The sequence below is a fragment of the Corynebacterium sp. KPL2680 genome (assembly GCF_040225675.1).
Classification (GTDB): domain Bacteria; phylum Actinomycetota; class Actinomycetes; order Mycobacteriales; family Mycobacteriaceae; genus Corynebacterium; species Corynebacterium rhinophilum.
Window position 1 is genome coordinate 1 of sequence record NZ_JBEHFM010000004.1, and the last position, 57,671, is coordinate 57,671.

A 57,671-nucleotide genomic window follows, 5' to 3' on the forward strand; every position below is an offset into this window, starting at 1 on the left:
TCGGTGGAGACCTCGAGCAAAGGCTCATCCACCTCGACGGTGTCGCCGACGGACTTAAGCCACTGGGTAATGGTGCCTTCGGTTACGGACTCGCCCAGCTCGGGCATCTCAACGGAGTTCGCCATGAGTTTTAAGACTCCTCGAAAAGTTGGAAGTATTCTATCGCTACCGCACAATCTTACAGCGTGATGCCCGTCATCGTGCAGTAGTGGGGTTAGTAATACCCTCCATGCGGGTAAACTAGTGGGTTATGTTCAACCTCTTCCGCCGCAATAAGTCCCGATCGCCACTGCGACCGCCCCGCGGTCCGGGAGAAACTATTCGCCCAGAAGATGAACAAGAGCTCAAATTGTGGGCGGCTGATAAGGCGTTTGTCGAGGCATTTATCGAGCCTGAGACCGTGGTCAATGAAATGTCTGTGGTCGTCGTGGATGAAAAAGGTGAGTTTATCCGTCGGCGCATCGGCGGGCCGAAGGGGATTGACGCGGTAGGAAAACTATTGCAGTGCGACGTTTTTGATGTCGAAGAAACCGGGTACCCCCAACGCATGCGCGAGCGTATGGAACGCCAACGTATCTTGCGCAAGAGGGAAGAACAGCGCCTTCGCCGCGCCCGTTTTGAGCGCGGCGAGAACCCTGATTCGGGGCAAGACTTAAGTTAATAGGCCTAGACGATGGTGGCGCCGGCTTTTCCTAGCATTGCCAAGGCGGCATTACCGCGGTCTGGATCCACAGGAGAGCAGTATTCGCTCAAGACACGGACGGAAAAGCCTTCCTTTAGGGCATCCGCCGCGGTTGCCTGCACGCAATGATCCGTGGCAATGCCGACGATGTCTACCGCATCGATAGCGTGCTCGCGCAGCCAATCCGCCAGCAATACGCCGTCCGCTTCACCCTCAAAGCCGGAGTACGCGGCGGTGTATTCACCCTTGCGGAAATATGCTTGCGCAGGCCCGATCGCCTCGTGCATCTGGGCGCCATAGGAATCGGCGACGCAGTGCACCGGCCAGGAATCGACAAAATCCGGGTCCTCCGCAAAGTGGGAACCCGGATCGATGTGCCAGTCCTGCGTGGCAACGACGGTGTCGTACTCGGTCTGCAAAGAAGAGATCTTCTCTGCAACCTCGTTGCCGCGATCGGTGCCAAGCGCGCCGCCTGGGCAAAAATCGTGTTGGACATCAACGATGATTAAAGCAGTGTTCATAACTCCGCTATTTTATGCCCAGGCGGCTACGTGAGGTATTACTTTGATTCAGCAATCTCGCGGAGGGCAGCGATGACGGTGCGGGTGGGAACGCCCGTACCCATCTTTGGCGTATAGCCATAAGCGCCGGTGGTATTGAAGGAAGGCCCGGCGACATCGATGTGTGCCCATTCGATGCCCTCGCCCACGAACTGCTTTAAGTAGGTGCCGGCGTATTCCATGCCGCCCTCGCGCTTGGCATTGATATTGCGGATATCGGCGCTGGCGGATTTCACGGATTCATCGTGTTCTTCCAATAGCGGCATGGCCCAGGCATTTTCACCGACCTCGCGGCCGATGCCCGCCATGCGGTCGCGGAAGTCTTCCGAACCCATGACGCCAGCGGTGCGCTCGCCTAGGGCGACCATCTGGGCGCCGGTCAGCGTGGCGGTTTCGATGAGGAAGTCGGGCTTATCCTCGCTGGCGCGCGCAATGGCATCGGCAAGCACGAGGCGGCCCTCCGCATCGGTATTGAGAACCTCAGAGGTAATGCCGCCGTAGTGGGTGATGACATCGCCTGGGCGGGTGGCGTTATCGCCCGGCATGTTTTCTGCCAGCGGCAGGGTAGCGGTGATCTTCACTGGCAGGTTGAGCTTGGCCGCAGCGATGATGGAGACGGCCATGGCGGCGGAACCGCCCATATCGGAAATCATGTCCCACATGCCAGACCCCGGCTTTAAGGAAATGCCGCCGGTATCGAAGGTGATGCCCTTGCCCACGAGCGCCACGTGCTTTTTCGCCTTCTTCGGGTTCCAGCTCAGGCGCACCAGGCGCGGCGGGCGAGCGGAACCGCGGCCGACGGCGGTAATGCCGCCAAAGCCCTGCTTCTGCAGTGCCTTCTCGTCCAAGATTTCTACATCGAGGCCAACTTCATCAGCCTGGGCGGAGAGGAAGTCTGCATAAGACTCCGGGTACAGCAGGTTGGACGGGGTATTGACCAGGTCGCGGGCAATCACCACGGACTCCGCGGTGATCTTGGCCGCCTCGAATTCCTCGCGCGCGGACTTTTCTGCCACCACGGTAAAGGCGGCTGGCTGCTCCGAATCCTTGCCGGACTTAGAACGAAGCCCCTTGAACTTGTAACCGCCCAGGGTAAGGCCCTCTACCGTGGGAGCGATGCCAAAATCGCCCAAGGAGGTGGCCACCTCTTCCACCTTGGATATCGAGCGTGCGGCGCTGCCGGCGGCGCGGCGCAAGGTTTCTGCATCGAGGTCCTCGGCATCGCCAAGGCCGACGGCGATGATGGAATCGACCTCCGCCTTCTTGGGCGCCGGGATGCGGGTGACCTCATTGGCCTTGCCGGTTGCCCCCACGGCGATGAGGGACTCGTATGCTTCGCGCAGCGCGGCCGGCTTGAGCAGCGAGGTGCCTGGAAGTTCAATGCCCTCCTCGCCCTTAAATGCGGCGATGAGTAGGGCCTGCGCGTTCTTCGGGACCTTCTTTTCTAGCTTAAGCTCAGGAAATGCCCCACGTGCGGGTCCAGTGTACTGAGACATAAAGTCCTCCTTTTTAATTGGTACTAATGAAACTTCTGCCCATGGTACCGCGCTAGAGTGAACATATTCCTACCCGGCTATAGATAAAAGGAGTAGATTGTGGGCATGCTTGATTACACGATTACCCGTACGAATCAACCAACGGCGGCAGCAGATTTAGATAAAATTCTGGCCAATCCCGGCTTTGGCCAGTACTTTACGGACCACATGGTGACCATTGATTGGTCCACGGAGAAAGGCTGGCACGATGCGCAGGTCCGTCCCTATGGCCCGCTGACGATGGACCCAGCGAGCAACGTTTTTCACTACGGCCAGGCCGTTTTTGAGGGCATTAAGGCCTACCGGCAGCCCGATGATTCCATCGTTACCTTCCGCCCTGATCAAAACGCGCAACGCTTTATTAATTCGGCGCAGCGCTTGGCGATGCCCGAGCTACCCCAAGAAGAATTCATCGAGGCACTGCGCCAGCTGGTGGACATCGATAAGAGCTGGGTACCGGAAGCAGGCGGGGAAGCATCGCTCTACCTGCGCCCCTTTATGATTTCTACCGAGGTATCGCTAGGCGTTCACCCGGCTAATGCGTATCGATTCATCCTCTTGGCCTCGCCCGCCGGTGCGTATTTCAGCGGCGGCATTAAGCCGGTTTCGGTGTGGCTGTCTACTGACTATGTTCGCGCTGCGCCGGGCGGAACCGGTGCCGCGAAATTCGTCGGCAATTACGCTGGTTCCTTGTTGGCGCAGGCGCAGGCCGAAGAAAAGGGCTGCGACCAGGTGGTCTGGCTGGATGCCATCGAACGCCGGTACATCGAAGAGATGGGCGGGATGAACCTTATGTTCGTCTACGGCACCGGTAGCGACGCCGAGATCGTCACGCCAGCACTCTCTGGCTCCCTGCTACCCGGCATTACCCGCCAATCCTTGTTGCAGGTCGCCGAAGACATGGGTTATAGGGTCAGCGAGCGACGCATCACCGCCGAAGAATGGCAGCGCGATGTGGAATCAGGGAAGATGACCGAGGCCTTTGCCTGCGGCACCGCCGCCGTCATCACGCCGGTAGGGCGCGTCCTTGGTGAGGACACCGATTTCAGCGTCAACAATAACGAGGCAGGCGAGGTCTCCATGGCCTTGCGCGAGCGCCTGACCAGTATCCAGCGCGGCGCCGTGGAGGATGCCCACGGCTGGTTGCACACTCTGGTCTAGCGCGCCGCGGTGTAACGCGGCGCGAGGCGGACCTGCGGCGCGCAGTTAGGCCTCTGCCTGCGTCGCGTCCGCGGTGATTTCTACGCCCAGTAATAAAAGGGGTAGGGCAGCCAAGGCGCCGAGCGCCGGTACCGGTTCCATCGGCAGCTCGAGCAGGGGCTCCAGCCGCAGCTTTTTTAAGGCCAACCGGTGAGCCGGCTGCGGCGCGATATTGGTGGCAAGGATCCAGTCGTGGATCCGCGTGTCTGCAGCGGCGCATACGGCGGCGGTGGAGGTCAAGGGGGCATCGACAAGCAAGGGTGTGCGCCGCCGCGCCGCCTGGGAGATAAAGCCGACCAGCGCGGCCAATACGGGGGAGCCGCAGGCCTTGATGAGCTCCCGCCCAGTCAGGTCGCGCATCCGAAACATGGCATCGCGAATGGCCGCAACCTCGGCCTTCCAAGCCTCGACGCTTGGCTGCTTGCCGACGACCACCACCGGCTCCTCCTGCGCCATGACCCCCATGACGGCCGCGGCAGCCTGCGTGCTGTCGATGCCGCCAGGAATCAATAGATCCGCACCGCCATCAATCTCTGCATCCGCTGCCTGCACGCCTAGGTCATAGGCGGTGGAGCAATCCGTCACCGTGACGGATTTAATGCTGGCCCCGACCCGCCGAGCGGCGGTCTCCGTGGCCTGTGGGATCCCGTCACCGTCCTCGGCGAAGATGATGGCCCGCACCCGATGTGGCTCGGAAGCGGGGGAGCGATCCTGGCAGGCGGCTAGCCACTGTGCGGCACCGCTTAGCCGACCGTAGGGGTAAAGCTGCGGGGAATCAGCCATGAGCGTGCTTCCTTAAACGTCGGCACCGCGCTCTACGCGCGGGCGAGGAATGCGCCACTTGCGGGGCTGGCTGGCGCGGGAAAATGCGTAGAATCCCAGGCCAAAGCCGGTGGCGGTGGTACCGGGGAACTTCTTGCGCACAGCATTATTAGCACGGCGGCCCAGCCAGATGCCGTCGATGGCGAAGATGAGGATGACCACCATGGCAATCGCATTGATGAGGTCGGCGATGCTGGGGGCGGCATAGGTCACGAAGACCACGACGATAAGGGCAAGCGCCATCGGCATGACCCATTCCGAAAGCGTGCGGCGGGCGTCGATCCAATCGCGCACGTAGGCGCGCTCTTCGCCCTGATCGCGGGCAGGGAGGAAGCGTGGATCGCCTTCAGCCATGCGCTCTTGGCTTTCGCGGTTGCGTTGGTTGCGTTCCTTGCGCTCCTGCTTTTTATATTCTTTCCACTCGTCCTTGCTCATGGACTTTTTGAGTTCCTTGCGGCGCTTGTAGCGCTGCGCATCGGATACCCCATGTGGATCGCGCTTCACGCCGCGCGCGATTTCTTGTTCCTGGCGCTTTGGCGTGGGACGACCCTTCGGAGGGGTATACCCCTTGCGGTGGGTTTCTTCCTGAACTTCTTCCTGCACGGGAGCAGGTTCAGGGGAGGTCTTGTCATCTTTTTGCCACGGAAGTTTCACGCTGATCAGACTACAAGGTTTCGCTCCCGAGAGGGGAATAGGCCCGCCCACGGCGTTGTTATTACTATGGGCTACCTTTTCCCTCCTCGTAGATGCGGGTAGGGTAGTGGCTACGCAACCAAGACACATTTGAGGAGAAGTGATGACCGCTCCAGTTTCCGAAACCGGCGTCATTCTGACCGAGGCCGCAGCCGCAAAGGCAAAGGGCCTGCTTGATCAGGAAGGCCGCGACGATCTCTCCCTGCGCATCGCAGTGCAGCCCGGCGGCTGCGCTGGCCTGCGCTACCAGCTCTACTTCGACGACCGCAGCCTCGATGGTGACAAGGTCGACGAGGTAGGTGGCATCAAGCTCGTCGTGGACAAGATGTCCGTGCCGTACCTTACCGGTGCCAAGATCGACTTCGCTGACACCATCGAGTCCCAGGGATTTACCATTGATAACCCGAACGCTACCGGCTCCTGCGCGTGTGGCGACTCCTTCAACTAAACCGAAGGATAAAGAAAGAGGGTGAGTGCTTCGCGGCACTCACCCTATTTTTATGTCTTTATGGCTCGGTGTAGAGCTTTACCCAATGCGGCCTAAAGCTTGACTGGGTAGTCGCGCTGCTCGATCTGCGGGTCGATGCGCTTTTCCACAAAGATGCCGTGCCAGATCATAAAGGACAGCACGGTCCACAGGCGGCGGGAGTGATCGGAGACGCCATCGCGGTGCTCCTTGAGCATCTCCAGAACTTCCTTCTTATTGAAGATGTCCTCCGTCTGGGAATCGTTGATGGTGTCCTGTGCCCAGCCGTAGAGCTCGTCGCCGGCCAGCCAGTGGCGCATGGGTACGGGAAAGCCCAGCTTCTTGCGGTTGAGGACGTGCGCGGGAACGATCTGTTCCATGGCCTTGCGCAGCGCGTACTTGGTGGTGCCGTGGGAAATCTTCAGATCGTGCGGAATGGATTCTGCGACCTTGAATACTTCTTTATCCAGGAATGGCACGCGCAGCTCCAAGGAGTTGGCCATATTGATCTTATCGGCCTTGACCAGGATGTCACCGCGCATCCAGGTAAATAGGTCAAGGTGCTGCATGCGGGCTACCGGGTCAAAGTCTTCCGACTGCGCATAGATGGGCGCAGTGACCTCGCGGTGATCCCACTCGCGCTTGGCCCATGGGATAACGCGCTGCATCTGCTCAAAGTTAAAGGACCGCGCATTGCCGTAGTAGCGCTCCTCCATGGTCATGGAACCGCGGTTGAGCAGGGACTTGCCCTTCATACCTTCTGGCAGCACGCGGGAAAGCTTGCCCAGTCCCTGGCGCAGGGGAGAGGGGATCTTCTCAAATGGGGCGAGCGACAGCGGCTCCTTATAGATGGTGTAGCCACCGAAGAGCTCATCGGCGCCCTCACCGGACAAGACCACCTTGACGTGCTTGCGGGCCTCTTGGGCCACGAAGTACAGCGGCACGAGGGAAGGATCGGCCACCGGGTTATCCAGGTACCACATGATCTTAGGAATCGACTCGGCGTATTCTTCCGGCGAGACGATCTTGACGATGTGCTCCACGCCGATGGCGGCCGCCGATTCCGCGGCCACGTCCACCTCGGAATAGCCTTCGCGCTCGAAGCCTGTAGTAAAGGTCAGCAGATCCGGGTTGTGGCGTTTGGCCAAGGCAGCGATGGCGGTGGAGTCGATGCCGCCAGAGAGGAAAGAGCCAACGGTGACATCGGCACGCATGTGCTTGGCGACGGAATCCTCCAACGTTTCTGCAATGCGGTCAAAGAGCTGCTGTTCTTTTCCTTCTGGTACCTGCTGGACCGGGAAACGCGGCTTAAAGTAGCGCTCGGAGACGACCTCCTCGCCCGGCTTCAGGGTCACAGTGCAGCCGGATTCCACCCGGCGGATATTGGCGTGCAGGGATTCCGGTTCCGGGACGTATTGCAGGTCGACATAGTGCTCAATAGCACGACGGTCAAGGTTGAGTTCTAGACCAATGTCCTCGGCCATCTCCAGGATGCACTTCATCTCGGAGGCAAAGACGGTGCCGGCGTCCGTGGTGGCATAGTAAAGCGGCTTGATGCCGAACTGGTCGCGCGCGGCAAACATGGTCTTGGTCTTGGTATCCCAAATAACGATGCCAAACATGCCGCGCAGGTGCTCGACGACGTCCTTGCCCCAGTGGTGATAGCCCACCGCAATGGGTTCGCCATCACCTTCCGTATAGAAGGTATAGCCCAAGGCCTTGAGTTCTTCGCGGAGCTCAACGTAGTTGTAGATCTCGCCGTTAAAGGTAAGGGCATACCGCTCTGGTTCATCTTCGGGACCCCAGCGCAGGGGCTGGTGGGAATGTTCCAAGTCGATAATGGACAGGCGGTTAAAGCCGAAGGCGGCGTCGCCATCATGCCAAGTACCGGCTGCATCCGGTCCGCGGTGGTGCATGCAAGGAAGCGACCGCTCGAGCGCGTCGACATATTTGTCCACGTTTCCGGTGGCCGCGAGCATGCCAAGAAGTCCGCACATGTAAAGATAGCTCCTTTTAATTAAGCGACTAGTGCTCGGTGTCCTACTCTACGGTGCATGGGGTGGAAACCAGAAAGCGCCACGGCTTGGAAGAAGCTGCGGAAAAGCTTAAATTCAGCTTCCCCGTAAGGGTGCGAACTTTCGGATGATGGCCGGAATTGTTCCCTGTGAGTTAAGGCACATGGCAAAGGTGCAGACCGGGGGTACGGTTGGAACATTGTGCAGGTGGGGCGGTAACCTACTGGAACGTGGATATAAATTGAGCGCCCTGGGTCTCCTTTTAAGCTTCAAAAAGGCTGGGAACCAAGCATTTATCCATTATTCTGATTGGGTAAGGGTGCTCTGTGAGTATTCGAGAAGTTTGTGTGGACAGAAAGGCAGAACACACGTGGGACAGCGTAATAAGCGCACCTTCGCCCGTAAGGCGGGCGTAGCTGGCGCACTTGCCCTAGGCGGTCTCGCCCTGGCTGGTTGTGACGTTCAGGCGCCAACTGCTGTAGAGAACCTCCTGGGATTCGGTTGGCCAAAGGGTGTGACCCCTGAGGCTGAGGCAATGTACAACTTCTGGATCTGGGTCTGGGTTGCAGCTTGGATTGTCGGCTTCGTCATGTGGGGCCTCTTCCTTACTGCAATCTTCCGCTGGAGCGCGAAGAAGGCCAAGCGCGATGGCAAGGGTGAATTCCCGCGCCAGACGCAGTACAACGTGCCATTGGAAATGGTATTGACCATCGTTCCAATCCTGATCATCATGGCCTTGTTCTTCTTCACGGTGCAGACCCAGCAAAAGGTCACCGCATTGGATAAGGATCCAAAGGTGGTTGTCGACGTCACTGCATTCCAGTGGAATTGGAAGTTCGGCTACGCCGAGAACCGCGTCAATGGTGAGAACTATAACGGTGCGGACGAAGCGCGCCAGGCCGAAGCGGAAAAGACCGCCCATGACCCTGAAGGCGTGGATAACCCCAACCCAATTCACGGTAAGTCCAAGGGCGACCTTTCCTACCTCAACTACAACAAGATTGAGACCGTAGGTTCCACCGAGGAGGTTCCGGTTCTGGTTCTTCCTTCCGATACCGCAATCGAATTCCGTTTGGCTTCCGCTGACGTTTCTCACGCATTCTGGGTTCCGGAGTTCTTGTTCAAGCGCGACGTCTATGCACACCCTGAATCTAACGCTCAGGAGCGCAGCTTCCAGGTCGAGTCGATTGATAAGCAAGGCGCCTTTGTTGGCCGTTGTGCCGAGATGTGCGGTACCTACCACTCCATGATGAACTTTGAGATTCGCGTTGTCTCCCCAGAGGACTTCAATGCCTACATGGACTTCCGCGAGAAGAACCCGAATGCCACCAACGCTGAGGCGTTGAAGGAAATTGGCCAGGATCCGTACGCAGTTACCACCCACCCGTTCTCCGGCGAGCGTGACACGGCCGATGGTGACAACTACGTCAAGACCGCGGCATAAGAGATAAGGACATTACACAATGCGTGCAACATCGAAAGTCTTTTACTCAATCGCGACTTACCTTTTCGTCTCGCTGATTGTTTATATCTTTGGCGTCACCCTCGTGAAGGATGATGGTTACCTCTACGGTGCCGAGTGGGTTGGCATCGTAGGCATGTTCCTCTCCGTCATGCTCTGCCTTATGCTGGGTGGCTACCTTCACTTCACCGATAACCGCAGCGACGTTCTGCCGGAAGACTGGGAAGAAGCAGAGACCGAAGACTCCGCTGGTATCTTGGGTTTCTTCTCCCCGAGCTCCATCTGGCCACTGGCTATGGCAGGTTCCATCGGATTCTTGGGCCTTGGCGTCATCTTCCTGTACTACTGGCTCATCGCCTTGGGTGCTGTCTGCTTGATTGCAGCCTGTGCCGGCCTGTCCCTGCAGTATGGCCTGCCTAAGGAAAAGCACTAGTACATATCTAGTCGCAACCACTGCCTAAACTTCTCAGCCCTCCTCAGCACACCACGGTGGGGAGGGCTTTGGCGATCCTCGTCGTAAACAAAATAGGAAAGTTCCCGAGAATCCAGAACTTTTTTAGGGGAGGGGGAGAGCGGATGCGCCCAGGTTATAAGTGGGCAGCAAAGGGGCATCCTAGCACGTAAACCCCTATTTCTGCGGGGGTCATCCGAAAGTTGCAAACGGGCAATTTTCCCCGGAAACCGCCGTGTGATTTATCTCTCTAAGAAACTTGTCCAAATCGGTTGCGGATGAAGGATGGATTGTCGTGATTCGAGCAGACAAAAAGGTAGCGATCGTGGCTATAGATGAAGTTTAAGTGTGTCACCTGCGTTGATGTCTCGTCGGAAAAGAATACAAAAAGTTCCCAGGTAATTAATCTTGGTAGGCCACAAGACATTCCTTATCGGTAGCTGGCAATTTGGTGAAAACCGAATGGCGGAAGCGGGGGGAATTGAAGTGACTTTAGAGTCTAGAACAGCCATAATTACCACTGTGACGAGCGTAGTTTCTAACCAAGGTATGACAGCACCACGTGTTGCCTCGCTGAACCGACCCAATATGGTCAGCGTGGGCACCATCGTGTTCCTGTCTCAGGAATTGATGTTCTTTGCCGGACTGTTCGCGATGTGGTTCACCTCGCGAGCGAACGGCCAGGAAGGCGATTGGGCAGAGCACACTGCCCATATCAACCTGCCAATGGGCTTTCTCATTACTGCAGTGTTGATTTCTTCCTCCGTGACCTCGCAGTTCGGCGTGTTTGCCGCAGAAAGGGGTGACGTTTACAAGCTTCGACTCTGGTACACCATCACGCTGGTATTGGGTGTTGTCTTCCTAGGCATCATGGCGTTTGAGTGGGCTGAGTTGATTCACGCAGGCGTGACGGTACAGTCCAGCGTCTTTGGTTCGGTGTTCTACATCATCACCGGCTTCCACGCTGCGCACGTAACCGCCGGTTTGATTTCCTTTGCAATCATTCTGGCGCGTATCGCTAAATCTAAATTCACGCCGGCACAGGCTACTGCCGCCATGGCAGTGTCCTACTACTGGCACTTCGTTGACGTTGTGTGGATCGGTGTGTTCACCGTTATCTACTTGATTCAGTAGTGTCGGCGAACCTCTCCCCAAAACAGTCCTCCCGTGTTCGAGTTATCTAAAGGAAAATGATGGATAACAATTCGCAGTCCGAGGCAGTGGAGCAGACCACTGCCACGGCTAAGAAGACCCGCCGTCGCCGCAAGGCGAAGCGCACCCTCGCAGGTGGTTTCGCTTTGGCCATCGGTTTGACCGGCGCTGGCGTCTTGGCCTCTGCCTTGACGCCTGACGCTCAGGTCGCTACGGCGGAAAAAGATGACCAAGCCCTCGTTCAAGAGGGTAAGGACATCTATGACACCGCTTGTATCACTTGCCACGGTGCCAATCTGCAGGGCATCGAAGACCGTGGCCCCTCTCTCGTAGGTATCGGTGCCGGCTCGGTGTACTTCCAGGTTCACTCCGGCCGTATGCCGATGATGTCCAACGACGCTCAGGCAGAGCGCAAGGCTCCGCGTTACACCGAGCAGCAGACCTTGGCGCTGGCCGCTTATGTTGCAGCTAACGGTGGCGGCGCGGACATCGTCTACAACGACGATGGAAGCATCGCTCAGGAATCCCTTCGTGGCGCTAACTACAACGGCCAGATTCAGGCCGAAGACGTTGCTAAGGGTTCCGAGCTGTTCCGCATGAACTGTGCATCTTGCCACAACTTCACCGGCCAGGGTGGCGCACTTTCCTCCGGTAAATACGCTCCTGAGCTCGCGCCTGCTAACGAGCAGGAGATCTACCAGGCAATGTTGACCGGTCCGCAGAACATGCCAAAGTTCTCTGACCGCCAGCTGACTGCAGACGAAAAGAAGGACATCATCGCCTACTTGAAGTCTGCAGAAGAGACTCCGTCTCCAGCCGGTTGGGACCTTGGCGGTCTCGGCCCAGTGGCTGAAGGCCTGGCAATGTGGATTATTGGTATCAGCGCCCTGTGCGCCGCTGCTATGTGGATTGGATCGCGCTCATGAGCAATGTGAAAAAGAATTACACTGACGCAGAGCTCGATAAGATGAGCAATGATGAACTTGCTGCACTTGGTACCGAGCTCGATGATGTGACCGTAGCGTTCCGTAAGGAGCGCTTCCCGGTTGAAGGTGACCCCGCAGAAAAGCGCGCGGGGCGCAACGTCGCCATTTGGCTGGCAATCTCCGTTATCGGCGGCTTGGGCTTCTTGGGTGTTTACCTCTTCTGGCCTTGGCAGTACAAGCAGCTAGGGGAGGACGGCCTTGTATGGCACACTCTCTACACCCCGCTGCTTGGTATTACCGCCGCACTTTCCATTTTTGGACTCGGCTTTGCCATCGTGCAGTACGTCAAGAAGATTCTGCCGGAAGAGATTTCAGTGCAGCGTCGCCACGATGGTCCTTCGGAAGAAGTTGACCGTCGTACTCTTACCGCTCTCTTGAACGACTCGTGGAAGACCTCCACGCTCGGTCGCCGCAAGACTATCCAGGGTCTTCTCGGTGGAGCCGGTGTGCTCTTCGGCTTGACGGTTATCGCACCGCTCGCTGGCGCAATCCGCAACCCATGGAAGGTACGTCACGAGCTGAACTACGCCGGTGACGGCACGCTGTGGACCTCCGGTTGGACGTTGCACGAGGAGGGCGTCAAGCTTTACCTCGCGCGTGATACCGGTACCATTGCTGAGAAGCACTCCGGTGAGTCCGGCGAGCACTACACCACCGAAGGCGTTACCCGCCTCGTGCGCGTTCGCCCAGAGGACTTGGCCGCCGGCGGCATGGAGACCGTCTTCCCGCTTGCGGAAGAAGACGTTAACGACGGTGATCAATACGACGCTAAGCGCGACGTATACGAAAACCACATGCACTCCATCCACGGCAACCGCAATGCGGTGATGTTGATTCGTCTGCGCCACTCCGATGCGCAGAAGGCAATCGAGCGTGAGGGACAGGAAGACTTCCACCACGGCGATTACTACGCCTACTCCAAGATTTGTACTCACATTGGTTGCCCAACTTCGTTGTACGAGGCACAAACCAACCGAATCCTGTGCCCCTGCCACCAGTCGCAGTTCGACGCATTGCACTACGGTAAGCCGGTCTTCGGCCCGGCTGCTCGTGCTTTGCCACAGCTGCCTATCACGGTGGACGATGAGGGCTACCTTGTTGCAGAGGGCAACTTCATTGAGCCTGTCGGTCCGGCATTCTGGGAGCGTAAGTCATAATGAGCAATAAACTCGCCCAAATGGGCAACAACATGGACGAGCGCTACAGCGCCGCCGGCGTGCTAAGGACGCAGCTGAACAAGGTCTTTCCGACCCACTGGTCCTTCATGCTCGGTGAGATGGCGCTGTATAGCTTCATCATTCTTCTACTAACCGGTACATACCTGGCGCTTTTCTTTGACCCTTCTATTACGAAGGTCATCTATGACGGCACCTACGCACCGCTTAACGGTGTTGAGATGTCGCGCGCCTACGCAACGGCCCTTGATATTTCCTTCGAGGTACGCGGCGGCCTCTTTGTCCGCCAGATGCACCACTGGGCAGCACTACTGTTCATGATGTCGATGGTTGCGCACATGCTGCGCATCTTCTTCACCGGTGCTTTCCGCCGCCCGCGCGAAGCCAACTGGATTATTGGTTGCACCCTTATCCTGCTGGGCATGATCGAGGGCTTCCTCGGTTACTCCCTGCCGGATGACCTGCTTTCCGGTGTTGGTCTGCGCATTATGTCCGCCATCATTCTGGGTCTGCCGATTATCGGTACCTGGCTGCACTGGGCCATCTTCAACGGCGACTTCCCGTCCGACTTGATGCTGGACCGCTTCTACATCCTCCACGTTTTGGTCATCCCAGGCATCATCCTGGGCCTTATCGCAGCCCACTTGATCATGGTTTGGTTCCAGAAGCACACCCAGTTCCCTGGACCGGGTCGTGCAGAGAACAACGTCGTCGGTGTCCGCATTATGCCGGTCTTCGCAACTAAGGCCATTGGTATGGGCATGATGGTTGCTGGTGTGCTGGCTCTTATGTCCGGTGTGCTGACCATCAACGCCATCTGGTTGCTTGGTCCGTACAACCCCTCCCAGGTTTCTGCAGGTTCCCAGCCCGATATCTACATGCTCTGGACAGACGGTGTGGCTCGTGTCATGCCAGCTTGGGAGCTGTACTTGGGCAACTACACGATTCCTTCTGCGTTCTGGGTAGCCCTGTTGTGTGGCCTGATGGTCGTATTGCTTATCACCTACCCGTTCTTGGAGAAGAAGTTCACTGGTGACGATGCACACCACAACCTTCTGCAGCGTCCGCGTGACGTTCCTACCCGCTCCGCAATTGGTGCAGCAGCAATCGTATTCTTCTTGCTGGTCACCTTGTCCGGTGGTAACGACCACGTCGCGCACTTCTTCCAGATTTCGCTGAATGCGATGACTTGGGTGGGCCGTATCGGCCTGATTATCTTGCCGCCGATTGCCTACTTCATGACCTACCGCATTTGCGTTGGTCTCCAGCGTTCTGACCGGGAGGTGCTCGAGCACGGTATCGCTACCGGTGTTATCAAGCAGCTGCCTAATGGTGCCTTCATTGAGGTCCACCAGCCGCTTGGCCCCGTTGACGAGCACGGCCACGCAGTACCGCTTGAGTACGCAGGCGCTCAGGTGCCGAAGCAACTTAACCACCTTGGTTACGCTGATTCCGAAATCCAGGGCACCTTCAGCCCGGATGATCCGGAACTCATGCGTCGCGTTCACGAGATTCACGAGGAGAACCACGAGGAGGAAGCGGAGATGTTCCGCCGCCTCAACGAGGCCAACCGTCGTGATGACGAGGAAAACGGCCGCATCTAGCCTCTCCTTGGGTTAGCTCGATACACGCTCACTAGATAAGCCCGCTGTTCGCCTAATTTGAGGCGAACAGCGGGCTTGTTTGTTTTCGAACTTATTGATAGCTGCGGGCGGTTCTACTGTCTAAATTCTCTACCGCAAACACTTTTTTAAAGGTCTAGTGCATGTGGCTTGGAAAAGGTAACCTCGCGCAATGATGTCTTAGGAAACGACGAGTAGTTCGTAGGCTACTGGATCTCTATCGCGAGAATAGAAGTAGTGTCAGCGTTTGTAAAAGGGCTACCGAGCTCATCCCTAGTAGGCCTTTGCATAAAGGCAGGGTAATTCGGGTCCAACGCGCATAGTCGATGCTCTCGACACCAAACGAAAGAACTGCCTGGCGAAACTAGAGTCGTCAGGCAGTATTCAAAAGTGTCAGCGAGATTGGCGCCTTAGTCCGATACGATTGTAGGGATGTAGTGTCGGCCTATATCCCATACGAAGGGGGCCTTTTTACCTCGTTAGGGGAGCGAAGAAAATAACTCTCAACGATCAACGGACTATTTCAATGTCTTAGTCCAAATATTGCTCGATGAGAAGGCAACGAGCAACAATTGATTTTTCGAAGTTCTGTTTAAAAGAGCTGGAAAGAACTGTCGCAAACTTTCCAGTCTCCATCTTCCTTCTTCAACTCGATTTCGCTGGTATTGAAATAGTTTGCAAAATCTTCGTTATCTGAAGTTACATAAGCTTCATCATCTGACGAGGAATCAGACTCTTCTAGATCTTTGAGCGCATCGTCCTTCTTGTCCTTTAGCTCCTCGAGTTCCTCTTCACTTGGGACATCTGAGGGATTCAAGCTTTGGACTGTCGCAACAACTTCATCTGGGGATACTGGGTTTCGCTGCTCTTTGCAGAGATAATCTGTCTGGAATTCATTAGCTTGATCTACCCACTCGTGTGCCGATTCTTCGGCCTTTTTGCTGTCGCCAGATTGGTGTTGCTGAGCAGCTTCCAACAGGTTTGTGTGAACTTCCATTTGCTCGTCAGCGGCATTCTTAAGAGCCTTTTCTGGCCCTCCAGAGGAGCCGCAGCCAGTGATTGCTAGCGAAGTGGCCAGTAAGACGCTTCCTAAGGTAAGCGTTCTACGCATTTTCTTCTCCAATTCTTTAAAGTAAACGGTGTATCGAGCCATGGCTCTCCGGTCACGGCAGCACGGTGTATTTGAAATTTCAGCTGAAATTCAGTATCAGGACAGCCAATTTTCAGCCTAACAAATTGAGCCTGTAGGCACCTCTGCACTGTGGGATATTTGATGCGCCGTTTATGGTGACGAATGCAGTGGTGCAACCGAAGAATTGAGGCAGCGTGTAGTCATAGCAGTCGTCGCGTAAGTGCCACCAACGCGACTGGAGTGACCGTCGAGTTTGTTGCAAGCGCATACGGGGGTGACGGGGGCTGGTGCTGGTATTGACGCTGGATGGTTCGTTTTGATGGATGAAAAAGCTGCAGAATTTCCGGGCATAGTAGGCAGACCCACGCGGCACAGAGGGCGAATTTTCTACACAAGCCAAGGAAAGCAACTTTGTCGCCGGACCTACGGCATATAGGGGTTGTTCCGATGTTGCGCGTTGAAGGGGCGGGCATAGACGAGCAGCAACTGGTCTTGTATAGCGAGAAGGGGCCTGGAGCTCAGTTTGGGATCCACATATTCCAAGTAATGTTAGCCAGTTGCGGATTGCGGTTGTCAAATGCGAGTTTTTGGTACCGGTGTTCTGGGGACTCGGTACTGCCGTGTTCTGGGTAGTTGGTACCGGGGCGGCCCGAATGAGTCGGCCCGGCTTTTTGCTCTATTTGTCCGGTCCTATTGGGGATGTGGCTTTGCGCATGTCAAAGTCTCCTATGTGGATTCGGTGGCCGTTGTTGAGACGGCTTACGACTGAGGGCCTGACCCCCGGAAAATAGACACGTCGGGGTTAGGCCCCGCCCCAATGTATGTGCGATCTGCGTATAGCTAGCACCGTCAAGGCATATCGTAAGAATCTGTTTGAAGTTAGCCACAACAATGAGCTTCTTTCCAAGTAGAAGTTGATGCGACACCAACGAATCGTGGTGTCGCATCAACTATGAAAGAAAACCCTTGCAGTACCAGGTACGCGTAACCCTGGTACCAACTACGCGGACTCACGGTACCAACTACCCCAAATCGACAGCGGTTAAATATTTTTTGAATGGCTAGGGTCTGTTAAAGAATTAGTCTGTTGACACGGAAGGGGCCGAACCAAAAGACGTGTGAGGAACCTCACATATAACTTTTTTGGCACTCTTTGTTTGGGGTTCGAGGAGTGGATTGCCGGTTGCGGAGTGTGTGACTTTCGGCTATTTCTGCAGTGTATGGCCAGTAAAATTCAGTAATAGCTTTATTGGATGTTCGTTATGGCGTGTTTGTCTCGGCTTGGTCAAAATAAGATAACGAACGTGTAACGAAGCCGGATCCGGGATCGTGAATGGACATTGATTGTGATGATTTCGTAACCTATTTGAGACATTGAGTTACCGCCCGAAAAGGTGCTCAATAGGAAATGAAAATTTAAAGCGTCGCATCTGGCTCCTCCTACTGAGGGGCCGAGTGGAGGAAGGCCTAAAGGAACGGTCCTCCAATGAACACTAGGCCCTAGGGTCAGAGCTTTTCTACAAGGAAAAGTAGACGCGTAGGAAGATTTGGAGTTTTTCTCGTGGCAAAGCACCGTCGTCAGGGCACTGTAAATACCCGTCGTATCGCATCTACTGCAGCCATCGCTGCAACCGCAGCTGTCGCCGCCCCAGGCGTTGCTCAGGCTGCCGAGGTCGTTGTTCCTAATACCGACTACCGTTTCGAGGTTGCCGGTCTGGAAAACGTCCCGAACATTGACCAGGTCCCAAACATTGACAAGTATGTCCCGTCCTTGGGCCAGGTTTCCAACCAGGGTGGCGACAGCTTCATCGCTGCTGCAGAGCAGCAGGCTGCTCCGGCACCGTCCACCGTTGGTCAGAAGGCTCTGGAAGCTGCACGCTCCGTCCTCGGCTCGCCGTACGTTTACGGCGCTGCTGGCCCAAACGCTTTCGACTGCTCCGGCTTGACCAGCTGGGCCTACTCCCAGGCTGGCGTTCAGATTCCGCGTACCTCCCAGGCTCAGGCCGCTGGCGGTACCCCTGTTTCCCTGGACCAGCTCCAGCCTGGTGACATCATTTCCTACTACGGTGGCGCTTCCCACGTCGGTATCTACACCGGCAACGGCACCATCATTGACGCGCTTAACTCCGGCACCCCTGTGCAGGAGCGCGACTTGAACTACATGCCGATTAACAACGCTGTGCGCTTCTAATTCGCAGTGAAATGACATGCCCTTCCCTTTGCGAAAAAGGGAAGGGTTTTGTTGTGCAACGGCGGCTAAAACCCGCTATAGTAAAATCGATTTTTGAAAATTTTGAGTTGAAGGTCTTCTCGTGTCTAAACGTGTGCTCCCAGCTGCTGCATTAACCGCAGTCCTCGCTGTCACTTCTCTTACTGGCCTCCCGCAAGTTATCGCGCAGGAGGCGGAACCGAACCAAGAATCTACTTCTGAAAACGTCGATGATCTGGTGGATCGCGTCGGAGAGGTCGCTCGTAAGGTCTCGGCGAAGAATGAGGAAGTCAAAGAGCTAGAAGATAGGCTCGCGGCCAAGGAAGAAGAGGTCGCTCAAGCGGAGCAAGTCTCCGCAGAGGCCCAAAAACGCGTACATGACGCGCAGGGCGATGTCTCTACGCAGCAAGGCCGCGTGGACGATTTGGCACAGTCCCGCTACCGGGGAGACTCCCGTTCCGCCGTTTCGGGCGCTCTGGCTGCAGAAGACCCAACAGACGCCGTAGAACGCATGGGATATTTGGGTGCGCTTTCCCGCAAGGCACAACGCACCCTCGATGCAAAGGCAAATGCCGTCTCAATGGCTGAAGCGGTTCAGCAAGAAGCCGCTGACGCTGCGAAAAAGGTGCGCGAGGAAAAGAAGGACCTCGAAAAGCAGCGCGATGAGCTGGTGAAGCAAAAGGATGCGCTGGAAGAGCAGCAGGCGGACATCGAAGCTCAGGTGGATGCGCTGAGCGATGAACAGCGCGAAGCTTGGGAAGGACAATTCGGCGGCACGGATAAACTGGATTTCGACCTGGGAGAGATCGCTGATGGCGCTAGCTCTGCGGCTCTGTCCAAGCTGGGTTCGCCCTATGGCTGGGGTTCTGCCGGCCCGAACCAGTTCGACTGCTCTGGTCTGATGTACTGGGCATACCAGCAAATTGGGAAGACCATTCCGCGTACCTCGCAAGCACAAATTGCAGGTGGCACCTCCGTGCCGGTTGATCAGCTGCAGCCTGGCGATATCGTGGGCTACTACCCAGGAGTTACCCATGTCGGAATGTACATTGGCAACGGCCAGGTAGTACACGCCTCAACCTATGGCGTGCCGGTTCAGGTCGTGCCGCTCAACTCGATGCCTATTTCGGGGACTGCACGATTCTAAGTGGCCCGCATACTGCTGGTAACGAATGACTTTCCTCCCAAAGTCGGAGGAATCCAGTCCTACCTGCGGGACTACCTTGAAGCGCTTGACCCAGACGATGTCGTAGTATTCGCTTCAACCCAAGAGCCACCTGAGGACTATGACGCCTCGGTTGCCTACAAAGTCATTCGGTGGCCACATCGCGTGATGCTGCCCACCCTCGCAACCACGCGCCGCATGCAGGAGATCATCCGGCAGGAAGGCATTGACGTCGTGTGGTTTGGTGCGGCAGCACCGTTGGCGCTGATGGGCAAGGCTGCGCGGCAGGCAGGGGCACGCCGCGTGGTGGCAACGACGCATGGCCACGAGGTGGGCTGGTCTATGGTTCCACTGGCCCGGCAATGCCTGCGGTTGATTGGCAATAACGCCGACGTCATTACATATATCTCGGATTACACTCTGCGGCGCCTGCGCGGGCCTTTTGGCCCGCACCCAGAGTGGGCTCACCTGCCCTCTGGAGTCAGCCTAGATTTGCTTTCTCCCGCAACCCCTGCCCAGCGCGCGGCCGCGAAGGCGGAGTTCGGAGTGACCGGACCTACCATCGTCTGTATTTCCCGTTTAGTCCCGCGCAAGGGGCAAGACCAATTATTGCGGGCGATGCCGCAGGTCAGAGAAGAATTCCCGGATGCTCAGTTGATGCTGATTGGGCGCGGGCGTTATCACGATGCGTTGCGAGAATTGGCGGAGCTTTATTGCCCCGATGCGGTGATTCAGCCGGCTCCCAGCATCGAAACTGCACTTCATGCCGCGGATATTTTTGCCATGCCGGCGCGCACTCGCGGCGGAGGCTTGGACGTAGAAGGCTTGGGCATTGTTTACCTAGAGGCACAGGCCTGCGGGGTCCCGGTCGTCGCTGGTGATTCTGGGGGAGCGCCGGAGACTATTTCGGAGGAGACGGGGATCGTCGTCAAGGGCACATCTGTTGATGAGCTTGTGGCTGCCTTGAAGGCGCTCTTGCGCTCGCCGGAAATGCGTACTCGTATGGGGCAGGCGGGACGCAGGCACGTCGAAAAGCACTGGAGCTGGGAGATTATGGGGCAGCGGCTGAGAAAGCTTATGGCTTGATGTGACCCTGGCCCGGTTGTCGGTATATTCTGATATCCATGCTTGAAAACAACTCCGCCGATCTTACTATCGGCTTCGATGTCGGTGGCACCAATGTGCGCGGTGGAGTAATTACTCGAGACGGGGACATCCTCGCGAGTCGCACCATGCCAACCTCGGGCGACCCGCGCCAACTTGATGATGACCTGGTAGCAATCGTCGAGGAGCTGCGCGCAGACTATCCCGTGGGTGCGGTGGGCCTTGCTGTTGCGGGATTTTTGGATCCAGAGTGTGAGACCGTCCGCTTCGCCCCGCATCTTCCGTGGCGGAATGCGCCCGTCCGGAAAAACCTTGCGGAGCGCTTGGGGCTGCATGTCCGGTTGGAGCATGATGCCAACTCCGCCGCTTGGGGAGAATGGCGCTTTGGCGCGGGGCGCGGCGCGAAGGATTGGGTATTTTTTGCGGTCGGCACCGGCATTGGCGCTACCTTGATGACCCACGACACCATCTACCGCGGCGCGTTTGGAACTGCTCCGGAATTTGGTCATATCGTTGTGGTTCCCAATGGCAGGCAGTGCTCGTGTGGCAAACGGGGCTGCTTGGAGCGCTATGCCTCTGGCACGGCCCTGCCGGATACCGCGCGCGAACTGCGCCCAAACTATGATGAGACCTCCTTGCCGCCGTATCCCACCGGTGAGCAGGTTGCACGCGCGGCACGTGGGGGAGACCCACTTGGTGTTGCGGTAATGGAGAACTTTGGGCAGTGGTTGGGCCAAGGCCTATCCATCGTGGCTGATGTGCTTGATCCGGAGCTCATTGTCATTGGCGGCGGCGTGTCCCAAGATGCGGATATGTACTTAGAGGAAGCCACCGCTGCCATGGGCCGGGATATAGTCGGCGCTGGGCATCGCCCCCTTGCTCGCGTTGCAACCGCGGAATTGGGCTCGGCAGCAGGTATGATTGGCGTAGCTGACCTGGCCCGCCGCGGCCACTAGAATGAGCGAAGGACGAGCTGGAGATGAAAAACAAATGGTACTGGGCGTTTAAGCACATCTTTTTCGGGCCCGCCCTGCGTGTATGGAACCGCCCTTGGTCAGAAGGGATGGAAAAAATCCCTGCTGAGGGGCCCGCGATTTTGGTGTCCAACCACCAAGCGGTGATGGATTCCTTCTTCTTCCCCCTGCTGTGCCCGCGCCAAATTACTTTTTTGGCCAAGGCGGAGTATTTCACCACCCCCGGCCTCGTGGGCGGCATGCAGAAGTGGTTCTTTAGCTCCGTCGGGCAAGTTCCCATTGAGCGGGATCATGAATCAGCGGGGGAGGCCATGCTCGAGACCGCACGGAAGATTTTGGGGCGCGGTGATCTCTTTGGTATCTACCCAGAGGGAACGCGGTCTCCAGATGGGCGTGTATACAAGGGGCGTACCGGGATGGGGCGCATTGCCATGGAGACCAATCAGCCGGTCTACCCCGTCGTTATGATCAATTCTCGCAAGGCTAACCCAATCGGCTCGTGGATTGTCCGTCCCGCCAAGGTGGGGATGCGCGTGGGAGATCCCATTTACCCGCACGATTGGGCGCGCGAGCACGGCATGGATCCGCAGCAGCACGAGACCATTCGAGCGTTCACGGACATGGTCATGGGGACACTAGCCGAGCTCTCCGGCAATCCCTATGTGGATGTCTATGCGGCTGATGTAAAGGAATCATTAAAGGCCGGCCACGGATACCCCGCCGGTGCGGAGATTAAAGGGAGGTAATTACAATTCCTCAGGCCCGCTTAGCGTGGCCGGATACCGCAAAAGGAATTTCTATCATCGGCGTGGTGCTCCTACACATCACGCTGAAGGTGCCAGGAGCCGAACAAACGTGGCTAGCAACTCTCAATACCTTTCTCGACCCCCTGCGCCTTCCCCTGTTCTTTCTGGTCTCCGGCTACTTCTCTTATAAAGTCTTTCGTTACAGTTTCGCGGAGTTATTTACCCGCCGGCTCTGGTTTTTCCTCATCCCATATTTGGTGTGGATGTCCGTAGAGCATATGACCAAACAGCTGGAATACCAGTGGGTTTTCGGTGACTCCTCCATGGGTATGGCCGAGATGCTGCAAAATCTTTTCCTTGGCCATACGATGGCGTGGTTTATCCACGCGCTCATTTTGTTCAATTTATTTTTGTGGTGTGTGCGTGCTTTACCGGCGTGGGCAGGAATCGGCCTGAGCTTTACTCCCGTGCTTTTTATTGCGTGGCAGGAACAGTTTCAGTTTATTGGCAAGGCCATTATGTTCCTTCCCATCTTCGTAGGCGCCGCCTTTCTTCGCGAGCCAATCACGCGTTTTGCTGCTGCGGCAGAAGAGATATTCCGCGGCTCGTGGAGCATGCGCAGTGCTGGAGCGTATGCCTCAGCCATCGGCGCTTATTGTGCAGGCCTGGCCCTGCGCCACGTGTGGGATGGCAACGATGCTGATGTTGCTTTTAACTGGCCCCTGCTGGGCGCGGACTTTTTAGGTTGGGGAGATGTCAACTTATTAGTGCGCCTCGTGGAACAGGCACTGGAGGTGCCGGCGGGCATTATCGGCGCCGTGCTCATTAGCCACATTCCGTGGATTGCAGAAGGCGTGAAGTTCGTCGGACGGCACACGCTACCGATTTATTTGTCGCACCCTATTGGCTTGACGGTGGGCTACGGGTACTACATGGCGCATCACGATTATGTCGTGTCTTTGGCGGGGACGTGGCCGCTGGAAAACACGTGGTTTTGGATCGCTATGTGCTTTATCTTTACGGCTATTTCTTCGCTTGCACTGTGGGCGCTGGGGAAGGTCCCTATCCTTGGCTGGACACTGGTTCCGCCGCGGATCGGTAGGCGCCGCCCCGCCGTAGAGCCAATGGTAGCGAACAAGCAACCAACAACACGGTAATGATGACGTAGTCATTGCCAACGATGTGCTGCCACCACGTCCAGTCCAGTTCTTGGTCTTCGGTATGCGGAACTTTCCAGTGGCCGCGGGCAAATAGCGCCAGCCAAGTGAGTGCCGCTAGGATCCAGCGGCGGCTGGCAACCAAGTAGACGCCCGCTAATACCAGCCAGGTGAAGTGGTGTGACCACGATACGGGGGAGCACAGCAGCGACACAGACGCCGCCAGCAGCATGAGCACGACCTGATTGCCGTGGGAAAGGCGCTCCATGGCAAACCACACAATTGCAATGACGACGATAACGCCAATGAGCCACAGAGTTTCAGCGTTATCGGGGCTAAGGCGGGTAAACAAGCCGCGCAAGGACTGGTTGGCGCTATAGGCTAGGCCGCCGATGCGTTCGGAATCCCGCAAGGTGGAGGTCCAATACTCAATCGAGCTATGCGGATTGGCGGCGAAGGCTATGAGGCCAGCGGCTACGAAGGATCCCAGGGTGGTAAAGAAGGCCTTCCATTCGCGGCGGACGAAGAAGACGGCCAAAAAGACGGCGGGAGTGAGCTTGATAGCAATGGCGATGCCGGTCAGGATGCCACGGGCCTTTTTCACCCACAGCAAATCAATGACCACTAGTGCGGTCAGCAGGATATTGATCTGACCAAAACTAAAGGTCTGCGTAATCGGCTCGGCCAGCATGGCGGCAAAAAGCCCCCAAGCCGCCCATTCCTGGCAGTTGAGGGAGCGCAATACCAGCGCAATGCATACCCACAATGCGAGTACGGAGAGGACCGTGACTACCACGGCGGCAGCGGTGAGGGGGACCCACTGCAGCGGGGCGAAGAGCAGGGCCGCAAACGGTGGGTAGGTAAAAGGCAGGGAAAAGTTGCGGTCAGTGCCTACGAAATAGTCACGATCATAAAGATCGCTGCCGAAGCCGGCCCCGCCTTCGCGGTAAACATCGAGGTCAATGTGGTAAAAGGCACGAAGCTCGCCCGAGAATAACGCAGGAATATCGATAATCCACCACAGCGCCGCGAGCGCAGACAGGATTAGGGGGAGGGCGGTGGTCCACAGGGCTTTATTATCGGTTCTGCTCACCCGCAAAATTTTACAGTGGCGCGATCGTGGGGCCAATTTCCCGCGCCCATCGCCGCAGCGCTAGGCTTGGGAAACGTGCGTTACTTCTATGACACCGAATTTATCGAGGATGGCAAGACCATTGAATTGGTCTCCATCGGCATCGTCGGTGAAAACGGAAGTGAATATTATGCCGTATCCACGGATTTTGACCCGTCTAAGGCCAATTCTTGGGTCAAGGAAAACGTGTTGGCTAAGCTGCCCAGCCCCCAGGATTCTGCATGGAAGCCGGCCCGCACCATCCGCACGGAAATCCTGGAGTTTCTCACGCGCAGCTCTACGCCAATTGAATTGTGGGCTTGGGTCGGCGCGTATGACCACGTGGTCTTGGCGCAGCTGTGGGGCGATATGGCGAGCTTGCCCAAGCGCCTGCCGCGCTATACCCGCGAGTTGAAGCAGCTGTGGGAGTTCGCCGGCCGCCCCAGCTTGCCGGCCGTGCCTAAGGGCAATCACGATGCGCTTGTCGATGCCCGCCATAACCTCGCTAAATTCCGCGCCTGCACCGAGGTCTTGCCCTTGTCCAAGGGGAATAGAATCAATTTCTAGCAGTTAACTACCAATCGACAGGCAGTAAATGGTTAAATGGAAGAGTGAGTTGGACAGTAGATATTCCGCAAAGTGTTCTGCCTGATCTTCCACCATTGCCAGAGGGCATTGAGGAGGTCTTCCAGGACGTCATCAAGCGTGACGCAAAGCAACAGCCTAGTTGGGATCCCACCCAAGCCGATAACGTGCGCAAGATTCTCGAGTCGGTGCCGCCCATCGTGGTTGCCCCGGAGATTGAGAAGCTCAAGCGGCAGCTTGCCGATGTCGCACTAGGAAACGCTTTCCTCCTGCAAGGCGGCGATTGCGCCGAGACCTTTGAATCGAATACCGAACCGCATATTCGCGGCAACGTCAAAACCTTACTGCAGATGGCCGTCGTCTTGACCTATGGTGCTTCCGTTCCAGTGGTGAAGCTGGGTCGCATTGCTGGGCAGTATGCGAAGCCGCGTTCTTCGGATACGGACGCGAATGGCTTGTTGAATTACCGTGGGGACATTGTCAATGGCGTGGAACCCACCGATGAGGATCGCCGTCATGACCCGGCACGCATGATCCGCGCCTACGCTAACTCTTCCGCGGCCATGAACTTGGTACGCTCTTTGACCTCCTCCGGCACCGCTGACCTGTACCGCCTGCACGAATGGAACCGGGAGTTCGTCCGTAAATCGCGCGCCGGTGCCCGCTACCAGGATCTGGCCCGCGAGATTGAAAACGGCCTGAAATTCATGAATGCCTGCGGCGTGCAGGATTCCACCTTGCACTCGGCGGATATTTACTGTTCACACGAGGCGCTGTTGAAGGATTACGAGCGTTCCATGCTGCGCTTGGGCCAAGACGATAATGGTGATACCAAGCTTTATGACCTGTCCGCGCACCAAGTGTGGATTGGTGAGCGCACGCGTGGTCTGGATGACTTCCACGTCAACTTCGCCGCCATGATCGGCAACCCGGTGGGCATCAAGCTTGGTCCTGGCGCCACGCCTGAGCAGGCCGTGGAATATGCCGAAAAGTTGGATCCCAACCGCGAGCCCGGCCGCTTGACCATCATCTCCCGCATGGGGCACGATAAGGTCCGCAGCGTGTTGCCACCCATCATCAAGGCCGTCGAAGACTCCGGGCACACCGTGGTGTGGCAGTCCGACCCCATGCACGGCAATACCTTTACCTCGTCCAACGGGTACAAGACCCGCCACTTTGACAAGATCGTCGACGAGGTGCAGGGCTTCTTCGAGGTACACCGCGATTTGGGCACCCACCCGGGCGGCGTGCACCTCGAGTTCACCGGCGAAGATGTCACGGAATGTCTCGGCGGCGCCGAGGACATCACCGACCTAGATCTGCCGGGCCGCTATGAATCCGCCGTCGATCCGCGCCTGAACACGCAACAGTCTCTCGAGCTTTCCTTCCTCATCGCAGAGATGCTGCGGAACTAGCTCCCACTAGACCCAGAGGGAAGGAGTTCCTTCGTAATAGGAGGAACCAAACCACCACCCGCTGATAGCGACCGCACCGGTTGCCACCACCACTGCGAGGAGAAAGACCAGCAGTGACGCAGGATGGCGATTGGTTAGCGGCCGCTCAGCGGGTTCTTCTTCTGCCACCTGCGCGGGGGCTTGTACAGGAGAATGCGCTTCCCCCACGCCCGCAGCGGGTGCTGCTGGAGCAGGCGGCAGTGGCGGCTCCGGGGGGACCGGTGCCTTGGGCACATCGAGGCGCGTTTCAAAGTCCGGCTGCTGCGGATCCGGCTCGGGAGGAATAACCTCGGTGGGCCCGCCGTCCAAGTGCTCGGTGGCGCCCTGCGGGATGGTCCGCGTGGGCTCAAATACATCCGTGGCGCCGATGCCGGAATAGTCAGTGGGTGTTTGTGCGGTGCGCGCGGCAGCGGCGTTGCGGGGGACCGGGATGGTTACCGTGGGCAGATCCAATTCCCGGCAAATGTCCTCGAGGGCATCTAAAAACTCCCCGGCATCGGCAAAGCGCTCGCGGGGATCGCGGGCAGTGGCGGTGGCCACGAGGGCATCGACAAGCTTGGGCACGTCCTCACCACGCGTGGATGGGGCGGGAACATCCGCATATAGGCGCGCGGTGGCGTGCGCGATCGGGGTATCCCCGGAGAAGGGCACGGTTCCAGTCAAGAGTTCAAATAGCACAATACCGGCGGAATACACGTCGGTGGCGGGGGTTATATCCTCACCGGTGACCTGTTCCGGCGCCAAATATGAAACGGTGCCGACGATCATATTCGAGGTCGCTTGCGCATTCCTCGCACGCACCAGGCCGAAATCGCCCAATTTCACCCGGTGATGCGAGGTAATGAGCACGTTGTCGGGTTTAATATCGCGGTGGATAAGCCCTGTAGAGTGTACCTCGGTCAGGCCTTGGAGCACGCTGCGCAGGGTCGATAATGCGGCAGGGACGGTCAGCGGGCCGCCTTCGGCAAGCAGCTCGCGCAGGGTGCCGCCATCGATAAGCTCCATGATGAGGTAAATGGGCTCGCCATCGGCGGAAAAATCATGAATGGCCACGAGGTTGGGGTGTTGCAACCGCGCCATCGCGCGGGCCTCGCGGGAAAAGCGCTTGATAAAAACCGGGTCATCGTCATAGCGCTCATCCATGATCTTTGCGGCCACTTGGCGGCCCAAGCGCATATCCACGCAGCGATAGACGGTAGACATACCGCCGCGGGCGATGGGGCGATCGATGCGGTAACGGTCTTCCAACACGTCACCAATTTCCAACCTAGTCATACTCCCAGTATGGCCGATCCACTAGGGCGCGTTAAAGTAGGTGGCGTGACTAATGCAGAAAATTCCCTGAATTCCTTATTGGCCGGCGAAGAGCTGCTCAGCATGCAGCAGGTGGCAGACAAGCTAGGTCTTCCCATCACGCGCGCCTATGACCTGCTCCAGGACCGCAAATTCATTGTCTGGGACTCGCCCGAAGGCAAGCGTGTGCCGCTGGCATTCTTCAATGACAAGGGGAGCATCGCCAAGCATGTCACCGGCGTTATTACCGTGCTTACCGATGGCGGCTATGACGACGAGGAAATCCTGCGCCACCTATTTACCGCAGATGACTCCCTGCCTGGCCGGCCCATTGACGCCTTGCACGGGCACCTGGCGCGCGAGGTTATTCGGCGGGCTCAGGCGTCTGCTTTTTAGCCCTGCGTGTGGGCAGTTGAGGGCCTTTGTGCCCAATGCCATCGAACATCCACTGCGTTGCGGACCAGGACACAACGATGAGGCCGATGACCCAGAACCAGTTATAGAGCTGGTGGTTGCCGTCGCCGGAAAAGCTCAAGCTGATAAATAACGCTACGCCAGAGGTAAACTTCAGCAGCCACAGCGGCGGGCGGAAGGTGCCCATGAGCGTAAAGATGGAGGCGTAGTACCACGGCAGGGTCACCGAGTTGAATACGAAGGCAACTTGGTAGGCCGCCGCGGTGCCCATAATGGCATCGCGGACAGTATGTCGGCTTAGCCACCACACGATGACTAAGCCGATGAGCATGCATACCATCGCGATCGTGCGCAGAACGCCCAAGATGGCGTTATAGGAGGCGTCCGGATCAAAAATGTGGACCGCGGGAACGATGATGTCTGCGGCCAATGTCGGCCCCGCCAAGGGGTTAATCACCTTGGAGTTGCCGCTGACCTGGGAAAGCCACCCCCATGAGGTGCCGGAGCCCCAAGTAATAAGCGCTACCGTGGCGATGATTTCCACGGCCGCGATGACGCTTGAGCAGAAGAAGGCTACTGCCGTGCGCACCACGGTAGAACCCTGAGGCGCGTAGCGGTGCACCATGAGCCAGACGATGAAGGGGGCGGCGAAGATCGCGGTAGCCTTCATTGCCACCGCCGTACCGACTAACAGCAACGCGGCGTGGAAGCGCTGGTGCAGCGCGGCCAATAGCCCCAAGGACACGAGGCCAACCATGAGGGATTCATTGTGCATGCCACCGATAAGGTGCAAGATGATGACCGGGTTGGCAACGCCAATCCACAGCGCGACCGCCGGATCCGCGCCGAGCTTTCGGGCAATGCGCGGCACCGTCCACGCAATGAGGACAAAGCCTGATAGTGAAAGCAGCTTATAGATGATGATCCCGGCAGTGACGTTATCGCCCACGACGGTGGTGACGATCTTGCCAATCCACAGGTGCAGTGGCCCGTACGGGGTGGTGGTATTGCGCCAATCTTGCGAGACCTCCAGCAGGAAGGGCCCAGGGTTGATGGCGGCGCCCTCGGTATATGGGTCGAACCCGTCGCGCACCATGGCGCCCTGCATGAGGTAGGAATACACGTCCCTGGAAGCCATGGGGCCGGCGAAAAGCAGCGGGGTGACCCATGCGATAAGAATGCGTTGTAACTCGCGCACCCCTCCCTCCGGGCGCGGGTGCTTAAGCTGCCGGCGAATAATCATGCGCCCGGCAAGCACCCAGGCGGCGGCGAGGAGGAAAATGCCCACCCAATACAGCACCAACCCGAGGTTGCGCCCGTGACCATACGATAAGAAGCCGATATTGAGCGCTTCGAGCACGCCGCCGCGATTGCGGGTCGAGCCGCCAGAAAAAGACGAAAAAAGAAGTATGCACGAGGCCACGAGGCCCAGCGGGAGCGCGCGGGGGACTGGCAAGGAGTAGGTTTTGGCCACAGTGATACCTACTTTTGTCGCGTCGTCGCCTGAATGGCTAGGTGCTCTAGTGTTTCCGTAATCTGCGGATCCACATGTGCCGCACGCAGATGAGCCAACCCGGATTCCGTCAACGCGGTAATGCGGCGCTCAATCTCATCGGGGGCGCCGGAATCCGCAATGATTTGGGATAGGCGCAGCAAGTCCTGCGGATCGGAGGTGCGGCCGATGAATTTCCGCAGGGTAGCGGCGGCGCTGGGATCGCGTTCATCGGCGCGCTGTAGCGCTAGGGCGAGAAGCTCCGTGCGCTTGCCTTCCCGTAGATCGTCCCCAGCGGGCTTGCCGGTGATCGCAGGATCCCCAAAAACTCCCAATTGGTCATCGCGCAGCTGATAAGCAATGCCGATATCGTGCCCATAGCCGCGGAAAGCCGAGATTAACTCTTCGCTCGCACCCGCGATGGCAGCGCCCAAATGCAGGGGCCGCTCGATGGTATAGGCGGCGGTTTTATAGCGATTGACGGAATTGCTCAGCGCCACGGATTCGGAACCGGCTGCCTCGAGGGAAATATCGAGCAATTGGCCGCCCAAAACCTCGGTGCGCATTCCACGCCAAGGCCCGCGTGCACGTTGCAACGCCTCCGAGCTGAGCCCAGAATCCTGAAACATATCCTCGGCATAGACCAGCGCAAAATCACCCACCAAGATGGCGACCGACGTACCAAAGAATTCCGGATCCCCTAAGAAATCAGATTCCCGGTGGAGGCGCTCTGCTTCCCGATGCACCGTTGGTTTCCCGCGCCGGGTATTCGACGCGTCAATGATGTCATCGTGGATAAGTGCGCAGGCCTGGATAAACTCCAGCGAGGACGCCGCGCGCAGCATGGCCTCAGGGGATTCCGAGCCGCGGCCTGCGGCGAGGTAACCCGCCCACGCATACATGGGGCGCATTCTTTTTCCGCCATCGAGGACGAATGATTCCAAGAAGCTCATGGCGGTACTGACCGGGGCGCCGATCTCTGCCACGTGATCCCGGCGCTGATCCAAGAAGATGGCCAGTTTTTCGCGCACCGCGCCGGGGATATCCGCAAGCTCAGGAATATTCGTCATAGTCACACCTCCACACGATACCGCCTAGGGCCAAGAAGAAATAACGCAGGTTTATAGCGGCAGGCTCACTCCCAAAATGGCGAAGGGCCGGGGATCCGCGGGGTAGCGATGGTGACGCACGACATCAAAGAAGCCCACAGACCGGTAGAGGCGAAACGCCCCGTTGGCTTCCTGTGGCGCCTCCGGTGTTGATAATAAAGCGTATTGGGCAGGGATATTCCACAGCAGCCCTTTAAGTAGCTGCCTGCCTAAACCGTGTCCTTGAAAGGCCGGTAGCACGTGTACTTCGGCTACTTCAAAGTAATTGCGCAGCATGCGCCATTCGGACTCCGTTGGGCCGCCATTTCGGCGCAGGGCTCGGCGCAGCTCGGAATCCCACCAGCTATCCGGTGATCCCAAAAATCCATATGCCACGCCCACGACGCCGTTGTCATGCGTGGCGATAAGCGCTGTAAACCCTGGGCGCATGGAATCCGCCCGCCAATGGTCAACACTGCGCGAAAACGTGACCGGGTCATATCCCATGGCCTCGATGTATATCTCCACGAGCTGAGGAGACAACATTGAGAATTCTTGCGGGGTTAAGCGGCGGATTTCGAAACTCACGGTATCTATCTCACCAGATACGTGCGGCTACCGGCGGACGAGGGTGGGGTGGGGTTATTCCATCGAACATTAAAAACTATCGAACAATGTTCGATACGCAGAGAGGTATGGCTGGTAAAACTCTTGAATGATTCGAACAAGTGACCTAGAATAGAAACTAGATGTCCAGTCGGCTGCTTAAAGTCAACGGCAGTCGAACACGGTTAGTTATTGGTGCACTACAGGAGAAAAACAATGGCACAGATTATTTCGGCAACGCAGTCCCGCACTACCGGTCGCTTCACTGGCAAGCAGGGTGCGAAGCGGGCACACTTTTTATTTCAAGCCCGCGAGCTTTTAGATCAGGCGAGAAACTACGCGGCGGAGGGTCGCTTTGATCAGGCGTTAGAGGTGGCCTATCAGTCTGCATTGCGTACGGCTGGCGCGCGGGTAGCGGTATCGGTGGTCTCTCGTCGCCGGCGCCTGCCAACGAGCGCGTGGGATCGCTTGGCTCTAATCGGGGCCGAAGAAAAGCAGTGGGCGGAGGCTTTCAAGTCCTATTCTCGCACTCGCGCCCGGGTTGCATCTGGCCTGGATGCAACTCCGGATGAGGAGTATGTCTACGGATTAATGCAGCAGGCAGCGCAGTTTTTAGATGAGAGTGAAGCCGAGACGATTCTGGGCTCTTTTGCGGCATAACCGCGGCATAATCACTGCTGAGAGGAATAACTACCTTTTGGGGAACATACTGGTTACTCTGGACGTTAGTATTGGTAGAAGATATATCGGCCGAAGCCCAGTCCCTAGTTGGAGGAAAAGTGTCTCTTTCTGAACAGGAGCAACGCACGCTCCGTGAAATAGAGGAATCGTTATTGGCGGGCGATCCTAAATTTGGCGCTTCTGTGTCTGAATCTACCTCGATCGGCGGTTCCGGCGGCGCTTTTACCCTGCGTGGGGTTGCGCTCATCGTGGTTGGTCTGTGCATGCTCGTCGGCGGCGTGGCCTTGGCGCAGCAAAACTTGTGGTTTATTGCGCTGTCCATCGCCGGATTCCTTGTCATGTTTGCCTCTGGTGTGTGGATGCTTCGTGGCGACCAGCCCGCTAGCACAGGAAAGAAAAAGTCCACTAATGGGCGGGCAAAGAAGGCAGCGTCATCCCGTAGTAATGGAGTAGGCAGCAAGCTGGAAGAAAACTTCCGTCGGCGCTTTGAGGAGAGCTAACCGCGAACTTTTCATTTCCCCAGTCACCATAAAGGGTGGCTGGGGATTTTTTATGGCTCACCAAAATTTCCCACTTTGCCCCACCTTCTTGCCAAAACTGCGGTGCGGTGGGGGATTGTGGGTGCTGGAGGGGGAAATACCTGGGCTCTATGCAGGCAATGCGCTGTAAGTGGCGTATGGGGTGAAGTAACTTTGATGTTGTAGGTGGGATTAAAGGGGTGGATCTCCGGGGTTGTCAAGGTGGGGCGCGGGAAATCTGACCACTGTAAAAACACCCTTTTAACTGCACATACGTTTTGAGTTATTAAGAATATAGCGATTTAAGTGGGGCATGTGGGGGAAAGTGGGGTAGAGTGGGGCGCAGCGGAGGAATGGGGTTGAAAAACTCTCTTCTGACGTGAGGGAATCCGGAGTTGTCGAGTGAGGAAGGTGGACGCCGGGATGTTTCTCGGAACCTACACTCCGAAACTTGATGACAAAGGGCGCTTAACGCTTCCTGCAAAATTTCGTGATGAACTCGCAGGTGGCCTGATGGTCACTAAGGGGCAAGACCATTCTTTGGCCGTGTACCCGCGCGAAGAGTTCGCCGAACGCGCACGGAAGGCTGCGGCGGTTTCTCGAACCAATCCGGAAGCACGCGCTTTCATTCGTAACTTGGCGGCAAGTGCGGACGAACAGCGGCCCGACGGGCATGGTCGCATCACCTTGTCCGCAGGCCACCGTGAGTACGCGGGCTTGTCCAAAGAGTGCGTGGTGGTTGGCTCGGTAGATTTCCTTGAAATTTGGGATGCAGCTGCGTGGGCTGAGTATCAATCGCAAACTGAAGATGCTTATTCGGCAGCAGATGCCGATGACGTACTTGCGGGCTTGCTGTAGAAGCCCGCATCTCGAGTGCGTGTAAGGACTCTGTCCGAGGCGGATGATTCTGGTGTACTTCCCCGATATCAGAAACTTGCCTCGGACAGGGCCCTATATGCACTCGTCGTGCTTTCCACGATAGGAAGTCCTGCACAGCGGAAATAAGAAAGGGGGACGCGGGGAGACATGGCTACAACTGACCTTAATTACGATGTGGCGGATAACCACGGCCATGTGCCGGTCATGCGCGAGCGCATGGCAGAGCTCCTGCGCCCCGGGGTAGAGGATGCGGGCTCGCAGGCTGTGCTTGTCGATGCCACCTTGGGCGCCGGCGGCCACAGCGAGTACTTCCTCCAGACCTTTCCGCAGGCGCGCGTTATCGGTGTGGATCGCGATGAGCAGGCATTGCGCAATGCTTCGGCCAGGCTAGAGCCCTTCGGCCCGCGTTTTTGCGCGGTTAATGCTCGCTTCGATGAGCTCGGCACCGCCATTGCCCAGGGCGAGGGCGATATCTTTGAAGCTGCCCGCGCCCACGGTATTGCGGGAGCCCTCTTTGATTTGGGTGTTTCTTCCATGCAGCTGGATCAGGCAGAGCGCGGCTTTGCCTATAAGACGGATGCGCCGCTGGATATGCGGATGGACCCGAGCCATGGACTTACCGCCGCTGACGTACTCAATACGTATTCGCACGGGGACTTGGCGCGGATTCTTAAGACCTATGGTGACGAGCGCTTCGCGGGCAAGATTGCCTCCGCCGTGCTCAAGGAGCGCGAGAAGGAACCTTTTAGCACCTCGGGCCGGCTGGTTGAGCTTCTTTACTCGACCATTCCGGCGGCAACGCGCCGCACGGGTGGGCATCCCGCAAAGCGCACATTCCAAGCGCTGCGGGTAGAGGTAAATCGCGAGTTGGAGGCCGTTGAAAATGTGCTTCCCGTTATTACAAATGCGCTTTCCATTGGGGCGCGCGCGGTCTTTATGAGTTACCAGTCCTTAGAAGACCGCCTCGTAAAAGCGGCATTCAAGGACCTTTCTACGTCCACTACGCCTGCCGGCTTGCCGATGGACCTGCCGGGTACCGCACCGGAATTCGCCACGGTTACCCGTGGGGCCGAAAAGGCATCTCAGGCGGAAGTAGAAGAAAATTCCCGCGCCGCGTCGGTGCGCGTGCGCGCCCTAGAACGGCTTGAAGGCACGCCAGAATTTTTACCCCCGGGAGGCAAGAAATGAGCACCATCCCACGCCGAAACCAGCACTTAACGGATAGCCGCGACAGAGAGGCCACTCGCAGCATGGGCGCCAGCCGAGACTTCACCACCGGAATCGATACGGGAGCGCCTACCGCAGTGCGCGAGCGCACCTCCACCAGGACCACTGGCAAAACGGCGCGCCGCACGGCCCCTAGCCGTACCCGGGTGCCGCACCGCGGGCCGAACCGGCTTGGTTCGAAGCAGGTCGTCAGCTTCCGCGGCCGGCGGCTGCAACAGCAGACGAAGCAGAATAACGCTTTTGTCCGAGTTGCCGTCTTGGCCGTTACCTTGCTCATTGGCGGGGTAGTGCTGGCCATGTGGCTCTCTGGTTTGTCCACCTCGCAGACGTTCAAGATTCAGCAGCTGACGGTGCAGGAATCGCAGTTGGATAATCAGATTGAATCGCTGAATCGGGACGCCGAAAACTTGAGCTCCTCGGCTGATATTGCCCGCCGCGCGGATGAATTGGGCATGGCAGTGCCCAAGCAACCCGGCGTGACTGAGGTAGGCGGGGATGGAGAGATCGTCGCCAAGCGCGAAGGCACCCCGGATACGGAAAAGCTTATCGATGTCAACGGTGAACCCATCCGCCCGGGCCAAGCCTCGAGCGATCCAAAGGATACGGAGGGGATGTCTGATTCTCTCAACGCCGTGCCGCGCGGACAGCAGCAACATGCCCGCGGCAACGATGCGGACGAGAACCGGGATGAGCACCGCGGCAGCGATGACGACGATAACCGCGATAACGCCAGCGATAGTCGCCCCAACCTTCCCGCCCGCGCGCCGTACACCAGCCAGGCCGATTAAACGGACAGAATAAGTGGTGAAATTCTCTGTGCTCGCGCGTGGTAGCGCGGGCATTGCCCATCTTGTAGGGCACAATCGATACACGCAAGAACCTGTGGCGGCGAAGGGAAGGTGACTGAACACCGTGACTGCACCGAATAATGGTGGCAACCGTGGATACCGTCCGCGGCCGCGCCGCGCTGCTAGCTCTGTTGTGCCCCAAAAAGCGATCATGCGCCAGCGCCTGCGCATCATTTTGACCTGTGTCGTCGTCGCCACCGTCGCTTTGGGCGGCCGCCTTGCTTGGGTGCAATTGGTCTGGGGTCCAGACCTTGCGGCGAAGGCTGTTACCCAGCGCGAACGCGTCTACATCGACCCCGCCCGCAGGGGAGAGATCTTGGACCGAGATGGTCAGCGTTTGGCCTATACGATGAAGTCTCGTTCCTTGACTGTCTCTCCCACGCGCCTGCGCGATGAACTGAAAGAGCAGGCGAAAATGGAAGCCACGTCCGAGGGGAAACTCGAGGGCATGGATGACAACAAAAAAGAGGAGTACCTCACCAAACAAATGGAGGACAAACTCAAGGAGATGTCTGAGGGCATTCCGAAGATGATTGAGGATTCTGGTGCCTCTGCCTCCAAGGTGGATGCGGACGATATTAAAAACAAGCTCAAAGCCGATACGCAGTACGAGGTCTTGGTCCGCAATGTGGACCCGGATGTTGCCGTAGAGATTTCCAATAAGTACCACGGTGTGGCAGCTGACCGGCAGGATATCCGCCAGTACCCGAATGGGGCGATTGCAGAAAACGTCGTGGGCAAGGTCTCGATGGATGGCCACGGCCAATTTGGCTTTGAGGCAGCCCGTGATACCGAGCTGACCGGCATTGATGGGCAGTCAACGGAGGATGTCTCCACCGATGGGCAGGTTATCCCCGGCACCCTGCGCGATGTCGTGGATGCCGTTGACGGCCGCGACGTCACCCTCACCCTCGATTTGGATCTGCAGACTTACGTCCAGCAAAAGCTGGAAAAGGCTAAGGCCAATTCGCAGGCGGAGGGTGCCGAGGCTGTAGTGCTTGATGCCGCGACGGGCCAGGTGCTCGCCATGGCTAATACCGATACGGTGGACCCGAATAAGAATATCGAAGACCAGCTCAAAGAGGGCAAGGACTTTGAGAACCGCAGCATCTCCCACCCCTATGAGCCGGGATCCGTTGCCAAGATAGTGACGGCGGCAGCCGCATTGCAGGAGGGTATCACTACTCCGGACGAGGTGCACCAGGTTCCGGGCTCCATCGACATGGCTGGCGTGACCGTCAACGATGCCTGGACTCACGGCACCGAGCCGTATACCACCACCGGCATCTTTGGTAAGTCCTCCAACGTGGGCACCTTGATGATCGCGGATAAGCTCGGGCCTGAGAAATATGCGGAGTACCTGAAGAAGTTTGGTTTGGGCGCTAACACGGGCATTGAGCTGCCGAATGAATCCGCCGGCACGGTGCCAGACCAAGAGCAGTGGTCAGGCGGCACCTTTGCCAACTTGCCCATCGGCCAAGGTCAGGCGTGGACGACGCTGCAGATGGCTAGCGTGTACCAAGCGTTGGCCAATGGCGGCGAGCGCATCGAACCGCGCATCATCGACGAGATCAAAGACCCCGATGGCGAAACGGAAAAGCTGCCCGAGCCAAAGAAGACCCAGGTAGTAGACAAGGAAACCGCCAAAACTACGGTGGATATGTTCCGCGCCGTCTTCCAAGATGACGATGCCGGGGTGCAAAACGGTACGGCCGCTAATGCCCAATTGGATGGCTACCAGCTCTCCGGCAAGACCGGTACCGCGCAGAAGGTGGACCCGAATTCCGGGGCGTATTCTAATTCCGCGTACTGGATTACCTTCGCGGGCATTGCGCCTGCCGATGACCCACGTTTCGTCGTCGCAGTCATGCTCGATGAGCCTAAGTCCGGCGTGGAAGACAATGGTGGTGGCGGCCAGTCCGCGGCCCCCATCTTCCGGGATATTTCTTCCTGGCTGCTCAATCGCGACAATATTCCGACCTCGACACCAGCGCCGCGGATGACCCTGCGGGAACAATAGGAGCTTGAAATGTCTGTTTCCTTAGAAAAACTTGCGCAGCTTTCGCACGGACGCGTCATCGGTGATGGCACCGTTGAGGTCAGCGCGTGCGGATTGGATTCCACCAGCCTTCCCGAAGGCGCATTATTTGCCGCCCTTCCGGGCACGCGCGTGCACGGCGCGCAGTTCGTCGGGGATACCAAGGCGGGCGCGGTGCTTACCGATGCCCCCGGGCTCGACCACCTCCGCCAGGCCAACGAGACTCGGCCGATCATCGTGGTAGGCGATATCCGCTCCGTCTTAGGCCCCATCGCCGCAGAAATCTATGGGCACCCCACTCGCGATCTTACGGTCTTGGGGATTACCGGCACGTCCGGCAAGACGACGACTAGTTACTTGTTGGAGGCTGGTCTCTTGCAGGCTGGCCACTCCGTAGGCCTTATCGGCACGACCGGCACCCGCATCAATCGCACGCCGGTGCCCACCTCCTTGACCACGCCGGAAGCCCCACGGCTGCAAGAGCTTTTCGCCCGCATGAAGGACGAGGGTGTTACCCACGTAGTCATGGAGGTGTCCTCCCACGCTTTGGAGCTCGGCCGCGTGCGCGGCACCAACTTTGCCGTGGCTGGGTTCAGCAACCTCAGCCAGGACCACCTGGATTTCCATCCCACGATGGAGGAGTACTTTTCGGCCAAGTCCCGGCTATTCCTAGGTGAGCAGGCCGCCGAGCGCGCGGTCATCTGCGTTGATGATGAGTGGGGTGAGCGTCTGCACGGAATGGTAGAAGACGCGGATACCCCGGTTACGACGGTGGCTACGCGCGCAGGCGATGCCACGATCTCCGCCCAGCAGACGGCCACCGAGGCTACCGGTGCACAGGAGGTTGACCTCAACCTAGATGGCACCGACTATTCCTTCCGGCTACCGCTGCCCGGCGAATTCAATATCGCCAACGCCGCGCTCGCCCTAGGGATGGCTACTGCGGTGGGCGAAGACCCGCAGGTCTTTTTGACCGGCGTGGAAAACGTCGCCGTTCCGGGCCGCATGGAAAGGATCGACCGCGGTCAGGACTTCGTGGCCGTAGTGGATTATGCCCACAAGCCCGCAGCCATTGCTGCAGTGCTCGATACCCTGCGCCTGCAATTGGAGGGCACCTCCGGGCGAGTGGGTGTCGTCGTCGGCGCCGGCGGTGACCGCGATAGCACCAAGCGCCCGATTATGGGAGAGGCTGCGGCCACCCGGGCGGATCTCACGGTGGTCACCGATGATAACCCGCGCACCGAAGACCCCGCCGCAATCCGCGCGGCGGTTATCCAGGGCGCCCGGGAAGCTGCGCCGGACGCCGATATCCGAGAGCAGGGCTCGCGCGCACGCGCCATTGATGAAGTCGTGGATTGGGCGCAGCCGGGCGATGCCATCATCGTCGTCGGCAAGGGCCACGAGGTAGGCCAGCTTGTGGGCGAGCGCACCCTGCACTTTGATGACCGAGAGGAAATGGCGCGCGCCATTGAGGAAAAGCTGGCGGGAACGGCGCATCGCGATACTCTTAGGGATACGAAGGAGTAGTAATGATTCCACTTTCTATTGGAGATATCGCCGCGATAACCGGCGGTAGCCTGGATAGCGTTGATGATCCCGATGAACGCGTGACCGGTTTCGTGGAGTTTGACTCGCGCAAAGTCACCAGCGGCAGCTTGTTCGTAGCCCTGCCGGGTGCCCGCGTCGATGGCCATGATTTTGCTGAGAAAGCCATAGAACAAGGCGCCGTGGCCGTGCTGGCCGCTCGGCCGGTGGGGGTACCGGCGGTCATCGTCAAGCCCCAAGGCCGCGTGACCGGTGATTCCGCGAATGCGGATATTTATGCCAATGATGAGGATGGCTCCGCCGCCGCTGTGATTGGGGCATTATCCGATCTCGCACGCGAGGTGACCTCCCGCCTCGCCGCAGAGCAGGGCCTGGATATCGTCGGTGTTACCGGCTCCGCGGGCAAGACCTCTACTAAGGATTTGCTGGCCACCATCTTCCGCGCCGAGGGCGAAACCGTCGCCCCGCCCGGCTCTTTCAATAACGAGGTGGGCCTTCCTTATACCGCCCTGCGCTGCGATGAGCATACGCGTTTCCTCGTGGCGGAGATGTCCGCGCGCGGGATTGGCCATATTCGCCACTTGACCGAGATCACGGCCCCTACGGTGGGCGTGGTGCTCAACGTGGGCACCGCCCACCTGGGGGAGTTTGGCTCGCGCGAAAATATCGCCCAGGCCAAGGGCGAGCTCATTGAGGCCCTGCCCGCCGCGGCAGACGGCGGGGTAGCGGTGCTGAATGCGGACGATCCCTTCGTGGCTTCTATGGCACCGCGCACGCAGGCCAAGGTGGTATTTTATTCCGCCAATCGACCGCAAGCCGCGGATGCGCAGTACTATGCCACAGACATTGAGCTTGACGATGTCGCCCGCCCGTCCTTTACCTTCCACGCCCCTGGCGTCGCGCCGATGGAGATTAAACTGCAGGTCTTTGGAAAGCACCAGGTCTCCAACGCCCTGGCTGCGGCCGCAGCGGCCATCGAATCGGGCGTGGAACCCACGGTTGTCGCGCGTGCGCTCAGCGGACACCAGACGAGTTCGGCGCACCGTATGGACGTGCGCACCCGCCGCGATGGCGTCACCGTCATCGATGACTCCTATAATGCCAACCCGGATTCGATGCACGCGGCGATTGCCGCCTTGGCCTATACCTCCGCGGCCCGTCCCGATGCCCGCTCCATCGCGGTGCTCGGTGAGATGGGCGAGCTCGGCGGCGAGGCCGTCGAAGCCCACCGCATTCTTGGATCGGTGCTCTCGAAGTACCATGTGGATCACCTCGTCGCGGTAGGAGAAGGAGCCCATACCGTAGCCATGGCGGAGGCCGCGCACGCGCACGGCATCCAGACTGAACTTTGCCCCGATATTGAGGCCGCGACGGCGGCCGTGGACAATATCTTGCGGGTAGCCCCTGCTGGGGTGGAGGATTGGTTCGCGCGCACGGCCAAGGACGTCGTCCTCGTGAAATCCTCGAATGCCCAGCGCCTGTGGCGCGTGGCAGAACAGCTCAATCGCCGATAGTCCCTATCTCAAGGAGAAAGATCTCTAGCAATGACTCAGATCATTATCGCGGGCGTCGTTAGTTTCCTCGTCGCGATTTTTACCACCCCAGTTTTGGTTCGGTATTTTTCTGGCGTCGGAAAAGGCCAAGAAATCCGCGAAGACGGCCCGCAGCTCCACCTGCGCAAGCGGGGCACCCCGACGATGGGCGGACTGGCGATCCTGCTGGCCATCACCGTGGCCTACCTCATCGTGGGAATTTATGCCCGCGCGACAGGCAACGGTGGATTTAGCCCCTCGGGGTTATTGGTCTACTTCTTGACCATGGGACTCGGCGGACTGGGTTTTGCTGATGACTTCATCAAGCTGTTTAAAAAGCGCAACCTCGGCCTTAATAAAACAGCGAAGCTGGTAGGACAGCTGGCCATCGCGCTCATCTTCGGCATCCTCGCCCTACAATTCCCGGATGCCAATGGGCTGACCCCGGCCTCGACCAACCTGTCCTTCGTCCGCGACTTCGACACCTTCGATATTGCCGTCGGCGGCGCCGTTATTGGCACGATCATCTTCTTGGTCTTTTTGTACCTGCTCATCGCCGCGTGGTCGAATGCGGTCAACCTGACCGATGGCCTCGACGGCCTCGCCGCCGGTACCACGGCGATGGTGATGGGTGCCTACACGCTCATTAGCTTCTGGCAGTTCCGCAACTCGTGCTCGATTTCCCCGGCCGCCGGCTGCTACGAGGTCCGCGATCCTCTTGACCTCGCGGTTCTCGCAGCGGCGGGCCTAGGCGGTTGCCTCGGCTTCCTGTGGTGGAATGCCGCACCGGCGAAAATCTTCATGGGCGATACCGGTTCGCTCGCGCTCGGTGGCCTCGTCGCCGGCCTGTCTGTGACCACCCGCACCGAGCTGCTGATGATCATCATCGGCGCCATCTTCGTCATCGAGACGGTCTCCGTAGTCATCCAGATCGTGGTCTTCCGCACGACGGGCAAGCGCTTTTTCCGAATGGCGCCCATCCACCACCACTTTGAAAACGGCGGCTGGGCCGAAACCGCGGTTGTCACGCGCTTCTGGCTTTTAAGCGCAATGGCCGCAATGGCGGGCATCTGCATCTTCTACGGCGATTGGCTCTCTGCAGTCAGCTTTGGAAACCTGCAATAAAGTTTTGGCACTAGATACTTAAGGATTGAGGCACTCATCATGGCTGAGCTACCACCTTTTCTGCGCGGGCGCGTCCTCGTCGCAGGAGCCGGCGTCTCTGGCCGTGGGTGCGTGGCGATGCTCGCGCGCCTAGGCGTAGATACCACCGTCGCCGATTCCAACGCAGCGGCCTTAGCGGCCTTGGCAGAAGAGTTCGGCGTAGCGACCGTATCGACCGACGCTCCAGCACCGGGTGAGTATGACCTGGTGGTGACCTCGCCGGGATGGCGGCCCGATTCCGCCCTCTTAGACTCCTTCCAGGCCGCAGGCGTGGAGGTCATCGGCGACGTCGAGCTGGCCTACCGTCTCGACCGCGCCGAGGTTTTCGGCCCACCTCGCACCTGGCTCGTAGTCACCGGCACGAATGGCAAGACCACTACCACGGGAATGCTGACCCAGATCATGCAGGCCGATACCGCCCGCAGCGGGCTACGCGCACAAGCCGTGGGCAATATTGGGGTCTCGCTTTTTGATGCCCTGACCGCCACCCCGCGGGTAGACGTGCTGTGCGCCGAGCTTTCGTCCTTCCAATTGCACTGGTCCAGCGAGCTGCGCCCCGATGTCGGCGTGCTGCTCAACGTGGCCGAAGACCACTTGGATTGGCACGGGTCCTTCGATGCCTACGCCCGCGCCAAGGCCAAGGCCTTGCGCGGCACTCGCGCCGTGGTGGGCAAGGACGATGCCGCGGCGGGCAGCTACGCCGAAGGAATCGACGGCGTGTACGGCTTTACAGCCGGCGAACCGGTTGCCGGTGAGGTAGGGGTGAGCGCCGGGCGCCTGGTCTCCAGGCTGGACGGAGAGGATGCCATAGATCTCGCCTCCGCCGAGGGAATCGAGCCGGCGGGCCTTGCAGGTGTCCTCGACGCGGCGGCTGCCGCGAGCGTGGCGCGGTTGGCGGGTGCCAGCCCCGCCGCCATTCAGGAGGGCCTGGCCGCCTACGCGGTGGCTGGTCACCGCGGCGCCGTGGTACACGAGTACGGCGGGATTTCCTTTATCGATAATTCCAAGGCCACCAACCCGCATGCGGCCGATGCTGCCCTAGAGGGATTCGATTCTGTTGTCTGGGTCGCCGGCGGGCAGCTTAAGGGCGCGGATGTGGATGAGCTCATCGCTACTCACGCCGCGCGGTTGAAGGCGGCGGTGCTGGTGGGCATCGACAAGAGCATTATTGCTAAAGCGCTGGCCCGCCGCGCCCCGCAAACCCCGGTTGAGCTCATCGAGGCTACCGACCCGGAGGCAGCGATGAACGCTGCAGTGCGCGCAGCCGTGCAACACGCCGAGGCAGGCGATACCGTCCTCTTGGCGCCGGCTGCGGCATCGTTGGATATGTACACCGGAATGGCCCAACGTGGCGACCTTTTTGCCGCGGCAGCGCGGGATATCGCCCGCGCGCATTAGACCTTTTTAAAAAATTAGGAGACTTCATGACGGCCACCTCCCCGCAGCGCCCCCGGGCAAAGAGCCTGCGCGAGCGCATTAGTGATGTGCGCGAACAAGCCCGCCAACAAGCCGGGCTGGATTATCAGCTGCTGCGCCTAATTATCTTCTCGCTCATTGGCATTGGCGTGGTTATGGTCTTTTCCTCGTCCATGGCTACGTCGCTGACAGAAGATGGTGGCGTGTGGAACCAGGCGCTGCGGCAAACCGCCATGGTCATCATTGGTTTGGGCGCATTCTGGCTCGGCCTGAAAGTTTCCCCGCATACGCTGCGCAAATTCATCCCGTGGCTTTTGGCCCTTTCTATTTTGCTGTTGATCGCGGTGCTCATCCCGGGCGTCGGTACCGGCCGCGAGGAGGTCGGCTCCCAGTCGTGGATTTATATCGGCCCGATTTCCCTGCAGCCTTCCGAGCTGGCGCGCATCACGGTAGGAATGTTCGGCGCCTCGGTCTTGGCGGATAAGGAACACCATTCCCTCAAGCTCTCGGACCCGTTCATGATGTACTCGCTCATCGCGGGCTTGATGTTCCTGCTCATTGTGGGACAGGGCGACTTAGGCATGGCCTTGTCCTTTGCCCTCGTGGTGGTTTTCACGCTCTTTTTCGCTGGTGTTAACAGGCGCGTGCCCATCATCATCGGCATTCTCTGTGCGCTGGGCTTGGTCGCCGTTTTCCTCATCGGCGGCTTCCGCTCCCACCGTTTCCACACCTATTTCGATGCACTCTTTGGCAATATCTCCGATACCCAGGGCACGGGCTTTCAGTCTTACCAGGGCTTTCTCTCGCTTGCCGATGGCGGCTTCTGGGGCGTTGGCCTCGGCCAATCCCGCGCCAAGTGGTTCTACCTGCCAGAAGCCAAGAACGACTTCATCTTCGCCATCGTGGGCGAGGAGCTCGGCCTGTGGGGCGGGGCACTAGTTATTTTCCTCTTCGCCGCCTTGGGCTATGTGGGGCTGCGCACGGCGACCCGCGCGCAGAACCAGTACCAATCCCTGCTGGCTGCGACGCTGACCATCGGCGTGGTGACCCAGGCGTTTATCAATATCGCCTACGTCGTTGGCTTGTTGCCGGTGACCGGTATTCAGCTGCCGATGATTTCCGCGGGTGGTACGGCGGCAATTATCACGATTGGCTCGATGGGCATTTTGTGCAACGTCGCGCGCCACGAACCGATGCAGATTTCTGCCATGCAGAACTTTGGGCGCCCACTGTTTGATCGCCTCTTTTTCATTGGTGAGCCGCAGGCGCCGACGGCGAGGAAGCCGAAAAAGCGGGGCCGGCATGCTCAGCCGCAGGAGCCCCGTCCGCGGGTGCGCGACGAGCGCTACGGCCGGCCGGTGACCGGAAGTGGGCGGAGGTATCCGCGCGCCGAGCACCGCCCGAGGCGGTAGGCGCTGGTAGCCTTTAGGCTATGAATTCCACGCCATTTTCCGTCGTCCTTGCAGGTGGCGGCACTGCAGGACATATTGAGCCCGCACTTGCCGTCGGTGAAGCTTTACGCGAGCGCTACGGCGCTCGGATTACCGCATTAGGGACCGAAAAGGGGCTGGAAAGCGATATTATTCCCGCCCGCGGCGTGGACCTGCGCCTGATTACCCCCGTGCCGATTCCCCGCAAGGTGAGCACCAACCTGGCCAAGCTGCCTGTCAAGCTCGCACGCTCTGTCCGCCAGGCGCGGAAGGTCTTAAAGGATGTGGAGGCCGATGTCGTATTCGGTACTGGCGGTTACGTCTCTGGGCCCGCCTATATAGCGGCGAAGACCTTAGGCATTCCCTTTTACGTCCTCGAGACCAATGCCCTGGCGGGCATGGCCAATAAGCTGGGCGTCAAGCTCGGCGGCATTGGGCTCAACGCCCACGCCAATTCCGGCATGGAGGGCGAAGTCATCGGCATCCCGGTGCGCCCAAGCCTGGCCGCGGCTGCCGCGGATAAGGACGGGAATACCGCCGCGGATGCCCGCACGAAGTGGGATTTGGCGCAGCTGCCCACCATCCTCATTACCGGGGGCTCCCAGGGCGCAGCCAGCATCAACGGTGCTGTGGCGGGCGCAGCGGAGGACCTCACTAAGGATTTCCAGCTCCTGCACGCCTATGGCAAGAAAAACGAACCGCCCAAGCCGCACCCGAACTACGCCGCTCTGCCGTATATCGATGATATGGCCGGCGCGCTGGCTGCAGCGGACCTTGTGGTGTGCCGCTCGGGCGCGATGACGGTGGCTGAGGTCACCGCCGCGGGCCTTCCCGCCATCTACGTCCCGCTGCCGCACGGCAACGGCGAGCAAGCGTTGAACTCGCGCGAAATGGTAGAAGCCGGCGCTGCGGTGCAGATTCCCGATGCCGAGTTGGATCCCGAGCGCCTTATCGAAGAGGTCCGCGCCATCCTTGATAACCCAGAGCGCCTGGAATCCATGACGCGGGCCGCAGACCAGTCCACAGCGGGGGATGCGGCGCACATCATCGCTGATCGCATCGCCACCCGCGTGAAGGACGCAGAACTGCAGGCAGGAAAGAAGGATAAGTAAATGACCGATCCCGCACAGTACGATCTCAGCCGCGTCCACCTCATTGGCATCGGCGGCTCTGGGATGTCGGGTCTGGCCCGCATCCTCGCCGCACGCGGCGCCGTGGTTACCGGTTCCGATGTGAAGGACTCCACCCCAGTGGAGGTATTGCGTTCCATGGGCGCCAAGGTAGCCATCGGCCACGCTGCGGAAAACCTCAAGCTTTCCGGCGAGCTGCCCACCACCGTCGTCACCTCCTTCGCAGCGATTCCGCAGGATAACCCAGAGCTCGTCGCCGCGCGGGAGAATAATATTCCGCTCATTCGTCGCTCGGACCTGCTTGCCGCGCTGATGGAGGGCCACACCCAGGTGCTGCTGGCGGGCACGCACGGCAAGACCTCAACAACCTCGATGGCCGTCAGCGCCATGCAGCACGCGGGGTTGGATCCCTCCTTTGCCATCGGCGGTCAGCTCAATCGCGCCGGCACCAATGCACACGGTGGCACTGGCGAGGCCTTTGTTGCCGAGGCTGATGAGTCCGATGCCTCGCTCTTGCGCTATAGCCCCGATATTGCCGTCATTACCAACGCGGAGCCGGACCACCTTGACTATTTCCACTCCGCGGACGCCTATTTCAAGGTCTTTGCGGACTTCGCGGACTTGGTCACCCCGGAAACCGGTTACCTCGTTGTGTGCGCAGAGGACGAGCATGCCGCCGAGATCGGTGAGCAAGCACTTAGCCGCGGCATTAACGTCATCGGCTATGGCGGCGCGGAGAAGGCGCGCACTACCTCTGTGCCGCTTGCCGCAACGTTGACTGCGGAGGAGACCACCGCAGCCGGCATGGCGTGCACGGTGCAACTTTCCCTGCCCGGCGTGGAGGAATCCGTGAGCTACCAGCTGCAGATTCCAGGCCACCATATGGTGCTCAACTCCATGGCGGCGCTTATCGCCGGCGTGCTTTCGGGCGGCGAGCCCAGCACCATCGCGGAGGGACTCGCGGATTTCAGCGGCGTGCGCCGCCGCTTTGAGTACCGGGGCAGCGTGGACTGGCAGGGCGGTAGCGTCCGCGTCTTCGACGATTATGCCCACCATCCCACCGAGGTCGCCGCGGTGCTGCGGGCCGCGCGCGCTAAGGTCGCGGCCGAAGGCAATGGGGGCCGCGTCATCGCCTGTTTCCAACCGCACCTGTACTCGCGCACCATGGAATTCGACGCCGAGTTTGCGCAGGCGCTTGCGCTTGCCGATGCCGCCGTTGTACTCGATATCTACGGCGCCCGCGAGCAACCCGTGGAAGGCATTACCTCGCGCATTATTACCAATAAGATGCCGGAAGAGATGGAGGTTATCTTCGAGCCAGACTTTTCCGCCGCGGCCAAGGACGTGGTCTCCATCGCACAGCCGGGCGATATCATCTTGACCATTGGCGCCGGTTCTATTACCCTCGTGGCCGCGGAAATCCTCGATGAATTGCGGGCCCACTAGTGCGGGTGTCGAAGAAACTCATTTTCGGCATCGTCGGTGGCCTGCTTGCCCTCGTGCTGCTGGTGGCCATCGCGGTGTGGGCGCTGCCCATCTTTAAGGTGAAAAATTTTGAGGTAGAAGGCGTGCACCAACTCGATGCCGCCCAGGTGCAGGAGGCCGCAGGCGTGCCCGAGGGCGAAAATCTCTTGCGGGTGGACGCGCACGCGGCCGCCAGTGGAGTCGCCGGCTTGGACTGGGCGGATTCGGTGACGGTCTCGCGCGATCTGCCATCGACCTTGACTATCTCCGTGCAGGAACACAAGCCCGTCGCCTTCGTGAAACGAGACGACACTACTTTCCTCATCGATGACAAGGGGGAGGAGTTTACCTCCGCAGAGCCTCCTGAAGGTGCGGTGGAACTTACCGGGGACATCGACAGTGGCTCCTCCGAGGCCCAAGACGCGGTGGCTGCCATTGCTGCGCTGTCTGATGACGTGCGCCACCAAGTCGCCACCCTCGAAGTCACCGATTCCTATTCCTTGCAGTTCACTACCAAGGATGATCGCCGCATTTTCTGGGGTGCCAGCGATAAAAATAACGATGATAAGGCTCGCGCCTTCGCCACCGTGCTGAAAATGGAGGGCCAAGAATGGAATATCTCTAACCCTGAATTGGTCACTACCCGCGGATAGGGTAGATACCTCGGTGGAGGTTGAGATAGACCCGAAAAATTCCCTGCCGCGCCGCGCCCCAGCGTATGCGCTGCAGGGTCTTTTATTTTCTCTCTCGGGTGGTGTCAATGGTGCGGAAGTGGTGGGCAAAACCGCAGGCCAACAACCCTAAAGTGGTACTTGAGAGTCTCGACACGCGTAAAATGAGCATGAAAATTACAGGTGTGTCGTTAAAGATGGAGGGGAACGCGATTCACTCTGGTGAAGCGCATACAATCCTCGTTTAATGCACGTGCAGACTTAAAGTAGCGAAAGGTGAGACCTGCTCACATGATCTCTTCCAACAACAATCTCGCGGATATCAAGGTCGTCGGCGTCGGCGGCGGCGGCGTCAACGCCGTGAACCGCATGATCGAAGAAGGCCTGAAGGGCGTCCAATTCGTCGCCATCAACACTGACTCCCAGGCGCTGATTTTCTCCGATGCCGATACCAAGCTCGACATCGGCCGCGAAGCCACCCGCGGATTGGGCGCAGGCGCCAACCCTGAGGTGGGCAAGACCTCTGCGGAAGACCACAAGTCCGAAATCGAGGACGCCCTGCAGGGCTCCGATATGGTATTCGTTACCGCCGGCGAGGGTGGCGGCACCGGTACGGGCGCCGCTCCCGTTGTGGCTTCCATTGCGAAGAAGATGGGCGCGCTGACCGTGGGCGTTGTCACCCGCCCCTTCAAGTTCGAGGGCGCGCGCCGTACCCGCCAGGCTATGGCCGGCATCGAGGAGCTGCGCGAGGTCTGCGATACCCTCATTGTCATCCCTAATGACCGCCTGATGCAGCTCGGTGGGGAAGAGCTTTCCATCGTGGAAGCCTTCCGCGCGGCCGATGAGGTCCTCCACAATGGTGTCCAGGGTATTACCAACCTGATCACCATCCCGGGCATGATCAACGTCGACTTTGCTGACGTTCGCTCCGTCATGTCTGATGCCGGCTCCGCGCTGATGGGTATCGGCTCCGCACGGGGCGATAACCGCGCCATGACCGCCGCCGAGCAGGCCATCAACTCGCCGCTATTGGAATCCACGATGGAAGGCGCCAAGGGCGTGCTGCTGTCCATCGCCGGCGGCTCCGACCTGGGCCTGCACGAGGTCAACTCCGCGGCCTCCATGGTCGAAGAGCGCGCGGATGAAGACGTTAACCTCATCTTCGGTACCATCATTGATGACACCTTGGGCGATGAAATCCGTATCACCATCATCGCCACCGGTTTCGATGCCGAGGCTAATGCCGCTCAGGCAGCATCTTCACAGCGCGCTCCCGAGCAGCGCAAGCCCGGTTCGCTCTTTGATAACCGCGACCGCGAGTCCGGCAACTCGGCCACTCCGGCGCCTGCTCAGCCCGCGGCCGATGACTACGCACCGCGCCACTCCTATGAGCCACGCGCCGGCCAGGGTGGCGTGGAGGATCGCCGCGCTGATGAGCGCCGCGTGGACGATCGTCGCTACGACGACCGCCGCGTGGAAGAACGCCGCCCCGAGGAGCGCCGCAGCGAGTCTAGCGGCCTGTTCACCAACTCCGATCGTTTCCGCGAGGAGCGTCGCGAAGACTACCGCCTGTCCCGGCCAAGCCAGCGCCGCGACGATGATGGCGACGACGATCTCGATGTGCCGTCCTTCATGCGCTAAGCGCAAACCGCTACGCTGGTGTGCATGCCAGTAAACGAGGAACATCGCACCAGCCGCCCCGTCCGCATGGTTTTTACCAGCCGTGCAGGCGGGGCGTCTGCATATCCATATGAGTCTTTTAATCTTGGCGGCCACGTCGGCGACGATCCCACCAACGTGGCGGCTAACCGCGAGCGCCTCTTGCGCGTTACCGGGCTCGAAAACATTGTGTGGATGGAACAGCTCCATACAAATACGGTCACCGTCATCGATGGCCCGCAAGAGTCCCCAGTGCCAGCAACGGATGCGATTGTGACCACGCAACGCTGGCTTGGCCTTGGCGTCCTCGTCGCGGATTGCACGCCCGTGCTGCTTGTCGATGTCCCCGCCGGCGTCATCGCCGCCGTCCACGCCGGCCGGCTCGGTGCCCGCAACGGCATCGTGGTCAATACCGTGCGCGAGATGCAGAAACTTGGCGCTCAGCCGGAGCGAATCCAGGTGGTCATGGGACCCGCCGCATCCGGGAAAAACTACGAGGTGCCGGAAGAAATGGCCAACGATGTCGAACGGCGCCTTCCCGGCTCGAAATGTAAGACCGCGACAGGGACGTGGGGCATCGACGTACGCGCTGGCCTTATCCGCCAATTGATGGGCCTGGGCATTACCAATATCGATTCTGATCCGCGCTGCACCATTGAGGACACGGATTTCTTTTCTTATCGCCGCGAAGGAACCACTGGCCGCCAGGCCGGTGTGATTTGGTTGGAGGCTAATCATGAGTAACCGGAAACAAGAATTGGCAGAAAATCTTGCCGCAACGAAGGAGCACATCAGCGCCATTGCGGCCGAGCACGATCGCCCGGCACCGCAGCTATTGGTCGTGACCAAGTTTCACCCCGCAGAGGATATCGCCCTTCTAGCGGAGCTTGGGGTAGAGGATGTAGCGGAAAACCGCGAGCAAGAAGCCCGGGCAAAGGCGCAGGAGCTAGACCAGCTGCGATTTCACATGATTGGCCAGATTCAAACCAAGAAGGCCAACCATGTCGCACGGTGGGCCACCAGCGTCCATTCAGTGGATTCGGTGAAACTGGCCAATGCGCTGGACCGTGGCGTGAGCCTGGCAAAAGAGCGCGGCCAGCGAGAGTCCAACCTCCCGATATTCATTCAGGTTTCCGCCGATGGCGATACGTCGCGCGGGGGAGTAATCCGCGAGGAACTGGATGAGGTTATCGAGGCCGTCGAAAAGGCGGAGCACCTAGAATTCGCAGGGCTCATGGTGGTTCCTCCCCTCGATGCCGATGCGAGGGAGGTGTTTACTACAGTGCGCGCAGACGTGGATCGCCTCTCCGAACGCCTTGGCCGGCAGCTCAAACTATCGGCCGGGATGAGCGCGGATATGGATGCGGCGATTGCTGCGGGCACCGATATTGTGCGTGTCGGAACCAGCATCATGGGAAAGCGCCCAGTAGGTTAAAAATATCGCAAAAGCGCATTTCACAGCGTAAATCACATGAGTCACATCATTCACATTTACGCGCTTGAACTTGAACAAATTTAGGTCAGAGGGAGACCCAAAAATGTCATTCATTGATAGGACGAAGAATTTCTTCGGGCTTGGTCCGATGGATTTCGAAGAAGACGACGCCTACTACAACGACGAGCCGCGTTACGCGGGCAACGGAGCAGCTACTTCTGCGGCATACGCCCCGCGCCGCGCCCCGCAGGCTTATGAGCCAACCCCAGCGTCGGCGCCTGTCGAGGAAAAGTTCGTCCCGACTATCGTGGCAATCTCCCTGACCTCGTTCAACGATGCCGCCAAGGTGGGTGAGCCCTTCCGCGATGGCGATGCAGTGGTCTTTGAGCTTACCGATGCCGAGCGCGGCACCGCCAAGCGCTTCATCGACTTCGCAGCGGGTCTCTGCTTTGGCCTAGAAGGCCGCATGCTCAACCTGTCGAAGGGGATGGATACCCAGCGCAAGGTATTCGCCGTCGTGCCGAAGTCCGCCGATATCGCCAAACCTGAATTGGAGCGCGCCGCCGGCCTGCGCTAGGAGCGCGGCCCAAGCACAACGACGCACATCCCATTAACCCCCGTACGGAGCGCAATGCGCACGTGCGGGGGACTATTCGATAGGCTGAGTAATCGTGACTGAAATTGGAATTATTCTCATCTTTTTGGTGAGGGGTTATACATGGGTACTGATTGCCCGAATTATTATCGAGATGATCCAATCCTTCTCGCGGCAATTCAACCCCCCGCGCTGGTTCATGATCATCGCTGAACCCCTCTTCGCCATCACGGATCCACCGGTCAAAGCGCTGCGTCGGGTTATTCCTCCGCTGCAGATGGGCGGAATCGCGCTGGATGTTTCCGTCCTAGTGCTGTTTTTCATCCTGTCGTTCCTGACGCTTTTCCTGCAGGTTATTTTCTTGTAGGACAGCCCCGCATCACCCCGTAACCTGTGGTAGACATTGAGAGTCAGCGTTACGTCCATTATTGTAGACTTTCGGTTACAATAAAATGCGATAACCCGTATCATGAACTACATATAACTTTGTGGGGAAGGTTTAAATAAACTGGAACCGCAGCTCCTAAGGCCCTGGAACCTCCGGGGTTGTATCAACTCGAAGGGGAAGACAAGTCATGCCACTGTCACCAGCTGATGTACACAACGTCGCGTTCAGCAAGCCGCCGATTGGCAAGCGTGGCTACAACGAGGATGAGGTAGATCAGTTCCTCGACCTCGTTGAGGATGCCCTTGCCCAATTGCAGGATGAAAATGAAGACCTGCAGGCGCAGGTGAGCGATCTTAGCTCCGGGGCCAAGGCCGGCGGAGCAGGGGCTGGTGCCGCAGCCGCCGCAAACTCTGGTGCAGATGAAGCAGCTCTGCGCAAGGAGATTGAGGCTAAGCTGCGTGCTGAGTATGAAACCAAGTTGGCAGATTCCAAGTCCGAGGTTTCTCGCGCTAAGGAAGAAACCAAGAAGGCCCAGGAGCAGGTCAAGGCCGCCCAGGCTGAGGCCGCAAAGGCAAAGGAAAGCGGTGCCGATGCCCCAGCAGCTGGTGCCACCGCTGCCGCTAATACCGCCGAGCTCAAGGCGGCTCGCGACGAAGCTGCGAAGGCTAAGAAGGAAGCCGAGGAGGCTCGTGCAGAGGCTAAGCAGGCTAAGAAGGAGCTGGAGTCTTCCCAGCGCGAGAACGAGAGCCTGAAGAAGTCCGCGTCTGCCGCTGGCTCCTCGAACTCGGCTGCCTCCAGCGCCGCAGCGGCCGCTGCTGGTGCTGGTGCAGCACAGGGCGTCGACGGCCTGGCTACCCCGGATACGCACATGCAAGCAGCCCGCGTGCTGGGCTTGGCCCAGGAGATGGCGGATCGCCTGACCTCTGAGGCTCGTGCCGAGTCTGAATCCATGCTGTCTGAGGCTCGCACGGCTGCAGAAAAGCAGCTTTCCGATGCCGACTCTCGTTCCAAGGCACAACTTGCCGAGGCACAGAAGAAGTACGATGCTCAGGTACAGGATGCAGAAACCCGCTCCAAGAAGCTGGTTTCTGAGGCAGAGTCCAAGGCTCAGCAGACCGAGTCCGATGCTTCCTCCCGTGCCGAGGCCCAGATTCGCCAGGCAGAGGAGAAGGCCGCATCGCTGCAGGCTGATGCTGAGAAGAAGCACACCGAAGTGATGAACACGGTCAAGCAGCAGCAGACCGCTTTGGAGGCACGCATTTCCGAGCTGCGCACCTTCGAGCGCGAGTACCGCACCCGCTTGAAGACTCTCCTCGAGTCCCAGCTGGAAGAGCTCGAGACCCGCGGAACCGCCGCACCAAACGGCGATGCCGGCAAGAACTAAGAAGCTGGTTGGCAGTAACTAAACCAAATTAGTTACCCGTAGCGCCCACACCTCTAGGGGAGTGGGCGCTATTGTGGTTTTATCCCCGCTATGATTGTTCCCATCGCTTCTTTTTAACCCCTGAGAGGAACTGCCATGCTCGTTGCCGCCCTCGTCCTCGCCCTCGTGGCCTTCGTGGCTTTGGTGACGTATGTCTTAAATACCGCCGATTGGGCGTTGTACCTCGTCTTCATCGCAGCGGGTTCTGGCATCGTTTTGTTTATCATCGACTGGGCGCGCAAGTACCGAACGGATAATAATGCCCTTGAAGAAGACTTGTCCCATGGATGGAAGCAGAACTAAGGCTCTTCACCGCTCACATCTGTCTTGGTCCGCTCACTTTCGGTGCGGCTTGGTTGATTCGATCAAAGTGAGCGGCCAGAAAGAATCTCCACGCAATTACGGCATGCCAAAGTAGGCGCACGCCGGCGCCTCAACTGGCTGGGACCCGAGCCTCAGTAGCAATCGTGTCACTCACAACTTCTGCGGTTTATTGGATGACGGTTTTCTCCGATCTGGCGTCGAATTCCCAAACGAATCCTCAAACGGATCCTCAGGCGGACTCCTAGGCGGATCCCCAGCCGGGAATGCGCCACGAGCTTTCAGATGCTCCTGCCTAATCCGGAGGTTCCCACCGGATGGTCCCATTCCTGCGGACCAGGTGTCCGCGCAGTGGCGGGGCATTGGGATCATCGTCGTTGACCCCGTTGTGGTAGGCGCAGGCTGTGGATAAGTTACCTATATTGGTCAATCCACCGTGCAACCACGGCTCCAAATGATGAATCTGGCATTCGTCCGCGGGCCTATTGCACCGCGGCCACGGGCAGATGGGATTTTATGCAGCAGCCATAAGGCGTTGCTTCGCATTGGCAAAGCGCTCCGTGCGGTACAGATTGACCGCTCCCTCAAAGGGGCTAATGAGGGTAATGAGCCCGCGTTCCTTGAGGGCGCGTTCTAGGTACTCGGCGCCAGTAAGAGTTGCCCCGTTGGTCATCTGCAGCTGGATTTCTTCGCCATCGCCATTGATGATGCGCACGTAGTCATCCAGGTTGACCAGGACATTGGTCATCACCGTGGTCTTTACGGCGGATCCGTCGCCGAAAAAGGTCTGTTCCACCGCCTCGAGCGGCTCCTTGCCGCTCTCTTTTAGCGCGGCATGCAGGTCCGCAATGAGCGAGGAGCGCGCATCGATGGCCAGGGTCCACGGCGCGTTCTTGCGGCGAATGATACGCACCCCAGGCTTAACCTTCTTCTTTTTCGCAGGTAGCTTGGATTTTGCCAGTTTTTCTAGGTCCGTCGTGCCGGCGTTGGTGGTGCAGAGCTGCTCGCGGAGAAGCCAGGCATCGAAAAGCGTGGGCATCTTCCGGGCATACTTTTCGATGATGGACAACGCCACGATGGAATGGCCATTGCGCCGGGCACCGTCCATGGCTCGCCGGCGCCGGCCGGTGAATTTGGTGTTTCCGCAATAAGCCTCTTTGAGCAGGATAAGCTCCCGCGCCGTGTGCTCCGGCGCACCATGCGCCCGCAGATCGTCCTCAGACAGGCCAGCGCACCCGGCGACGATATCCATCCCCGGGGCCATAGCTGCTAAGTAATTCTCGAGCGCGGTCATGCTTCATAATCTATGGCCGCGCGCAACCGCGTACAACAGGAAAATTTCTACCTGTGGATAACTTTTGTGCACAGCGTTCCTGTGACGCTATACTGGCGGGCACATGCGATGATCCGGCCATCACCGGGGGAGCAATTCAGAAGAACAGCCAGAAGGCTCAGTAGAACTGAACGGGTGGGACCGTTATCTCCTTCACCGAAACGAAGCGGAGCTTTTTAGCTCAAGCAGGGTGGTACCGCGAGCCATTGGCCCGTCCCTGCATCAAGTTACAGCGTGAAGGAAGATAATGGTGAAAAAGATTTACCCCAAGGTCGATATGACCGGCGGCTCGAGCCGCTTCCCGGATATGGAAGAAGAAGTCCAGAAGTACTGGAAGCAGGACGATACGTTCCAGGCTTCTTTGGAAAAGACCAAGGACTGCCCCGAATACATCTTTTATGACGGCCCTCCCTTTGCCAATGGCCTGCCGCACTACGGCCACCTGCTGACCGGTTACGTGAAGGACATCGTGCCGCGTTACCGCACGATGGCCGGAAATTACGTCCCCCGCGTCTTTGGCTGGGATACCCACGGCCTGCCCGCGGAGCTGGAGGCGGAAAAGCAGCTCGGGATCACTGATAAAGCCCAGATCGAGGACATGGGTCTGGATAAGTTCAACGAGTACTGCGCTAAGTCGGTGCTGGAATACACCGATGAGTGGGAAGATTACGTCAACCGCCAGGCTCGCTGGGTGGACTTTGACAATGGCTACAAGACCATGGATATCAACTTCATGGAATCGGTCATGTGGGCCTTCAAGGAGCTGTATGACAAGGGCCTGATCTACAAGGGCTTCCGCGTGCTGCCTTACTCCTGGGCGGAGCATACTTCTTTGTCCAACCAGGAAACGCGCTTGGATGATTCCTACAAGATGCGCCAGGATCCCACTTTGACGGTGACCTTCCCAGTCGCAGGTGCTCGCGAGGGCACCGCGGCGGAAAAGACGCTGGCGGAAAACCCCGCGCTTGCCGATGCCTCCTTCCTCGCCTGGACCACCACCCCCTGGACCCTGCCGTCCAACGAGGCGCTGGCGGTCCACCCGGAGGTCACTTACGCACTATTTAAGGCCACCGACGGCGAATTCGCCGGCCGCACGTTCATCATGGCCGAAAACCTGCTGGGCACCCTGGAAAAGGAACTGGGTGAGGCCGAGGTACTGGGTACCTTTACCGGCGCACAGCTCGAGGGCTTTAAGTACGAGCCAATCTTCGGCTTCTTCCCAGACCTGCGCAATGCCTACCAGGTGCTGTTGGCAGACTACGTCACCACCGAAGACGGTACGGGTGTTGTCCACCAGTCGCCCGCCTTTGGTGAAGACGATATGAATACCACCAACGAGTACGATATCGAGTTGGTGGTCCCAGTGGATGAGGACGGCAAGTTCACCTCCCAGGTTCCGCCGTACGAGGGCCAGCTGGTCTTCGATGCGAATAAGTCCATCATCAAGGACCTGAAAGCCGCTGGTCGAGTGGTGCGCCACGTGACCATTGAGCACTCCTACCCACACTCTTGGCGCTCGGGCGAGCCGCTTATCTACATGGCGCTGCCCGCATGGTTTGTAAAGGTCACCGAATTCCGCGACCGCATGGTGGAGCTCAACCACAACGAGATCGAATGGTTGCCGGAGCACATCCGCGATGGCCAATTTGGCAAGTGGCTGGAAGGCGCCCGCGACTGGAATATCTCGCGTACCCGCTACTGGGGTGCGCCCATCCCGGTGTGGATGTCCGATAATGACGAGTACCCGCGCATGGACGTCTACGGCTCTTTGGATGAGCTGGAGAGGGACTTCGGCAAGCGCCCGGAGTCGCTGCACCGCCCGCACATCGATGAGCTGACCCGCCCCAACCCGGACGATCCCACCGGTAAGTCCACCATGCGCCGCGTGCCGGACGTGCTGGACTGCTGGTTCGAGTCTGGCTCCATGCCGTTTGCGCAAAAGCACTACCCGTTTGAAAACAAGGAGTGGTTTGAAACCCACTCGCCGGCGGACTTCATCGTGGAGTACTCCGGGCAAACCCGCGGCTGGTTCTACCTGCTGCACGTGCTGTCCACCGCGCTCTTTGATCGCCCGGCGTTCAAGAAGGTCGTGGCCCACGGCATCGTCTTGGGCAATGACGGGCTTAAGATGTCCAAGTCCAAGGGTAACTACCCGGACGTCAACGAGGTCTTTGACCGAGACGGTTCCGATGCCATGCGCTGGTTCCTGATGTCCTCGCCCATCCTGCGCGGCGGCAACCTCATCGTCACCGAGCAGGGCATCCGCGAGGGCGTGCGCCAGGCGCTGCTTCCCATCTGGAATGCGTATACCTTCCTGCAGCTCTACGCCGAGCAGGAAGCTAAGTTCGATACGAGCTCCACGCACGTGCTCGACCGCTATATCCTGGCTAAGACCCACGATCTTGTGGCCAACGTCGATGCTGCGCTGGCGGGGACCGATATCGCTACCGCCACCGAAGAGGTTCGCCTTTTCGCCGATGTGTTGACCAACTGGTACGTCCGCCGCTCCCGCGATCGCTTCTGGGGCGGCGAAGATGCCAACCCGGAGGCCTTCAATACCCTCTACACCGTGCTGGAGACCACCACGCGCGTGGTGGCCCCGCTGCTGCCGCACGTCGCCGAG

The 57,671-nt window shown here is 58.7% G+C and carries 52 protein-coding genes and 1 pseudogene (1 of these 53 running past the window's edge); 40 read left to right on the top strand and 13 right to left on the bottom strand.

What is annotated here, in order from left to right:
* Positions 1–125 (bottom strand): biotin/lipoyl-containing protein (locus tag ABRP66_RS02965; protein ID WP_349838348.1); only part of this gene is annotated, 125 nt, incomplete at its 3' end.
* A gap of 125 nt (positions 126–250) precedes the next feature.
* Here ABRP66_RS02965 and ABRP66_RS02970 point away from each other — a divergent pair.
* On the top strand, positions 251–661 hold the full coding sequence (locus tag ABRP66_RS02970) for an oxidoreductase (RefSeq protein WP_284769482.1): 411 nt from the start codon (positions 251–253) through the stop codon (positions 659–661).
* Between the two features lie 5 nt (positions 662–666).
* On the opposite strand, the gene ABRP66_RS02975 is transcribed toward ABRP66_RS02970, so the two are convergent.
* Both ABRP66_RS02975 and ABRP66_RS02980 read right to left on the bottom strand, forming a co-directional pair.
* Complete coding sequence (locus ABRP66_RS02975) at positions 667–1,203, bottom strand: isochorismatase family protein (RefSeq protein ID WP_349838316.1); 537 nt, start codon at positions 1,201–1,203, stop codon at positions 667–669.
* A gap of 38 nt (positions 1,204–1,241) precedes the next feature.
* Positions 1,242–2,738, bottom strand: coding sequence for a leucyl aminopeptidase (locus ABRP66_RS02980; RefSeq protein WP_349838317.1), 1,497 nt, complete (start codon positions 2,736–2,738; stop codon positions 1,242–1,244).
* A 105-nt stretch (positions 2,739–2,843) separates the two neighbouring features.
* Between ABRP66_RS02980 and ABRP66_RS02985 the strand changes: the two genes are divergently transcribed.
* Positions 2,844–3,938: a branched-chain amino acid aminotransferase gene (locus tag ABRP66_RS02985; RefSeq protein WP_349838318.1), complete on the top strand. Its 1,095-nt coding sequence runs from the start codon at positions 2,844–2,846 to the stop codon at positions 3,936–3,938.
* A gap of 45 nt (positions 3,939–3,983) precedes the next feature.
* Here the strand turns inward: ABRP66_RS02985 and ABRP66_RS02990 are convergent, their stop codons facing one another.
* Entirely contained in the window at positions 3,984–4,760 is a 777-nt protein-coding gene (locus tag ABRP66_RS02990) for a nicotinate-nucleotide--dimethylbenzimidazole phosphoribosyltransferase (RefSeq protein WP_284782414.1), read from the bottom strand.
* A gap of 12 nt (positions 4,761–4,772) precedes the next feature.
* Entirely contained in the window at positions 4,773–5,453 is a 681-nt protein-coding gene (locus ABRP66_RS02995) for a DUF3043 domain-containing protein (protein WP_284769487.1), read from the bottom strand.
* Positions 5,454–5,595: 142 nt separating this feature from the next.
* Between ABRP66_RS02995 and ABRP66_RS03000 the strand changes: the two genes are divergently transcribed.
* Positions 5,596–5,940 carry a HesB/IscA family protein gene (locus tag ABRP66_RS03000; RefSeq protein WP_005283948.1) on the top strand — a complete coding sequence of 115 codons (345 nt, stop codon included), beginning with the start codon at positions 5,596–5,598 and terminating at the stop codon, positions 5,938–5,940.
* A 92-nt stretch (positions 5,941–6,032) separates the two neighbouring features.
* On the opposite strand, the gene asnB is transcribed toward ABRP66_RS03000, so the two are convergent.
* On the bottom strand, positions 6,033–7,955 hold the full coding sequence (gene asnB / locus ABRP66_RS03005) for an asparagine synthase (glutamine-hydrolyzing) (RefSeq protein WP_349838319.1): 1,923 nt from the start codon (positions 7,953–7,955) through the stop codon (positions 6,033–6,035).
* A 388-nt stretch (positions 7,956–8,343) separates the two neighbouring features.
* On the opposite strand from asnB, the gene ctaC reads away from it, so the two are divergent.
* The 6 genes from ctaC (at position 8,344) to qcrB (ending at position 14,803) form a co-directional block, all read left to right on the top strand.
* The gene (gene ctaC, locus ABRP66_RS03010) at positions 8,344–9,417 is read left to right on the top strand and encodes an aa3-type cytochrome oxidase subunit II (protein ID WP_284782417.1); all 1,074 of its coding nucleotides are present in this window, start codon (positions 8,344–8,346) and stop codon (positions 9,415–9,417) included.
* 19 nt (positions 9,418–9,436) lie between these two features.
* Positions 9,437–9,868: an aa3-type cytochrome oxidase subunit IV gene (gene ctaF, locus ABRP66_RS03015; protein ID WP_284769490.1), complete on the top strand. Its 432-nt coding sequence runs from the start codon at positions 9,437–9,439 to the stop codon at positions 9,866–9,868.
* A gap of 540 nt (positions 9,869–10,408) precedes the next feature.
* Positions 10,409–11,020: an aa3-type cytochrome oxidase subunit III gene (gene ctaE, locus ABRP66_RS03020; RefSeq protein WP_369707792.1), complete on the top strand. Its 612-nt coding sequence runs from the start codon at positions 10,409–10,411 to the stop codon at positions 11,018–11,020.
* Between the two features lie 56 nt (positions 11,021–11,076).
* Positions 11,077–11,964, top strand: coding sequence for a cytochrome bc1 complex diheme cytochrome c subunit (gene qcrC / locus ABRP66_RS03025; protein ID WP_284769491.1), 888 nt, complete (start codon positions 11,077–11,079; stop codon positions 11,962–11,964).
* A complete protein-coding gene (gene qcrA, locus ABRP66_RS03030) occupies positions 11,961–13,181 on the top strand; it encodes a cytochrome bc1 complex Rieske iron-sulfur subunit (protein ID WP_284852533.1) in 1,221 nt (406 codons plus the stop codon). Before qcrC ends, qcrA begins: the two co-directional genes overlap by 4 nt.
* Positions 13,181–14,803 (top strand): cytochrome bc1 complex cytochrome b subunit, encoded by a 1,623-nt coding sequence (gene qcrB / locus ABRP66_RS03035; RefSeq protein ID WP_284782419.1) that lies wholly within the window; start codon positions 13,181–13,183, stop codon positions 14,801–14,803. The genes qcrA and qcrB overlap by 1 nt, the downstream gene beginning before the upstream one ends.
* Before the next feature lie 610 nt (positions 14,804–15,413).
* Here qcrB and ABRP66_RS03040 read toward each other — a convergent pair.
* The gene (locus tag ABRP66_RS03040; protein WP_284782420.1) at positions 15,414–15,974 is read right to left on the bottom strand and encodes a hypothetical protein; all 561 of its coding nucleotides are present in this window, start codon (positions 15,972–15,974) and stop codon (positions 15,414–15,416) included.
* Between the two features lie 1,540 nt (positions 15,975–17,514).
* On the opposite strand from ABRP66_RS03040, the gene ABRP66_RS03045 reads away from it, so the two are divergent.
* From ABRP66_RS03045 to ABRP66_RS03070, 6 genes are all read left to right on the top strand, one after another.
* Entirely contained in the window at positions 17,515–18,144 is a 630-nt protein-coding gene (locus ABRP66_RS03045; RefSeq protein WP_349838320.1) for a C40 family peptidase, read from the top strand.
* Positions 18,145–18,265: 121 nt separating this feature from the next.
* On the top strand, positions 18,266–19,309 hold the full coding sequence (locus ABRP66_RS03050) for a C40 family peptidase (RefSeq protein WP_284784549.1): 1,044 nt from the start codon (positions 18,266–18,268) through the stop codon (positions 19,307–19,309).
* A complete protein-coding gene (locus tag ABRP66_RS03055; protein WP_284769497.1) occupies positions 19,310–20,413 on the top strand; it encodes a glycosyltransferase family 4 protein in 1,104 nt (367 codons plus the stop codon).
* Between the two features lie 38 nt (positions 20,414–20,451).
* On the top strand, positions 20,452–21,387 hold the full coding sequence (locus tag ABRP66_RS03060; RefSeq protein WP_284769498.1) for an ROK family protein: 936 nt from the start codon (positions 20,452–20,454) through the stop codon (positions 21,385–21,387).
* Between the two features lie 23 nt (positions 21,388–21,410).
* Positions 21,411–22,151: a lysophospholipid acyltransferase family protein gene (locus ABRP66_RS03065; protein WP_284769499.1), complete on the top strand. Its 741-nt coding sequence runs from the start codon at positions 21,411–21,413 to the stop codon at positions 22,149–22,151.
* A 62-nt stretch (positions 22,152–22,213) separates the two neighbouring features.
* Positions 22,214–23,308: an acyltransferase family protein gene (locus tag ABRP66_RS03070; RefSeq protein WP_284769500.1), complete on the top strand. Its 1,095-nt coding sequence runs from the start codon at positions 22,214–22,216 to the stop codon at positions 23,306–23,308.
* Here the strand turns inward: ABRP66_RS03070 and ABRP66_RS03075 are convergent.
* Positions 23,214–24,401, bottom strand: a complete 1,188-nt coding sequence (locus ABRP66_RS03075; protein ID WP_284769501.1) for a glycosyltransferase 87 family protein — start codon at positions 24,399–24,401, stop codon at positions 23,214–23,216. The two genes, ABRP66_RS03070 and ABRP66_RS03075, sit on opposite strands and share 95 nt — an antisense overlap.
* A gap of 75 nt (positions 24,402–24,476) precedes the next feature.
* Here ABRP66_RS03075 and ABRP66_RS03080 point away from each other — a divergent pair, with 75 nt between their 5' ends.
* Both ABRP66_RS03080 and ABRP66_RS03085 read left to right on the top strand, forming a co-directional pair.
* Positions 24,477–24,986, top strand: a complete 510-nt coding sequence (locus tag ABRP66_RS03080; RefSeq protein ID WP_284784644.1) for a polyadenylate-specific 3'-exoribonuclease AS — start codon at positions 24,477–24,479, stop codon at positions 24,984–24,986.
* 44 nt (positions 24,987–25,030) lie between these two features.
* On the top strand, positions 25,031–26,419 hold the full coding sequence (locus ABRP66_RS03085) for a class II 3-deoxy-7-phosphoheptulonate synthase (protein ID WP_284769502.1): 1,389 nt from the start codon (positions 25,031–25,033) through the stop codon (positions 26,417–26,419).
* A 6-nt stretch (positions 26,420–26,425) separates the two neighbouring features.
* On the opposite strand, the gene ABRP66_RS03090 is transcribed toward ABRP66_RS03085, so the two are convergent.
* Positions 26,426–27,733: a serine/threonine-protein kinase gene (locus tag ABRP66_RS03090; protein WP_284769503.1), complete on the bottom strand. Its 1,308-nt coding sequence runs from the start codon at positions 27,731–27,733 to the stop codon at positions 26,426–26,428.
* 9 nt (positions 27,734–27,742) lie between these two features.
* Here ABRP66_RS03090 and ABRP66_RS03095 point away from each other — a divergent pair, with 9 nt between their 5' ends.
* Positions 27,743–28,147 (top strand): Rv2175c family DNA-binding protein, encoded by a 405-nt coding sequence (locus tag ABRP66_RS03095; protein ID WP_005278391.1) that lies wholly within the window; start codon positions 27,743–27,745, stop codon positions 28,145–28,147.
* Here ABRP66_RS03095 and ABRP66_RS03100 read toward each other — a convergent pair.
* The 3 genes from ABRP66_RS03100 to ABRP66_RS03110 are packed head-to-tail and all read right to left on the bottom strand — an operon-like array spanning position 28,116 to position 31,333.
* Entirely contained in the window at positions 28,116–29,639 is a 1,524-nt protein-coding gene (locus ABRP66_RS03100; RefSeq protein WP_284783557.1) for an alpha-(1->6)-mannopyranosyltransferase A, read from the bottom strand. The genes ABRP66_RS03095 and ABRP66_RS03100 overlap by 32 nt on opposite strands.
* An 8-nt stretch (positions 29,640–29,647) precedes the next feature.
* Positions 29,648–30,727: a polyprenyl synthetase family protein gene (locus ABRP66_RS03105; RefSeq protein ID WP_284769505.1), complete on the bottom strand. Its 1,080-nt coding sequence runs from the start codon at positions 30,725–30,727 to the stop codon at positions 29,648–29,650.
* Positions 30,728–30,778: 51 nt separating this feature from the next.
* Positions 30,779–31,333, bottom strand: a complete 555-nt coding sequence (locus ABRP66_RS03110; protein WP_284769506.1) for a GNAT family N-acetyltransferase — start codon at positions 31,331–31,333, stop codon at positions 30,779–30,781.
* 234 nt (positions 31,334–31,567) lie between these two features.
* Between ABRP66_RS03110 and ABRP66_RS03115 the strand changes: the two genes are divergently transcribed.
* The 21 genes from ABRP66_RS03115 (at position 31,568) to ABRP66_RS03215 (ending at position 53,697) form a co-directional block, all read left to right on the top strand.
* Positions 31,568–32,011, top strand: coding sequence for an SAV_6107 family HEPN domain-containing protein (locus ABRP66_RS03115; protein ID WP_284849977.1), 444 nt, complete (start codon positions 31,568–31,570; stop codon positions 32,009–32,011).
* Between the two features lie 119 nt (positions 32,012–32,130).
* On the top strand, positions 32,131–32,532 hold the full coding sequence (locus ABRP66_RS03120; protein WP_284849978.1) for a DUF3040 domain-containing protein: 402 nt from the start codon (positions 32,131–32,133) through the stop codon (positions 32,530–32,532).
* A 441-nt stretch (positions 32,533–32,973) separates the two neighbouring features.
* Positions 32,974–33,408: a division/cell wall cluster transcriptional repressor MraZ gene (gene mraZ, locus ABRP66_RS03125; RefSeq protein ID WP_034654127.1), complete on the top strand. Its 435-nt coding sequence runs from the start codon at positions 32,974–32,976 to the stop codon at positions 33,406–33,408.
* A gap of 168 nt (positions 33,409–33,576) precedes the next feature.
* Positions 33,577–34,617, top strand: coding sequence for a 16S rRNA (cytosine(1402)-N(4))-methyltransferase RsmH (gene rsmH, locus ABRP66_RS03130; protein WP_284849979.1), 1,041 nt, complete (start codon positions 33,577–33,579; stop codon positions 34,615–34,617).
* Entirely contained in the window at positions 34,614–35,444 is an 831-nt protein-coding gene (gene ftsL / locus ABRP66_RS03135) for a cell division protein FtsL (protein ID WP_284864418.1), read from the top strand. The genes rsmH and ftsL overlap by 4 nt, the downstream gene beginning before the upstream one ends.
* 211 nt (positions 35,445–35,655) lie before the next feature.
* Positions 35,656–37,524, top strand: coding sequence for a peptidoglycan D,D-transpeptidase FtsI family protein (locus tag ABRP66_RS03140; RefSeq protein ID WP_284769795.1), 1,869 nt, complete (start codon positions 35,656–35,658; stop codon positions 37,522–37,524).
* Positions 37,525–37,533: 9 nt separating this feature from the next.
* The gene (locus ABRP66_RS03145) at positions 37,534–39,069 is read left to right on the top strand and encodes a UDP-N-acetylmuramoyl-L-alanyl-D-glutamate--2,6-diaminopimelate ligase (RefSeq protein ID WP_284769511.1); all 1,536 of its coding nucleotides are present in this window, start codon (positions 37,534–37,536) and stop codon (positions 39,067–39,069) included.
* A gap of 2 nt (positions 39,070–39,071) precedes the next feature.
* Positions 39,072–40,601, top strand: coding sequence for a UDP-N-acetylmuramoyl-tripeptide--D-alanyl-D-alanine ligase (locus ABRP66_RS03150; protein WP_284769512.1), 1,530 nt, complete (start codon positions 39,072–39,074; stop codon positions 40,599–40,601).
* A 30-nt stretch (positions 40,602–40,631) separates the two neighbouring features.
* Complete coding sequence (gene mraY / locus ABRP66_RS03155; RefSeq protein ID WP_005278411.1) at positions 40,632–41,744, top strand: phospho-N-acetylmuramoyl-pentapeptide-transferase; 1,113 nt, start codon at positions 40,632–40,634, stop codon at positions 41,742–41,744.
* A 39-nt stretch (positions 41,745–41,783) separates the two neighbouring features.
* The gene (murD, locus tag ABRP66_RS03160; RefSeq protein WP_284784535.1) at positions 41,784–43,181 is read left to right on the top strand and encodes a UDP-N-acetylmuramoyl-L-alanine--D-glutamate ligase; all 1,398 of its coding nucleotides are present in this window, start codon (positions 41,784–41,786) and stop codon (positions 43,179–43,181) included.
* A gap of 26 nt (positions 43,182–43,207) precedes the next feature.
* A complete protein-coding gene (locus ABRP66_RS03165; protein ID WP_284769514.1) occupies positions 43,208–44,611 on the top strand; it encodes an FtsW/RodA/SpoVE family cell cycle protein in 1,404 nt (467 codons plus the stop codon).
* A gap of 20 nt (positions 44,612–44,631) precedes the next feature.
* Positions 44,632–45,741, top strand: coding sequence for an undecaprenyldiphospho-muramoylpentapeptide beta-N-acetylglucosaminyltransferase (gene murG, locus ABRP66_RS03170; protein WP_284769515.1), 1,110 nt, complete (start codon positions 44,632–44,634; stop codon positions 45,739–45,741).
* Positions 45,742–47,205, top strand: a complete 1,464-nt coding sequence (murC, locus tag ABRP66_RS03175; protein ID WP_284769516.1) for a UDP-N-acetylmuramate--L-alanine ligase — start codon at positions 45,742–45,744, stop codon at positions 47,203–47,205.
* Complete coding sequence (locus tag ABRP66_RS03180; RefSeq protein ID WP_349838321.1) at positions 47,205–47,876, top strand: cell division protein FtsQ/DivIB; 672 nt, start codon at positions 47,205–47,207, stop codon at positions 47,874–47,876. The genes murC and ABRP66_RS03180 overlap by 1 nt, the downstream gene beginning before the upstream one ends.
* 309 nt (positions 47,877–48,185) lie before the next feature.
* Positions 48,186–49,535, top strand: a complete 1,350-nt coding sequence (ftsZ, locus tag ABRP66_RS03185; RefSeq protein ID WP_284769518.1) for a cell division protein FtsZ — start codon at positions 48,186–48,188, stop codon at positions 49,533–49,535.
* A gap of 24 nt (positions 49,536–49,559) precedes the next feature.
* Positions 49,560–50,297 carry a peptidoglycan editing factor PgeF gene (gene pgeF / locus ABRP66_RS03190; RefSeq protein ID WP_349838322.1) on the top strand — a complete coding sequence of 246 codons (738 nt, stop codon included), beginning with the start codon at positions 49,560–49,562 and terminating at the stop codon, positions 50,295–50,297.
* Positions 50,290–50,988, top strand: a complete 699-nt coding sequence (locus ABRP66_RS03195; RefSeq protein WP_284769520.1) for a YggS family pyridoxal phosphate-dependent enzyme — start codon at positions 50,290–50,292, stop codon at positions 50,986–50,988. Before pgeF ends, ABRP66_RS03195 begins: the two co-directional genes overlap by 8 nt.
* 103 nt (positions 50,989–51,091) lie before the next feature.
* Positions 51,092–51,565 carry a cell division protein SepF gene (locus tag ABRP66_RS03200; RefSeq protein ID WP_349838323.1) on the top strand — a complete coding sequence of 158 codons (474 nt, stop codon included), beginning with the start codon at positions 51,092–51,094 and terminating at the stop codon, positions 51,563–51,565.
* A 94-nt stretch (positions 51,566–51,659) separates the two neighbouring features.
* The gene (locus ABRP66_RS03205; RefSeq protein ID WP_349838324.1) at positions 51,660–51,950 is read left to right on the top strand and encodes a YggT family protein; all 291 of its coding nucleotides are present in this window, start codon (positions 51,660–51,662) and stop codon (positions 51,948–51,950) included.
* Between the two features lie 208 nt (positions 51,951–52,158).
* A complete protein-coding gene (locus ABRP66_RS03210) occupies positions 52,159–53,355 on the top strand; it encodes a DivIVA domain-containing protein (protein WP_284769521.1) in 1,197 nt (398 codons plus the stop codon).
* A 135-nt stretch (positions 53,356–53,490) separates the two neighbouring features.
* Positions 53,491–53,697: a zinc-binding dehydrogenase gene (locus tag ABRP66_RS03215; protein ID WP_284769522.1), complete on the top strand. Its 207-nt coding sequence runs from the start codon at positions 53,491–53,493 to the stop codon at positions 53,695–53,697.
* A gap of 313 nt (positions 53,698–54,010) precedes the next feature.
* Here ABRP66_RS03215 and ABRP66_RS03220 read toward each other — a convergent pair.
* Positions 54,011–55,009: pseudogene (locus ABRP66_RS03220) on the bottom strand (HNH endonuclease signature motif containing protein).
* 286 nt (positions 55,010–55,295) lie between these two features.
* Between ABRP66_RS03220 and ileS the strand changes: the two are divergent.
* Positions 55,296–57,671 carry the 5' portion of an isoleucine--tRNA ligase gene (gene ileS / locus ABRP66_RS03225; RefSeq protein WP_284769523.1) on the top strand. 789 nt of this gene lie beyond the right edge of the window, so the window shows 2,376 of its 3,165 coding nt (coding positions 1–2,376); it begins with the start codon at positions 55,296–55,298; the stop codon falls past the right edge of the window.

Coding starts and splice junctions, on each gene's coding strand:
- ABRP66_RS02970 (WP_284769482.1), top strand. CDS start 251: ATGTTCAACCTCTTCCGCCGCAATAAGTCCCGATCGCCACTGCGACCG.
- ABRP66_RS02975 (WP_349838316.1), bottom strand. CDS start 1,203: ATGAACACTGCTTTAATCATCGTTGATGTCCAACACGATTTTTGCCCA.
- ABRP66_RS02980 (WP_349838317.1), bottom strand. CDS start 2,738: ATGTCTCAGTACACTGGACCCGCACGTGGGGCATTTCCTGAGCTTAAG.
- ABRP66_RS02985 (WP_349838318.1), top strand. CDS start 2,844: ATGCTTGATTACACGATTACCCGTACGAATCAACCAACGGCGGCAGCA.
- ABRP66_RS02990 (WP_284782414.1), bottom strand. CDS start 4,760: ATGGCTGATTCCCCGCAGCTTTACCCCTACGGTCGGCTAAGCGGTGCC.
- ABRP66_RS03000 (WP_005283948.1), top strand. CDS start 5,596: ATGACCGCTCCAGTTTCCGAAACCGGCGTCATTCTGACCGAGGCCGCA.
- asnB (WP_349838319.1), bottom strand. CDS start 7,955: ATGTGCGGACTTCTTGGCATGCTCGCGGCCACCGGAAACGTGGACAAA.
- ctaF (WP_284769490.1), top strand. CDS start 9,437: ATGCGTGCAACATCGAAAGTCTTTTACTCAATCGCGACTTACCTTTTC.
- qcrC (WP_284769491.1), top strand. CDS start 11,077: ATGATGGATAACAATTCGCAGTCCGAGGCAGTGGAGCAGACCACTGCC.
- qcrA (WP_284852533.1), top strand. CDS start 11,961: ATGAGCAATGTGAAAAAGAATTACACTGACGCAGAGCTCGATAAGATG.
- qcrB (WP_284782419.1), top strand. CDS start 13,181: ATGAGCAATAAACTCGCCCAAATGGGCAACAACATGGACGAGCGCTAC.
- ABRP66_RS03040 (WP_284782420.1), bottom strand. CDS start 15,974: ATGGCTCGATACACCGTTTACTTTAAAGAATTGGAGAAGAAAATGCGT.
- ABRP66_RS03060 (WP_284769498.1), top strand. CDS start 20,452: ATGCTTGAAAACAACTCCGCCGATCTTACTATCGGCTTCGATGTCGGT.
- ABRP66_RS03065 (WP_284769499.1), top strand. CDS start 21,411: ATGAAAAACAAATGGTACTGGGCGTTTAAGCACATCTTTTTCGGGCCC.
- ABRP66_RS03090 (WP_284769503.1), bottom strand. CDS start 27,733: ATGACTAGGTTGGAAATTGGTGACGTGTTGGAAGACCGTTACCGCATC.
- ABRP66_RS03095 (WP_005278391.1), top strand. CDS start 27,743: ATGGCCGATCCACTAGGGCGCGTTAAAGTAGGTGGCGTGACTAATGCA.
- ABRP66_RS03105 (WP_284769505.1), bottom strand. CDS start 30,727: ATGACGAATATTCCTGAGCTTGCGGATATCCCCGGCGCGGTGCGCGAA.
- ABRP66_RS03115 (WP_284849977.1), top strand. CDS start 31,568: ATGGCACAGATTATTTCGGCAACGCAGTCCCGCACTACCGGTCGCTTC.
- mraZ (WP_034654127.1), top strand. CDS start 32,974: ATGTTTCTCGGAACCTACACTCCGAAACTTGATGACAAAGGGCGCTTA.
- rsmH (WP_284849979.1), top strand. CDS start 33,577: ATGGCTACAACTGACCTTAATTACGATGTGGCGGATAACCACGGCCAT.
- ftsL (WP_284864418.1), top strand. CDS start 34,614: ATGAGCACCATCCCACGCCGAAACCAGCACTTAACGGATAGCCGCGAC.
- ABRP66_RS03140 (WP_284769795.1), top strand. CDS start 35,656: ATGCGCCAGCGCCTGCGCATCATTTTGACCTGTGTCGTCGTCGCCACC.
- ABRP66_RS03145 (WP_284769511.1), top strand. CDS start 37,534: ATGTCTGTTTCCTTAGAAAAACTTGCGCAGCTTTCGCACGGACGCGTC.
- ABRP66_RS03150 (WP_284769512.1), top strand. CDS start 39,072: ATGATTCCACTTTCTATTGGAGATATCGCCGCGATAACCGGCGGTAGC.
- mraY (WP_005278411.1), top strand. CDS start 40,632: ATGACTCAGATCATTATCGCGGGCGTCGTTAGTTTCCTCGTCGCGATT.
- murD (WP_284784535.1), top strand. CDS start 41,784: ATGGCTGAGCTACCACCTTTTCTGCGCGGGCGCGTCCTCGTCGCAGGA.
- ABRP66_RS03165 (WP_284769514.1), top strand. CDS start 43,208: ATGACGGCCACCTCCCCGCAGCGCCCCCGGGCAAAGAGCCTGCGCGAG.
- murG (WP_284769515.1), top strand. CDS start 44,632: ATGAATTCCACGCCATTTTCCGTCGTCCTTGCAGGTGGCGGCACTGCA.
- murC (WP_284769516.1), top strand. CDS start 45,742: ATGACCGATCCCGCACAGTACGATCTCAGCCGCGTCCACCTCATTGGC.
- ftsZ (WP_284769518.1), top strand. CDS start 48,186: ATGATCTCTTCCAACAACAATCTCGCGGATATCAAGGTCGTCGGCGTC.
- pgeF (WP_349838322.1), top strand. CDS start 49,560: ATGCCAGTAAACGAGGAACATCGCACCAGCCGCCCCGTCCGCATGGTT.
- ABRP66_RS03195 (WP_284769520.1), top strand. CDS start 50,290: ATGAGTAACCGGAAACAAGAATTGGCAGAAAATCTTGCCGCAACGAAG.
- ABRP66_RS03200 (WP_349838323.1), top strand. CDS start 51,092: ATGTCATTCATTGATAGGACGAAGAATTTCTTCGGGCTTGGTCCGATG.
- ABRP66_RS03210 (WP_284769521.1), top strand. CDS start 52,159: ATGCCACTGTCACCAGCTGATGTACACAACGTCGCGTTCAGCAAGCCG.
- ABRP66_RS03215 (WP_284769522.1), top strand. CDS start 53,491: ATGCTCGTTGCCGCCCTCGTCCTCGCCCTCGTGGCCTTCGTGGCTTTG.